Genomic DNA, 57,671 nt, shown 5'->3' on the forward strand with positions numbered 1-57,671 from the left:
CAGAAAGGGCGGGGGGTGTCGAGAGCGCCGGGGGTTCTCGACACCCCCCGCCCTTTCTGTCAGCGACGCGTCAGTAGCCGGCGCGGGGCGCCGCGTCGTCGCCCGGCACGAAGCGGGCGGCGAGGGCCTCGGAACCGCGGGCGAGCAGGGTGACATCGGCGCCCACGAGCACGAACGACGCGCCCGCGGCGATGTAGGCATCGGCGACAGCCGGGTCGAACGCGTTCACGCCGACCGGCTTCCCGGCCGCGCGGACCGCGTCGAACGCCCGGTGTACGGCCGCCACGACATCGGGATGAGTCTGCTGGCCGAGCACGCCCATCGATGCCGCCAGGTCGCTCGGACCCACGAACACACCGTCGACGCCGTCGACCGCTGCGATCTCGGCGGCCGCGGCCACGCCCTCGGCCGTTTCGATCTGCACCAACAGCGAGACGTGCCGGTCGGCGTCGGCGAGATAGTCGTCGACGCGGTTCCAGCGTGCCGAGCGGGCGAGCGCCGAGCCGACGCCGCGGCGACCGTGGGGCGGGTAGCGCACATCGGCGACGAGCTCGGCGGCCTGCGCGGCCGAGGACACCATCGGCACGAGCACCGTCTGCGCGCCGAGATCGAGCACCTGCTTGATGGTGACGGTGTCGCCGATCGGCACCCGTACGACGGATGTCACGGGGTACGACGCCACCGCCTGCAGCTGCGCGAGCACATCGGCGAGGCCGTTGGGGGAGTGCTCCATGTCGATGAGCACCCAGTCCAGGCCCGACCCCGCACAGATCTCGGCGACGAGCGGCGAGCCGGTGCAGGCCCAGATGCCCGCCAGCGCGCGCGGCGACGAAGAGGCGCGCTGCGCCGCGAGCACATCGCGCAGGGTCGGGGTCAGGCGAAGCGGCACGAGATGACCCCCAGCGGTCCGTAGTCGGCGAGCACGGTGTCGCCGCGCGAGATCCACGTCGGGCGGGTGAACGAGCCCGCCAGGATGATCTCCCCCGCCTCGAGCCGGGCGCCGTGCTGGTGCAGCTTGTTCGCGAGCCACGCCACCCCGAGGGCGGGGTGGCCGAGGATGCCGGCCGCGACACCGGTCTCCTCGATCGTCTCGTTGCGGTACAGCAGGGCCGAGATCCAGCGAAGGTCGACAGCGTCTGGGGCGACCGGCGACCCGCCCAGCACCATGCCGCCGTAGGCGGCATTGTCGCTGATCGTGTCGACGATCGTGCGCCCGTCGAGCTCGATGTGGGAGTTCAGCACCTCGAGTGCCGGTGTCACGTACTCGGTTGCCCGCAGCACGTCGAACACCGAGCAGTGCGGACCCTCGAGAGGGGCGGCCAGCACGAACGCCAGCTCGACCTCGATGCGCACGTTCGAGAACGCGTCGAACGGGATCGTCGCGCCGCTCTCCCACACCGTGTCGTCGAACATCACTCCGTAGTCGGGCTCGGTGATGCCGGTCGCCTGCTGCATCGCCCGCGACGTCAGCCCGATCTTGCGGCCGACGAGGCGACGGCCCGCCGCAAGGCTGCGGTCGCGCCATACGCCCTGGATGGCGTAGGAGTCCTCGACGGTCGCGTCGGGGTGGCGCGCCGTGATGCGCGGCACGACACGCTTCTCGCGGTCGGCGACCGCGAGCTCCTCGGCGAGCGAGGCGATGACCTCGGGGGGCAGCATCCGGATGTCTCCTCTCGCCCTGAACGCTACAGCTGCGCGCCGAGCTTGAACTCGCCTGCGGCGACGCTCTCCTCGTCGCGTCGCGTGTAGGAGAAGCCGTCGGCGCCGATCGTGACCGCCATCTCCGAGGCGTCCGTGCGTGCCACGACGGGCTTCGGGTTGCCGTCGAGGTCGAGCACGAGCGACGCGTCGGTGTACCACGACGGCACGACGGGGTTGCCCCACCAGTCGCGGCGCTGGTTGTCGTGCACGTCCCACGTCACGACCGGGTTGTCGGGGTCGCCCGTGTAGTAGTCCTGCGTGTAGATCTCGACGCGGTGGCCGTCGGGGTCGCGCAGGTAGAGGTAGAACGCGTTCGAGACGCCGTGGCGACCCGGTCCCCGCTCGATCGCGTCCGAGCGGCGGAGGGCACCGAGCTTGTCGCAGATCGCGAGGATGTTGTGCTTCTCGTGGGTCGAGAAGGCGACGTGATGCATGCGGGGGCCGTCGCCGCCGGTCATGGCGGTGTCGTGCACGGTGGGCTTGCGGCGCATCCACGCGGCGTAGACGGTGCCCTCGTCGTCTTGGATGTCCTCGGTCACCCGGAAGCCGAGATCCTGCATGAACGCGACCGCGCGGGGCACGTCGGGGGTGACCTGGTTGAAGTGGTCGAGACGCACGAGCGCGCCCGGGGTGTACAGGTCGTAGCGCCAGGCGAGACGCTCGACGTGCTCGACCTCGTAGAAGAACTCGTACGGGAAGCCGAGCGGGTCCTCGACGCGCACCGACTCGCCGATGCCCTTCGTGAAGCCCTCCGCACGACGTTCGACGCGGCATCCGAGCTCGGTGTAGAACGCGACCGCGCGGTCGAGGTCCTCGGGCGTGCGCACGCGGTACGAGAACGCGGCGACGGCGGCGACCGGGCCCTGACGCAGCACCAGGTTGTGGTGGATGAACTCCTCCATCGAGCGGAGGTAGACCGTGTTCTCGTCCTCCTCGGTGACCACGAGGTCCAGCACGTCGACGTAGAACTCGCGCGACGCGGCGAGGTCGGTCACGACGAGCTCCATGTACGCGCACCGCAGGATGTCGGGTGCCGGCGAGGTCGGCGTGGGCACCGGGTTGTCGGTGCGGATCGGCGCCTCCTGGGAGACGTAGAAGCCCGACGAGGTCAGGGTGCGGTCTTCGGGATTGGTCATGTCAGCGTCCTTGCTCGATGGTGGGAAGAAGAAGGGATGCCGCGGCGACTGCCCGCGGCATCCGGGTCAGTGGTGGGTGCTCGCGCCCTTGCCGAAGGTCGGGTTGTGCACCTCGCCGAGGGTGATGTGCACGGCCTGCTGCTCGGTGTAGAAGTCGATGGAGCGGTAGCCGCCCTCGTGGCCGAGGCCGGACGCCTTCACGCCGCCGAACGGAGTGCGCAGGTCCCGCACGTTGTTGGAGTTCAGCCACACCATGCCGGCGTCGATCGCCTGCGCGAAGTTGTGGGCGCGCTTCAGGTCGTTCGTCCACACGTAGGCGGCGAGTCCGTAGCGCACGCCGTTGGCGAGGGCGAGGGCCTCCTCGTCGGAGTCGAACGGCGTGATCGCCACGACCGGGCCGAAGATCTCCTCCTGGAAGATGCGCGCGTCGGGGGCGACGTCGGCGAACACCGTCGGCGACACGAAGTTGCCCGTCTCGAAGCCCTCCGGACGGGACCCGCCCGCGACCAGGCGCCCCTCGGACTTGCCGATCTCGACGTAGCTCATGACCTTCGCGTAGTGCTCCGGGTGCACGAGCGCGCCGACCTCCGTGGCGGGGTCGTGCGGGTAGCCCACCGTCACGCGCTTCGCCTGTGCCGCGTAGCGCTCGACGAACTCGTCGTAGATCCCGCGCTCGACGAGGATGCGGCTGCCGGCGGTGCAGCGCTCGCCGTTGAGGGAGAACACCCCGAAGATGGTCGCGTCGATCGCGGCATCCAGGTCGGCGTCGGCGAACACGATCGCCGGGCTCTTGCCGCCGAGCTCCATCGACAGGCCCTTGAGGAACGGGGCCGCGTTGCCGAAGATGATCTGGCCGGTGCGGCTCTCGCCGGTGAAGGAGATCAGCGGCACGTCCGGGTGCTTCACGAGGGCGTCGCCGGCGTCCTCGCCGAGACCGTTCACGAGGTTGAAGACGCCCTGCGGCAGGCCGGCTTCTTCGAAGATGCCGGCCCACAGCGACGCCGACAGCGGCGTGAACTCGGCGGGCTTGAGCACCACGGTGTTGCCGGTGGCGAGCGCGGGGGCGAGCTTCCACGACTCGAGCATGAACGGGGTGTTCCACGGGGTGATGAGACCCGCGACGCCGATCGGCTTGCGGTTCACGTAGTTGATCTGGCGTCCCGGCACTTTGTAGGTGTCGTCGGCCTGGGCGACGATCAGGTCGGCGAAGAAGCGGAAGTTCTCGGCGGCGCGGCGCGCCTGGCCGAGCGCCTGTGTGATCGGCAGCCCCGAGTCGAACGACTCCAGCTCGGCGAGGCGGGCGTCGCGGGTTTCGACGATGTCGGCGATGCGGGTGAGCACGCGGGCGCGTTCGCGCGGCAGCATCCGCGGCCACGGACCCTCGTCGAATGCGCGGCGCGCGGCGGCGACGGCGCGGTCGATGTCGGCCTTCTTGCCGGCGGCGGCCTGCAGGTACACCTCGTTCGAGACCGGGTCGAGCACGTCGAACGTGTCGCCGTCGATCGAGTCGACGAAGGCGCCGTCGATGTAGTGCTGAATGCGCGTGGGCAGATCGGCGGGAACGTGGTGGGTGTCGAGTGCGACGGTGGTGTCGGACATGGGACCTCCTCGAAGGGTCAGAAGGCGGGAAGCCCGAGGGCTTCGTCGGGGTGTTCGTGGATCATGTAGGCGTCGAGCGTGGCGGAGCGGTGGCGGCGGGCCGCCTTCTCGATCTCGCCGAGGGGGGCGCCCTGCTCGATGAGCAGCACGATGTTCTCGTGCTCGTGCACCGACTCCTGGGCGCGGCCCGGGACGAAGCTGAACGTCGAGTCGCGCAGATGGCCGAGCCGGCCCCACTCCGCCTCGACGAGCTCGAGCATGCGGGGGTTCGCGCACTTCGAGAACAGCGTCGAGTGGAACTCGTGGTTGAGACTCGTGAACGCGCGGGGGTCGAAGCTGTCGAGGGTCTCGATCATCAGTTCGTTGATGCGGCGGGCCCGGCGCAGGTCGTCGGCCGTGAGCCGGCGGGCGGCGAGCGCTGTGGCCGTCCCCTCGAGGATGCTCAGGGCCTGCATGCTGTAGCGGTACTGCGTGTCGTCGACCATCGAGACCCGCGCGCCGACGTTGCGCTCGAAGGTCACCAGCCCCTCGGCCTCGAGCTGCCGGATCGCCTCGCGCACCGGCACCACGCTCATGTCGAGCTCGCCCGCGATGCCGCCGAGCACCAGGCGGTGGCCGGGCGCGAACAAGCCGCTCGCGATGCGCTCCTTGATGAAGTGGTACGCCTGCTGCGACTTGCTCAGGTCGGCGAGGCGCTCGGCGCCCCGCTCGCTCGTCAGTTCGTCTCGCGCCATGCGCGGTACCTCGCCTTCCACTCCTCGTTGGGCGGGAAGAGGCCGTCGACGGGATGTCCCTCCCGCACGCGGTCCGCCACCCAGGCATCCTCCTCCTCCTGTGCGAGGGCCGCCTCGACGACCTCCGCGACCAGGGCGGGTGGGATGACGATGACACCGTCGGCGTCGCCGACGATGACGTCTCCGGGCTGCACGACGGTGCCGCCGCAGGCGATCGTGACGTCGACGTCCCAGGGCACGTGGCGGCGTCCGAGCACGGCGGGGTGGGCGCCCACCGTGTAGACCGGGATGCCCACGGCGGTGACGGCGTCGGCGTCGCGCACGCCGCCGTCGGTGACGACGCCGGCCGCGCCGCGCGCCTGAGCGCGCAGTGCGAGGATGTCGCCGAGCGTGCCGGAGCCGCTCTCGCCACGGGCCTCGATGACGATGACCTCACCCGGTCGCACGTCGTCGAAGGCGCGCTTCTGCGCGTTGTAGCCGCCGCCGTGCGAGGCGAACAGGTCTTCGCGATGCGGGAGGAAGCGCAGCGTCTTGGCGAGTCCTACGAGCTTCTGATCGGGATGCAGCGGCCGCACGCCGTCGATCGTCACGTTGTTGAGCCCGCGCTTGCGCAGCTGCGCCGAGAGGCCGGCGACCGGGGTGAGGGCGAGCTTCGCCCGCAGGTCGTCGTCGAGGGCGAACGGGCGGGGGAGCGGCGGGAGGCCCGCCTCCTCGCGCGATCCCCAGGCCTCGGCGCGCTGGGTGTCGTCGACCGCGGGAAGCGAGCCGAGGGTCTCGTCGAAGACGTCGTCGCCCTCGACCACGCGCGAGCGCAGGCGGCCCGACGTGGGGGAGCCCGCGGCATCCGGGGCGTCGACCTCGACCTCGACGACGGACCCCGGGCGCACGACGGACGAGCCCGCCGGGGTGCCGGTGAGGATGACGTCACCGCGCTCGAGCGTCATGTGCTGGGCGAGGTCGGCGACGATCTGGGCCAGGGGGAAGATGAGGTCGGCGGTGGTGTCGTCCTGCGCGAGGACGCCGTCGACCCAGGTGCGCACGCGCAGCGCGGCGGGGTCGACGGTGCGCGCGTCGATGAGGCCGGGCCCGATCGGGGTGAACCCGTCGCGGCCCTTGGAGCGCACGTTGGATCCCTTGTCGACGGCGCGGAGGTCGTACACGCCGACGTCGTTCGAGGCGGTGACCCACCCGACGTGCGCCCAGGCGTCGGCGAGCGTCACCCGGTGGGCGGGGGTGCCGATCACGAGCGCGATCTCGCCCTCGAAGGCGAGCAGCTCGGTGCCGGCGGGGCGCACGAGCACGCCGTCGGTGGGGGCGAGGGTGCTCGACGGCTTCAGGAAGTAGCTCGGCTGCGCAGGCCGGCGGCCCCGCTGGTCGGCGCGGGACGCGTAGCTGAGGTGCACGGCGATGACCTTGCCAGGCCTCGTCGGCAGTGCCGCGAACCGCGGATCGGCCGCGGTATCGGTGTCGTGAGTCATGAGCTCCCTCGCTCTTGCGTCGTATTCGAAATCGTATATGATCAACCGCACACCGGCAAGCCGCACCATCACCCTGCCGGAGACGATGAAGTCCCCTTGACGAAGGAGTCACCGCGCATGAGCGCAGAAGCACAGCAGGGCTTGACGCCCACCGGAACCATCGCGTCGGCGGTCGACCGTCGACGCGTCGTCTTCGCCACAGTCGTCGGCACCACGGTCGAGTGGTACGACTTCTTCATCTACGCCTCGGCCGCCGGACTCGTGTTCGGCGAGCTGTTCTTCAAGCCGGCCGGTGCCGGCGTCGCCACGATCCTCTCGTTCCTCACGGTGGGGATCAGCTTCCTGTTCCGTCCGCTCGGAGCATTCCTCGCGGGCCATTTCGGCGATCGCATCGGCCGTCGCCGCGTGCTCGTCCTCACGCTCATCCTGATGGGCGCCGCGACGGCGCTCATCGGACTTCTGCCGACGTACTCGGCGATCGGGATCGGCGCGCCGCTCATCCTCATCCTGCTCCGCGTCCTGCAGGGCATCTCCGCCGGAGGCGAATGGGGTGGCGCCGTCCTGATGGCCGTCGAGCACGCGCCGCGCACGAAGCGCGGTCTCTTCGGGGCCTCGCCCCAGATCGGCGTGCCGATCGGGCTTCTGCTCGCGTCCGGCGTGATGGCCCTTATGGCGCTCATCGCACGCGGGGACGCATTCCTCGCGTGGGGATGGCGAGTGCCGTTCCTGCTCAGCATCGTGCTCATCTTCATCGGCTACTGGGTGCGTCGTCGCGTCGAGGAGAGCCCGGTCTTCGTCGAGATCGCCGAGCGCAAGGAGCAGACGCGCATGCCCATCGTGCAGCTGTTCCGGCGTCACGCCCTGCTCGTCATCATCGCGGCGCTCGTCTTCGCCGGCAACAACGCGGTCGGGTACATGACGACCGGCGGCTACATCCAGAACTACGCCACCGACCCGAAGGGTCCGATCGCGCTCGACCGTGAACCGGTGCTCTGGGCGGTCGCCGGATCCGCTGTCACATGGCTCATCGCCACGTGGGTCGCGGGATGGCTCAGCGACCGCATCGGGCGTCGCACCACCTACATCATCGGATGGGTCGCCCAGCTTGTCGGCGTCTTCACCCTGTTCCCGCTCGTGAACAGCGGCAGCGTGGGCGCTCTGTTCCTCGGACTCGCCATCCTCACGATCGGACTGGGGTTCACCTACGGTCCTCAGGCGGCCCTGTACTCCGAGCTGTTCCCCGCCTCGATCCGTTTCTCCGGGGTGTCGATCTCGTACGCGCTCGGGGCGATCCTCGGTGGCGCGTTCGCTCCGACCATTGCGACGGCGCTCGTGCAGGCCACCGGCTCGACCCTGTCGGTCACGGTCTACCTCGCCGGCATGACGGTGATCGGCCTGATCGCGACGCTCCTCTTGCGCGATCGCAGCGGCATCCCGCTCGGCCCCGAGCATGAGGCCGAGCAGGCGAAGAGCCCGATCTACGGAGCGGCGCGCGGCTGACGCGTTTCGCGACGAGGCCCGCACGTCCGAGGAGTCGGGGTGCGGGCCTCGTCGTCGCGCCCGACCGGGCGTCGTCGAGGTGTTCCGCCTGGTGACCCCCGCCGCGCGCTGATCCGTCAGCCGTCGAGGGCCGAGCGGATCGCCGCAGCGCACCGCTCGAGGCGCCGGGCGATGGGCTCGGGGTCGTCGGGGCTGGCGACGTGCACGACGGCGATGGCGGCGGCGGGCCGTCCGCGCAGGGCGAGCGGCACGGCGACGGCCTGCACGGTCGGGATGACCTCGTCGGCGCTCGTCGCGTATCCGCGTTCTCCGGCGGTGCGCACCTGGGCGCGCAGGGCGTCGGAGGCGCCGGGGGGCCATTCGCCGGGGGCGAGCTGCGCGAGGATCGCCTTGCCGGGTGCGCCGACGGTCACGGCGTGACGGGCACCCGGTCGCTGGGCGACCGAGGCGACGGCGTGGCGCGGTTCGACGCTGGCGAGGGTGACGCACTCGTCGCGGTCGTGCACCGCGAGGAAGCACGTCATGCCGAGCTCGTTGGCGACGGCGGTGAGCTCGGGCAGTGCCTCGGCCTGCAGGTCGGCGGAGACCCGCGAGGCAAGCGCGGCGAGCCGGGCGCCGAGGGCGAGCCTGCCGCCGGCGTCCCGCACGACGAGTGCGTGGTCCTCGAGGGTGCGCACGAGCCGGTAGGCGACCGAGCGGTGCACGCCGAGTCGCGCGGAGACCTCGTCGATCGAGAGCGGACCGGTCGCCTCGGCGAGCACCTCGAGCACGCGGATGCCGCGGCTGAGGGTCTGTGAGGCGGGCTGATCGCGGGCGCTCTCGGGGGGCATGCGGCATCCTCTCGTCGCCGTTCCCTTGTGGGCGCCGGACGTCGTCGTATACGATCCATTCAATAGTAGAACGGCATGTTCGAATATAGAACATAGCGCGCGAGCGCCCCGCCGTCCACACCCTCGACGTCGATGTCGCAGGAAGGGATCGAAGACGATGCAGTTCCACCACCACGGTTACGTGTCCACCGACCCGCGGGTGCAGCCCGCCGCCGGCATCGGCCTCGACCGGCCCGCCGATCTCCCCGACGCCGTCGACGTGCTGATCGTCGGGTCGGGCCCCGCCGGCATGCTCCTCGCCGCCCAGCTCTCGCAGTACCCGAGCGTCGTGACCCGCATCGTCGAGAAGCGGGAGGGACGCCTCGTGCTCGGCCAGGCCGACGGCATCCAGCCGCGCAGCGTCGAGACGTTCCAGGCCTTCGGGTTCGCCGAGCGCATCGTGGCCGAGGCCTACAACATCGGCTGGATGAACTTCTGGGGACCCGACCCCGACGATCCCACCCGCATCGTGCGGCGCTCCCGCACGGCCGACTACGCCTTCGACATCAGCGAGTTCCCGCACCTCATCGTCAACCAGGCGCGCGTGCTCGACTACTTCGCCGAGGCCGCCGCCGCCGGCCCCGGCCGCATCGTTCCCGACTTCGGCGTCGAGTTCGCCGGTCTCACCCGCGACGACGCCGCGGAGTATCCGCTCGCCGTCGAGCTGCGTACCGCCGAGGGTGCCCGCACCGTGCGGGCGAAGTATGTCGTCGGCTGCGACGGCGCCCGCAGCCAGGTGCGCGAGGCGATCGGCCGCCGCCACCTGGGCGGCATCTCGGCCCACGCCTGGGGGGTCATGGACGTGCTCGTCGAGACCGACTTCCCCGACTGGCGCGTGAAGTGCGCGATCAACTCCGAGGCCGGCAACATCCTGCACATCCCGCGCGAGGGCGGCTACCTCAGCCGCATGTACATCGACCTCGGCGAGGTCGCCGCCGATGACGACCACCGCGTGCGTCAGACGCCCATCGAGGACGTCATCCGTCGGGCCAACGAGATCCTGCATCCGTACTCGATCGACGTGAAGGATGTCGCGTGGCACAGCGTCTACGAGGTGGGACACCGCGTCACCGACCGGTTCGACGACGTGCCCGACGACGGGTCGCGCTCGCCGCGGGTGTTCCTCACCGGTGACGCGTGCCACACGCACAGCGCGAAGGCCGGGCAGGGCATGAACGTGTCGATGCAGGACGGCTTCAACCTGGGCTGGAAGCTCGGCTCCGTGCTGACAGGCCTCAGCCCCGAGACGCTGCTCGACACGTACTCGTCGGAGCGGCAGCCCGTCGCCCAGCAGCTCATCGACTTCGACCGGGAGTGGTCGTCGCTCATGGCGCGCAAGCCCGAGGAGATCTCCGACCCCGGCGACCTCGCGACCTACTACCTCGCCACCGCCGAGTTCCCGTCGGGGTTCATGACCCAGTACCCGCCGTCGTCGATCGTCGCCGCCCACGCCCGCCCCGAGCTCGCCACCGGGTTCCCGCTCGGCAAGCGCTTCAAGTCCTCGCCCGTCGTGCTGGCGAGCGATGGCAACGTCGTTCACCTCGGGCACCACGCGCGCGCCGACGGCCGCTGGCGCATCTACGCGTTCGGCGACGCCGACGGACTCGCCGAGGGGTCCGCGCTCTCGCGGTTCGCCGACTGGCTGCTCACGGCCGACGCGTCGCCGGTGCGGCGCTTCACCCCCGCGGATGCCGCGCTCGACGCCGTGTTCGACGTCAAGGCGATCGTGCCCCAGAGCTTCGAGGACGTCGACGTCACGGCCGCACCGCGGGTGTTCCGTCCGCGCAACGGCGCGCTCGGGATCACCGACTGGGAGAAGGTGTTCGCCGCCGGCGCGAGCCGCTGGAACGACAGCGACATCTACGCCGAGCGCGGCATCGACCGGGCGGGCGCGGTCGTGGTCGTGCGCCCTGACCAGTACGTCGCCGACGTGCTCTCGCTCGCCGACACCGACGCGCTCGCCGCGTTCTTCGAGGGCACCCTGCTGCCCCAGCGGCAGCCGGCCGCCGTCTGACTCACCGCGGCGCGCGGGCGCCGTCGAGCCGCAGCTCCTCCAGGTCGAGGCCCGACTGCAGTCGCCGGGCGACGAGGTCGTCGATCGTGCCCTCGCGCCGCAGGCGCAGCAGCACTTCGCGCTTGCGTCCGAGCAGGGCGAGCCGCAGTCGTGATGCCTCGTCGAACCGCACGATCGGGGAGCGCTGCGCGACATCCACGTCGGTGCTCGACGCGAGCATCTCGAGAGGCGCCGCCGCCGCGGCACCGCTCGGCGCGACGAACGACGTCGTCGAGGTGTCCGCGCGCACCGCGTCGTCGTCGGTCGTCGCGATCACGATCTCGAGCTCGGCGATCTCGCGGTTGAGCAGCGTCTGACGCTGTCGTTCGAGTGCACGGGCGTTGGCGAGCTCGAGGTGCTCGTAGCCGTCGCGCCGCGCGCGGTCGCGCACGTCGTCGCTGATGCCGTGCTCGAGGGCGAGGTCGTCGAGGGCCGCGAGGGCGGCCGCCGAGATCGCCCGCTGGGCGATCTCGATCTCGTCGAGGTCGGCGTCGTCCTGCGGCAGGCGCGCCCACCGTACGACGCCGACGAGCAGCGGCCCCTGCACGAGCAGGCTCAGCACGATGACCCCGGCGGTGACGAACACGACGGCGTCGCGTCCGTCGAGGGGCGCGCCCGCCGCGGTCACCGTCGGCACCGAGAGAGCGATCGCGAGCGAGACCGCGCCGCGGAATCCGGCCACCGTGCTCACGAGGCGCGACCGGTGCCGGGGACCGGCGGCCGCGCCCGCGGGCGGGCGCGAGAACGGGGCGAACAGCAGTTGGAAGAGGTAGCGCACGACCAGGAGCGCGAGCCAGGCGCCCACGGTCACGAGCGAGAGCCACCCGATCTGCGCGGGGGAGATCTCGTGCACCACGTGCTGCACCTCGAGACCGATGAGCACGAACAGCGCACCGTTGAGCAGGTAGACGCCGAGCGGCCACGCGGCATCCGCCTGCCGTCTCGACGAGGCTGTCGTCACCCGCGGCGAGACCCAGGCCACGATGATGCCCGCGAACACGACCGCGAGCACGCCCGACGCGTCGATCAGCTCGGCGATGAGGAAGGCGGTGAACGGCACGAGCAGCAGGGTCAGGTTGATCGCGAGGGTTCCCGACAGGCGCCGCAGCAGCAGATACGCGGCGGCCGCCACGACGATACCGGCCGCGGCTCCGCCGACGTACGACACGAGCACCGTGAGGGTGACGCTCCACGGCGTGATCTGGCCGCCGAGGGCGAGGGAGAGAGCGATCGCGTAGAGCACGAGGGCCGTGCCGTCGTTCGTCAGGCTCTCCGCCTTGAGCTTCATGAAGGTGCGCGCGGGCAGCAGGCGTCCGAGCGCCGCGACCGCCGTGGCATCCGGCGGGGCGACCGCCGCCCCCAGCAGCAGGGCCGCCTCCCACGGCACACCCATCGCCGCGGCGATGCCGGCGACGGCGAACGCGGATGCCACGACCAGCAGCGTGCTCATCGGCACGATGTAGCGCAGCGACCGGCGCACCGCCCGCAGCGATGTCGTGAGGCTCTCCCAGAACAGCATGACGGGGAGGAACAGCAGCAGCACGGTCTCCGGCGGGAGCTCCACACCGCGCAGGGCCGGCACGAATCCGAGCGCGAGCCCGATGATCAGGAGCACCAGCGGGGTGGCGAGCCGCAGCCTCGGCGCGAGCAGCGTCCCGACGAGGATCGAGACCCCCAGCAGCACCGTGAGTTCGAGGCCTTCCATGGCGGCTCCCTTCGTCGCGCTCCAGTGTGCGCCCGCACCACAACGCTGCGCCAGGGACCGGCATTCCCCCTCTCGGTGACGGTCGTCTGCGTCAGGAGTTCACGCGGATGATCTCCCGCTGGTAGGGCGCGATCACGTCGGGCGAGATGCGCAGATCGAGCATGAGGAACCGCCGCTCGCCGACCGGCTCCGCCGCCCACGTACCGAGCCGGTCGAGGTCGGCGAGCGAGCGCACCACGACTCCCTCGGCACCGACGGCCGTCCCGAGGGCCGCGAAGTCGACGTCGGGGATGAGCATGGGCTCCGTCGCGAGGCCCTTCAGGCCGTAGAGGTTCACCTCGGCGCCGTACGCGCCGTCGTTCCACACGACCGCGACCCCCCGGCCGCCCGCCACCCGCACCGCCGACTCGAGGTCTGCGAGCGCCATCAGTCCGCCGCCATCGCCGGTCGTGAGCACCACGGTCGAGTCCGGCCGCGCGAGGGCTGCGCCCGGCACGCTCGCGAGCCCCAGTCCGATCGACTGGTAGGCGGTGCCGACCATCATGGCGCGGTCGGGGGAGGCGACATCCCAGTACATGTTCGACCAGCCGAGGAAGTGTCCGCCGTCGCTCACGACCACCCGGTCGCGCGGCAGCAGCTCACCGATGCGCGCCGCGGCCGAGCGGGGATCGAGGCGGCCGTCCGGCGCGAGTGCGTCGCCGGCCTCCCGCGCCCGCCAGCCGGCGACCTCGTCGGCGGACGCCCAGGGCGCTCGCGACGCGGAGCCGACGGCGTCACGCAGCACCTCGGCGGCGAGCCGCGCGTCGGCGCGCACGTACACACCGACATGAGGATGCGTCGCCGCCGGCGCCACATCCACCTGCACGACATGCGTGCCCGGGGAGAACAGCTCGCCGAAGCGCATCGTGAACTGGTTGAGCGAGGCGCCGAACACGACGGCGACGTCGGCCCGCGCGATGGCGGCCATCGCACCGTCCGCACCGAAGCCGCCTGTGACGCCCAGGTCGCGCGCCGGGTCGGCGAACAGGCCGCGCCCGAGCGCGGTCGTGGCGGTGAGCGCGCCGGTCGCCGACGCGAGGGCGTCGAGGGCCGGGCCCGCCCCCGCCAGCCAGGCACCGCGCCCCGCAATCAGCACGGGCCGCGACGCCCCGGCGAGCAGCTCGCCGACCCGACGCAGGGTCACCGTGTCGAAGCCGGGCTGCACGGCCAGCGGTGCGGGCACCGCGGGGGCCGCGGCATCCGGCACGTCACCCGCGTCGCGCCGCGCGACGTCGTAGGGGATCGCGAGCACCGCGGGTACCCGGTAGGCGAGGGCGTGCTCGATGGCGATCGCCGTGGTGGCCGCGGCATCCGTGCGCCCGACCGTGTACGTGCGCGCGCCGACGGCCGACGCGAGGGCGATCTGGTCGACGTCCCACGGACGTGGCCCCGATGTCGGCTCGTCGCCGACGACGAGCACGAGCGGCACGTGGGCCTGCACCGCCTCGGCGAGGGCGGTGAGGGTGTTGGTGAAGCCGGCGCCGTAGGTGGCGGTGGCGGCGGCGATGCGTCCGGACGCGCGGTAGTGCGCGTCGGCGGCGACGACCGCGCCCGCCTCGTGCCGCAGCGCGGTGTAGGTCGCGGCGGTGCCGGTCACGAGGGCATCGAGGAAGTAGGCGTTGCCGTTGCCCATCACGCCGAAGACGTGATCGACGTGTCGGGCGAGGGTGTGGGCGACGTGGGCGGAGACGGTGGGCATGGCGAAGCGCTTTCGACAGGAACGGAACTGAGGCCGTGTGTGTCTCGCGCGCCGGCAGGCGGCTTCGTGCCCTTTTTTCGAGCACCGGGGCGTCGATGCCCGCGGACACGGTGAGTATACGACGCGTGCGGAGACCGTCGTCAGCGACCGCCGATGCGCCGCGCTGTCGAGGTGACGTTCGTGTGATCGCCGTGATGGCGAAACGTCCCGCGCACGACGGCGTGAGAATGGGACCGAACCACCGATTGATCGTATACGATCCATACCAGGGCGCCCGCGCGGTCGCCCGTGACGAGGGAGTCCCATGAGCGAGAACCGCGAGCGCGACCTGCTGGCCGCCGTCCCCGACAGCCTGTTCATCGGCGGCGAATGGCGTCGCGGCGAACGCGAGAGCACCGTCAAGGTCTACGACCCGGCGACCGGGGAGCTCATCAAGGAGATCGCGGATGCCTCGCCCGCCGACGGCATCGCGGCACTGGATGCCGCGGCCACCGCGTTCGAGACGTGGTCGCGCACGCCGTCACGTCAGCGCGCCGAGATCCTGCGCCGCGCGTTCGACCTGCTGCAGGAGCGCAAGGAGGACTTCGCGCTGCTGATGACCCTCGAGATGGGGAAGCCCCTCGCCGAGGCCCGCGGAGAGGTCGCGTACGGCGGCGAGTTCCTGCGCTGGTTCAGCGAGGAGACCGCCCACGTGCAGGGCCGGTACGGCGCGAACCCCGAGGGCACCGGCCGCATGATCGTCTCGCAGCACGCCGTCGGGCCCTGCTTCCTCATCACCCCCTGGAACTTCCCGCTCGCGATGGCGACCCGCAAGATCGCGCCCGCGCTCGCCGCCGGGTGCACGGTGGTCGTCAAGCCCGCCGAGCTGACCCCGCTCACGACCCTCGCCTTCGCCAAGCTGCTCGAAGATGCGGGCGTGCCCGCCGGTGTCGTCAACGTCATCACGACCTCCACCTCGGGCGCCGTGTCGGAGCCGATCATCCGCGACCCGCGGCTGCGCAAGCTCTCGTTCACGGGTTCCACCCCGGTGGGCCAGCGTCTGCTCGAGCAGGCCTCGCAGGGCGTGCTGCGCACCTCCATGGAGCTCGGCGGCAATGCGCCCTTCGTCGTGTTCGACGACGCCGACCTCGACAAGGCCGTCGACGGCGCGATCGCCGCGAAGTTCCGCAACATCGGCCAGGCCTGCACCGCCGCGAACCGCTTCATCGTGCACCGCTCGGTCGCCGACGAGTTCGCCCGCCGGGTCACCGAGCGGGTCGAGGCGTTCGGCATCGGCCGCGGCACCGAGGACGGCGTCACCATCGGCCCGCTCATCGACGACCGTGCGGTCGCCAAGGCGCAGAGCCTCGTCGCCGACGCCGTCGGGCGCGGCGCGAGCCTGCGCACCGGCGGCTCGCCGATCGACCGGCCCGGTACGTTCTTCGAGCCGACGGTGATCTCCGACGTGCCGGCGGGAAGCGACATCCTGCGCGAGGAGATCTTCGGACCGGTGCTCGCCATCGTCCCGTTCGATGACGAGGACGACGCGGTCGCGCTCGCCAACTCGACCGAGTACGGACTCGTGTCATACGTCTACACCGAGAACCTCGCCCGCGGGCAGCGCATGATCGAGCGCCTCGAGACCGGGATGATGGGCCTGAACATCGGCGTCGTGTCGAACGCCGCCGCCCCCTTCGGTGGGTGGAAGCTCTCCGGGCTCGGCCGCGAAGGCGGCGCCGAGGGCATCCACGAGTACCTGCAGACCAAGTACACGCTGACGCCGGACCCTTTCGCCTGAGTTCGCCGATGTCGACGGGTGCCGCCAGACTGACGCGGTGGCATCCGTCGACCTGATCGAGCACCGCCTGCGCTCGCACCTGCTCGCCGCGCCCGAGGGCGGGGTGGTGGCGGCGGCACGTCACATGGTCGCGACCCAGGCGCAGGAGTGGTGGGCCGGGCGGTGGGGACTCGCACTGCGCACCTCGGGCACGCCGGGCGCGGCCGCGGTCGACAGTGCGTTCGACGACGGCCTGCTCGTGCGCTCGTGGACGCAGCGCGGCACCCTGCACATCGTCGCGGCGGGCGACCTCCGCTCGTTCCTCGCCCTCACCGCCGATCGTCAGCACGCCCAGGCCGCGAGCGTGCACCGCAGCCGCGGGATCGACGCGGCTGTGATCACCCGCGTCGAGCGCTCCGTGCACCGCGCGCTCGCCGATGCGGGCCGCCTGTCGCGCGCCGAGCTGTTCGACGTGATGCGTGCCGACGGCCTCGACACGGGCGACATGCGTGGCTCGCTCCTCCTTCAGGCGCTGAGCCTGCGCGGTCTGATCTGCCAGGGACCGACCCGCCCGGAGCCCGATGGGCTGTCCCGCGAGCAGTGGTTCGTGCTCGTCGACGACGTCGTCCCCGACGGGAAGGCCGCCGACCTCGCGACGCTGTTCACCCGCTTCGTCCACGGGCACGGTCCGGCGTCCAGCCGCGATTTCGCCTGGTGGATGGGGCTCACACGCACCGCCGCGCGCGCCGCCGCGCTCGCGGCGACCGATGTGGAAAGGCTCGACGACGACCTGTGGGCGCCGCTGCTCACACCCCGCGACCCCGCGGCGCCCGACCTCGTCGCCCTCCCCGCCTTCGACGAGTACGTGCTGTCGTACGTCGATCGCAGCGCGGTGTGCGCTCCGGAGGATCTGAGCGCGGTGGGACCCACGGCCAACGGCGTGCTGAGTCCCGTGCTGCTGCATCGGGGCCGCGTCATCGGCACGTGGACCCACTCTCGCGCCCGCGGTCGTCTCGCCCAACGCCCGGTCGCGACGCTCTTCGCCACCGCCGCCGATCAGGTCGCGCCGGGCGAGATCGAGGCCGCACTCTCCCGCTACACCGGGTTCCTCGGCGGGTGAGGGGTCCGCCGTCTGACACACTGATCGCGTGAGCACCGAGACCGGCGCCGACGCGCCCGCGGCCCCCGCCCCTGCGCCGCGCCCACGCCGCGGGCTTCTCTGGATCGCCGTCGGCGCGGTCGTGGTGGTCGCGGTCTACGTGACCGTCGCCGTGCTCTACGCGATCAGCGCGGCCGGCTCGACGTCGACCCCGATCAGCGCGGCGAACCCGCAGGCGGTCGTGGTGCTCAGCCCGCAGTCGATGGATGCCGCCGGCAACCGTCTCACCCTGTCGATCGACGTGCAGCCGGGGGAGTCGCTCACCGGCGGCGGCCTGTTCCTGACGAAGCCGCTCACGCTGCTCATCAGCGATGTCGACGGTCCGCGCACGATCACCTTCGCGGCGGGGCAGGCTCCGTCTGTCGTGAGCGTCAAGGTGATCACGTCCGGGCTCGTCGAGCAGTGGCCCTTCGATCGATACGCGGTGTCGCAGATGAACATCGCCCTCGCGCAGACCGCCGACGACGGCACGACACTGCACACCGTGCCGGTCAGCTGGCAGGTGTCCGACCGGGTGCCCGGCTGGAACGTCGAGTTCCGCGGTCAGCCCGATTCCACGAACGACGAGGTGTTGGTGACGGATGTCGCCGCCTCCCGTTCCGCGTCGACGGTGGCGTTCGCGATCGTCCTGATCACCCTCATGCTGGTGCTGCCCGCTCTCGCCCTCACGGTCGCGATCTCGGCCTTCCGGGGGCGTCGCAAGACGGAGGCGACCCTGCTCAGCTGGATCGGCGCGATGCTGTTCGCGATCGTGCCGCTGCGCGGCTTCTTCCCCGGCTCCCCTCCGATCGGGTCGTGGGTCGACTACCTCGTCGTGCTGTGGGTGGTCGCGGGGCTCATCGCCGCGCTCGTCGTGTTCGTCGCGGCATGGATGCGCTGGGTGCCGGGGGCCGGCGAGCGACCGGTGCGCTGAGGCATCCGGGTCGTCCCCGGCCGGTCCGCTCCCGGGTTGGGGTGATCAGCCGCCCGCGTGCCGTTCGAGGAATGCATACACCTCGGAGTCGTCGATGCCGGGGAACAGGCCCGTCGGCAGCGGCGAGAACATCTGCATGTGCACGCGTGCGCTCGGCCAGGCCTTGCCGACCCAGCGGGCGGCGACCTCGTCGGCCGGGCGGCGGCAGCACGACTCGTCGGGGCAGCGCGACACGGCGCGCTTCTGCGTCTCACGGCCGCGGAACCAGCGGGCGTCGTCGAACGGCACGCCCACGGTGATGGAGAACTCGCCATCGGAGGTGGACCCCGTCTGCGTCGAGCACCAGTAGGTGCCGGCGGGGGTGTCGGTGTACTGGTAGTGCTCGACGGTGCGGTTCTGCTCGGCGAACGCCGACCGTGCCGAGAACCACCGGCAGACGACCTGACCCTCGACGGCGCCGGTCACGTCCATCGGCAGCGGCAGGTCGTCGTTCTCGTAGACGCGGGAGACGGCGCCGGCGCCGTCGACGCGCAGGAAGTGCAGCGGGATTTCGAAGTGCCGCGTGAGGAGGTTGGTCATGCGCATCCCGGCGGCCTCGTGGGTGACGCCGAACGCATCGCGGAAGTCCTCGACGGCGAGGTTGCGGTCCTTCTTCGCCTGCTGCAGGAACGCGACCGACTGCGTCTCGGGCATGAGCGCGCACGCCGCGTAGTAGTTGATCTCGAGTCGCTGCTGCAGGAAGTCGGCGTAGTCGGTGGGCGGCTTGTGCCCGAGAAGGCGGTGCGCCATGGCCTGCAGCGCCATCGACCGCAGGCCGTGGCCGCCCGGGATCGAGGCGGGCGGCAGGTAGATGCGGCCGTTCTCGAGGTCGGTGACCGAGCGCGCCGAGTGCGGCAGATCGCTCACGTAGATCAGCTCGAAGCCCAGCTGCTCGGCCATGATGCTCACCGTGCGGTGGGTGAGGGCGCCGCCGTGGTGGCCGGCGGCCTTGAGCTGCTTCTCGGCGAGACGCTCGATGTCGCCGAGATAGTTGTCCTGGTCCCGCATCCGCAGGCGCAGGTCGGTGTTCGCGCGCCGCGCCTCCTCGGGGGTGGCGATCGTGGCGCGCTCACGGCGCTGCAGCTCCCGGTGGAGGCCGAGGATCGTCTCGATCGTCTCGTCGGGGAGCCCCTTGGACACCTTCACCGGCGGAATGCCGAGCTGGCGGAACAGATGGCCTCCCTGCGCCCGCTCCAGCTCGATCTCGAGCGCTGCCCGTCGGTTCGGCGGCTCGCTCGAGAGGAGGTCGGAGAGCTGGCTGTCGGTCGCGTCGGCGATCTGCTGCAGCAGCGAGAGCTTGGGCTCGCGCTTCCCGTTCTCGATGAGGCTGAGGTGGCTGCCGGCGACGCCGACGAGTGCGCCGAGCTCGTCGAGGGTGAGCCCCTTCTCGGAGCGACGGTGTCGGATGCGGTGCCCGAGGGTGGACAGCTCGATCGAGGTCGCCATTGTTTGAGTATACGGAAAGAACGCATCTTCTTTCGCCGAAAACGTGGGAAAAGAGTGCGCGCTCCTCCGTGAGAGTGGAGGCACGACCCGTCCACGACACCGACCGTCACGACACGAGGAGCGCGCCATGGCCCTGGCTGAGACCTTCACCCCGACCGCATCCGGCACCCGCGCCGGCGGCGTCGCCGCCTTCGGGCAGCGACCCGAGGCATCCGGCCCCGCCATCGAGGAGCTCTATGCCTGGGTCGACGAGCTCACCGCGCTGCTCAAGCCCGAGCGGGTGCACTGGGTCGACGGATCGCGCGCCGAGAACGAGGCCCTGCTCCGCGAGCAGGTCGCCGAGGGCAAGCTCATCAAGCTCAACCCCGAGTGGCGGCCGGGCTCCTACCTCGCCCGCTCACACCCCAGCGACGTCGCCCGCACCGAGGGGCGCACCTTCATCGCCTCCGAGAAGGAGGAGGACGCCGGACCCACGAACAACTGGGTCGCGCCGGCCGAGATCCGCACGACCCTCACGGGCCTGTTCGACGGGGCGATGCGGGGCCGCACGCTCTACGTCGTGCCGTTCTCGATGGGTGCCGTCGGCGGACCCCTCTCCCACATCGGCGTGCAGCTGACCGACAGCGCCTACGCGGTCACCTCGATCGGCATCATGACCCGCGTCGGCGCGGAGGTCGTCGAACAGATCGCCGCCGGCGCTGCGTGGGTCAAGACGGTGCACTCGGTGGGTGCGCCGCTCGAGCCCGGTCAGGCGGATGTCGCGTGGCCGTGCAACGACGACAAGTACATCGTGCACTTCCCCGACACCCTCGAGGTGTGGTCGTACGGCTCGGGGTACGGCGGCAACGCGATCCTCGCGAAGAAGTGCTTCGCGCTGCGCATCGCCTCGGTCATCGGACGCGACGAGGGCTGGCTCGCGGAGCACATGCTGCTCATCCGCGTCATCAGCCCCGAGGGCAAGGCCTACCACGTGGCCGCCGCGTTCCCGTCGGCCTGTGGCAAGACGAACCTCGCCATGCTGCGGCCGACGATCCCCGGCTGGCGCGTCGAGACCCTCGGCGACGACATCGCGTGGCTGCGTCCGGGGGAGGACGGTCGGCTCTGGGCGATCAACCCCGAGGCGGGCTTCTTCGGCGTCGCGCCGGGCACCGGCGAGTCGACCAACGTCACCGCGGTGGAGACCCTGTGGGGCAACACGATCTTCACGAACGTGGCGCTGCGTCCCGACGGCGACGTGTGGTGGGAGGGTCTGACCGACCAGCCGCCGGCAGAGCTGACCGACTGGGAGGGCAACGCGTGGACCCCGGCGTCGGGCCGGCCGGCCGCGCACCCGAACTCGCGTTTCACTGTCTCGGCCGCGCAGTGCCCGCAGATCGCCCCCGACTGGGATGCCGCGGAGGGCGTGCCGCTCGACGCGATCCTGTTCGGCGGGCGCCGGGCCACGAACGTGCCGCTCGTGGTCGAGGCCACCGACTGGACGCACGGCGTCTTCCTCGGCTCGACGATCTCGTCGGAGCGCACCGCCGCCGCCGAGGGCACCGTCGGCGAGCTGCGCCGCGACCCGTTCGCGATGCTGCCGTTCTGCGGCTACAACATGGCCGACTACTTCGGCCACTGGATCGAGGTGGGGCAGAAGCTCCGCTTCGACCGTGCGCCGCGCATCTTCCAGGTGAACTGGTTCCGTCGGGGTGCCGACGGCCGGTTCCTGTGGCCGGGCTTCGGAGACAACGCCCGTGTCATCGACTGGATCATCCGTCGCGTCGAGGGCAGCGTCCCCGCCGTGTCGAGCCCCATCGGTCGCCTCCCGCGCACCGATGACCTGAACCTCGAGGGCATCGAGGTGCCCGATGAGGACCTGGCCGAACTGTTCTCGATCGACCGCGACTCGTGGCTGACCGAGGCCGATCTCACGGAGCAGTTCTACGCCACCTTCGGTGGCCGGGTTCCGGCGGCGCTCCAGTCGGAGCTGTCGTCGCTGCGCTACCGCCTCAAGAGCGCGTAGCTCTCGCCCTCCCGGGCACGAACGGGCCCCCGTCGATCGCGCGACGGGGGCCCGTTGCGTCCGTGCCGCCCGGGCGGTCGGCGCGGTGATCGTTCAGGCGGCGGGCTCGAGCGTGGCGGCCGGAACGCGCATGCCGGGCCGCGAGCGGAAGTGGCCGGCGACCGTCAGCACGACGCCGAGCACGACCCACCCGCCGAGCACCAGCCACTGGGCGGTGGCGTCGGCATCGGGGAAGTAGCTGAGCCCGCGCAGCAGCCACGACGCCGCGCCGGGCACCAGGTACTGCCCGATCGCGCCCCAGGGGGCCACGAGGAACTGCCACGGCATGGTCGCGCCCGAGATCGGGTTCGCGAACAGGATGGTGACCACGGCGCCGATGCCGATGCCGGCGGGGCCGAAGAGCGATGCGCACCCGACGACGAAGGCGGATGTCGCGGCGATCGCGAGGGCGATGGCGGCGGCGTTGAGCAGGAAGTCGCCCTGCAGGTAGCCGAACCAGGTCTGCAGCACCACGGCGAGGAGGAGCCCGACCCCGACGCCGTACGCGAGGAGCGCCGTGAGGCGGCGGAGAGGGCCGACCACGAGCAGCGAGATGAGCACGCCGCCCAGCATGCCGCCGAGGGTCAGTGGGAACGCGGCGGCGGCGAGGCCGGTGCCGGAAGGGTCGCTGTCCGACAGCGGCACGACGGCGGTCACGGCGACCTGCGGCACGGTGGGCGCGCCGGCGGCGTGCGCCTGCTGGCTGAGCTGGGCCTGCAGCTGTGCGGCGAGACCGGTGAGCAGCTGGGTCGGCACGGCTCCCGCAGCGGGGGCGGTCAGCACCTCGGGGGCGGCGGTCGCCGACAGCACGATCGCACCGTAGGTCGCCCGCGTCTCGATCTGGTGCACGGCGTCCTCGCGGTCGGTCGCGGCCACGAAGGTGATGCTGTCGCCGCGGGCGGCCACGGCGTCCTCGATCGCGGTGACCGCGGCGTCCGGGCCGCTGATGCCGATCGGGAGGTCATGGGCGCTGGCGGTCTTGGTGGGCCAGAGGAAGGCGAGCACGACGACCCCGACGACGAGGGCGCCGATGAGCCCGAAGGCGAGCGAGAGTGTCCAGCGGGTGTGCGGACGGACCGGAGCGGCCATGGGGATCCCCTCTAAAAAGAACATCTGATCTGTTTGATATCACCATAGCAGAACGCCTATTCTGTGTACGTGCCCCGCTTGAAAGAGGAGACCCGCCTCGCCCGCCGCCGCGAGATCGCCGAGGCGGCCCTGCGGTGCTTCGCCCGTCAGGGGTTCGCCGCGACATCCATGGCCGACATCATCGCCGAGTCGGGGCTGTCCGCCGGATCCATCTACTCGCACTACGACAGCAAGGCGGCGCTCGTGCACGAGGCCGCCAAGGAGATCCTCGACGACAGGTTCCGTCAGGTCGTCGCGGCGATCGACCTCGACGGCACCGCGACGATCAGCCCCGGACGGCTCTTCCTCGCGGTCGTGGAGACGATGTTCGTCGCGAGCGCGGGGCCGGTGCTGCTGCGTGTGTGGGCCGAGATGCCCGTCGACCCGGAGCTCGCCGCCGTCGGCGTGAAGAACGTCGGCTTCATGCGCGCCCGCGTCTCCGAGCTGCTCGTTCCCTGGGTCGGCGCCCGCGCCGGCGCTGAGCTCACCGCCGACGATCCCCTCGTCGGCCGCACCGCCGACCTCGTCATCGCCGCCGTGCAGGGACTTCTCGTCCGTGCCGCGTTCGACGAGCCCGAGACGCTCGCCGCACTGCGTCAGACCCTGGCGCGCGCGCTCGACACCGCCGAGGTGTGAGGCGGCTGCCGCTCAGACCAGCAGCTGGTGCTTCGCCAGGTCTCGGTAGAGCGGCGTGGACGCCACGAGCTCCGAGTGGGTGCCGACCCCGACGACCTCGCCGCGATCCATCACGACGATGAGGTCGCTGTCGACCACCGTCGACAGGCGGTGCGCGATGACGACGAGCGTGCGACCGGTGGCGACCGCGTCGATGGCCTCCCGCATGCGCTGCTCGTTGAGACCGTCGAGCGACGACGTCGACTCGTCGAGCAGCAGGATCGGGGGAGCGGCCAGCAGTGCGCGGGCGATCGCGAGGCGCTGACGCTCGCCGCCCGACAGCATCACTCCCGCCTCGCCGACCTGCGCATCGAGCCCTTCCGGACTGCGGTCGAGCACGTCGCCGAGGTTCACCGCCCGCAGCACCGCCTCGCACGCCTCGTCGGTCGCGTCGGGGGATGCGAGGCGCAGGTTGTCGCCGATCGAGCCCGCGAGAGTCGGGGCATCCTGCTCGACATAGCCGAGCCGCGCGCGCAGCGCGGTGCGATCGTGCAGGCGCACATCCACCCCATCGACCAGCACCGCACCGCCCGTCGCGTCGTAGAACCGCTCGATGAGCGCGAGCGTCGTCGACTTCCCGGCGCCCGAGGGGCCGACCAGCGCGACGCGCGATCCCCGCGGCGCCCGGAAGCTCACCCCGCGCAGCACCTGCGCGCCCGCCTCGTCCCCGTCGTCCTCGATCGCCGACGCATCCACCCGCACGCTCGCCAGCGCCCGTCGCGCCTCGCCCTCGGCCCGGCGGCGGGTCGCGACGACGGCGTCGGGATAGGAGAAGTGCACGTCGCGGAACTCGACGGCGGGGGCGGATGCCGCGGCATCCGTGTCATCGACGACGACGCCCGCGGCGCGCTGCGCGTCGTCGGCGTCCTCGGTGGGGAGGTCGAGCACCTCCTGGATGCGTCCGAGGGCGCCGAGCGCCTGGTTGACCGAGAGGATCGCGCCGACGAACGTGCCGAGGGGAGCCACCAGCAGGAAGAGGAACATGATGAACGCGACGAGGCTCGCGATGCCGAGCTCGCCGGAGGCGACGCGCAGGCCGCCGACCCCGAGCACCACGAGCAGGGAGACCTGCAGGGCGATGCCGGCGACGGGCACGACCAGTGCCGACACCTTCGCGATGCGCACGCCCACGCCGTACGCCTCGTCGGCGAGGCGGGTGACGCTCGCGGTCTCCCGCTCGGTCGCGCCTGCCGCCCGCACGGTGCGGATCGACCCGATCGCGCGCTCGACGCCGGAGGCCAGCTCGCCGACCTTCGCCTGCTGCGCGCGCGTCGCGACCCGGATGCGCCCCGAGAGCACCACGACAGCGCCGATCGACGCGCCCAGCACGAGGACGATGAGAAGCAGCAGCACCGGGTCGATGACCGCCATCGCGATGAGCGCCCCGAGGAAGATGAGGGCGTTGCCGACGGCGTCCGCGAGGCCCTGGGTGAGCACCGCATAGAGGAGAGTCGTGTCGGTGCCGACGCGTGAGACGAGGTCGCCGGTGCGGCGGGCATCGAACTCCGCGATCGGGAGCCGCAGGATGCGGGCGATGAGCCGGCGACGGCTCGATGCGACGACCGCGGTGCCGGTGCGCTGCAGCAGATAGTGCTGGTAGCCGGAGATGAGCGACGTCACCACGACGAGCGCCACGATGGCCCACACGAGCGGGCCGAGCCCGGTGCCCGACTGCACCTCGGCGATCACCTGCTGCACGACGAGCGGCTGGGCGAGCGTGGTCACCGCGCCGACGACGCTGAGGAGCGCCACCGCGACGAGCGTGCCGCGGTGGTCGGCGAGGAACGGGAGCAGGTGGCGCAGGCTCGCGCGGGGACCGTCGTCCTTCGACGGACGGGCGAACGGGCTGCGACGGGGGGTGGCGGGTGCGGACATGACTTCCTCGTGGGTCTCGTGCCGGCGCCCCCACGCGCCCGACGGGCGCCTCAGGGGAGCGGCACCGTTCACGAGTATCGCCCCGCACCGGGTCCCGCTCACAATCGACCCGGCGATGTCGCCGCCGCGGGCTACGGTGGATCGCGTGTCAACCCCCGTGATCACCGCTCAGAACCTCGCCAAGTCCTACCGCGTCAAGGGCAAGCCCGACTTCGTCGCCGTCGACGGACTCAGCTTCGAGGTCACGGCCGGGGAGTCGTTCGGGCTGTTAGGGCCGAACGGGGCGGGCAAGTCGACCACCATGAAGATGGTCGGCGCCGTGTCGTCGCGCACCGGGGGGAGTCTCAGCATCCTGGGGCTCGATCCCGACCGCTACGGACCCGAGATCCGCTCGCGCCTGGGCGTCGTGCCCCAGCAGGACAACCTCGACGCCGAGCTCAACGCGCGCGAGAACCTCTACATCTACGGCCGCTACTTCGGCCTGCCGGGAAAGGTCTGCCGCGAGCGCGCCGAGGAGCTGCTCTCGTTCGCGCAGCTCGAGGACAAGGCCACCGCCAAGGTCGATCAGCTCTCCGGCGGCATGAAGCGCCGCCTCACCATCGCCCGGGCTCTCATCAACGAGCCGCGCATCCTGCTGCTCGACGAGCCGACGACCGGCCTCGACCCGCAGGCGCGCCATGTGCTGTGGGACCGGCTGTTCCGGCTGAAGGAGCAGGGCACGACTCTCGTGCTGACGACCCACTACATGGACGAGGCCGAACAGCTGTGCGACCGCCTGGTCGTCGTCGACAAGGGCCGCATCATGGCCGAGGGGTCGCCCGCGACCCTCATCCGCGAGCATTCGAGTCGCGAGGTGCTCGAGGTGCGCTTCGGCTCCGACCGCAACGAGCAGGTCGCGCCGCAGCTGGCCGGCATCGGCGATCGCGTCGAGGTGCTGCCCGACCGCATCCTCATCTACGCCGACGACGGCGAGGCGGCCCTCGAGCGCATCCACGCCCTGGGACTCGAGCCCGTCACCTCGCTCGTGCGCCGCTCGTCGCTCGAGGACGTCTTCCTGCGCCTCACCGGACGGTCGCTGGTCGAATGAGCGAGCTGAGAACCACCCCGACCCTCGACGAGCTGCGCGACGAGGCTCTCGCCTGGGGTCGCACGCCCCGGCGGGCGGGCACCCTGTTCGTGCTCGAGCACTGGCTGCGCGCCATGCGCGCGTACGGCTGGACGATCGTCGTCAACGCGATCGGGCAGCCCATCGTCTACCTGCTCGGCCTCGGCCTCGGCCTCGCCGCGCTCATCGCGGTGCCGATCGACGACGGCACGCAGCACGTCCGCTACGTCGTGTTCGTCGCGCCCGCCCTGCTGGTCACCGCGGCCGTCGCCGTGGCATCCGAGGAGTCGACCTATCCGGTGATGGCGGGCTTCAAATGGCGTCGCTACTTCTTCGGATTCAACGCCGCGCCGCTCTCGCCCCGGCAGATCGTGAACGGCGTCGCCGCCGGCGCCTGCGTGCGCATGTTCATCGTCGTTGCCGCGTACTACGTGATCATCTGGGTGTTCCGGGCCGTGCCGCACCCCGAGACCGGGTGGCTGTCGATCATCGCCGGCGTGCTCGGCGGGCTCGCGTTCGGGGCCCCCCTCATGGCCTATGCGGCCTCCATCGAAGACGACCGCGGCCAGTTCGCGCTCGTGCAGCGGTTCATCTTCATGCCGCTGTTCCTGTTCTCCGGCACGTTCTACCCGCTCGGCAACGTCGGCTGGCTGCAGTGGATCGGGTGGCTCTCGCCGGTGTGGCACGCCTCGGAGCTCTCCCGCATGGTGACCTACGGGCGGGCGATCGAGCCGTGGCTGATCGCCGTGCATCTGGGCTACCTCGTGGTGCTGGCGGCGATCGGCCTGCTCGCGGCGCACAACTTCTTCGGACGGAGGCTCTCGCGATGACGAGCACCGTCGCCTCCGCACCCGTGCGCGCCGGCAGCGTGCGGGCCCTCTGGGCCGGCAACCCGCAGTCCGTCGTGCAGCGCGGTCTGCTCTCGGCGCGGTCGTCGAGCTGGGTGGTCGTGCTCTCCGGCTTCTTCGAGCCCGTCTTCTATCTGCTCGCGATGGGCGTCGGACTCGGCTCCCTCATCCCGGGTGTCACGGTCAACGGCCAGAGCGTCGCGTACGCCGCCTACATCGCCCCGGCACTCCTCGCGGTGTCGGCGATGAACGGCGCCATCTACGACTCGACGTGGAACGTCTTCTTCAAGATGAACTACGGCAAGCTCTACGAGGGCATGCTGGCCACATCTCTCGGCCCGCTCGACGTCGCGCTCGGCGAGATCCTCTACGCGCTGCTGCGGGGGCTCCTCTACGCCTGCGGCTTCATGGTGATCATGCAGGTGCTCGGGCTCAATCTCTCGTTCACCGCGCTCCTCGCGCTCCCCGCGGTGCTGCTGATCGCGTTCGGATTCGCGAGCGTCGGCATGGCGGTCACGAGCTACATGAAGACCTTCCAGCAGATGGACTGGATCAACTTCGTGCTGTTGCCGATGTTCCTGTTCTCGGCGACGTTCTTTCCGCTCTCGGTCTACCCCGAACCGGTGCAGTGGATCGTGCAGGCGTTCCCGCTGTGGCACGGCGTCGAGCTCATCCGCGGGCTCACCACCGGCATCCTCACCCCGGCGATGCTCATCCACGTCGGCTACTTCGTGGCGATGATCACCATCGGGCTCGTCTTCACCACGACGCGACTGCGCGCGCTGTTCCTCGACTGACGTCGCACAGAACGCGGATGCCGCGGGGCCCCCGGCCCCGCGGCATCCGCGTTCTGTCGTGGTGTGCGGTTCAGAGGGAACCCGTCGATCCCACGCCGAGGTTGTCGTCGTACGAGGCGTCCTTCGTCTCGCGCGACAGGAGCAGCGCGATGAGGGTGAGCACGGAGCATCCGGTCAGATACAGCCCGACGAGCCACGGCGAACCGCCCGCCGCGGCCCAGAGGGCCACAGCCACGATGGGGGCGAGCGCGGCGCCGAGGATCGACGACACGTTGTACGAGATCGCCGAGCCCGTGTAGCGCACGTTCGTGGGGAACAGCTCGGGCAGGATCGCGCCCATCGGGCCGAAGGTCGAGCCCATCAGCACGAAGCCGAACACGAGGAACGCCTGCGTGAGCGCCCCGGTGAGCTTCGGGTCGGCGTACGGCGCGAGGAACACCGAGAAGGTGAGGCCGAACACGATGATGCCGACCGTCACCCAGATCAGCAGCTTGCGGCGTCCGATCGCGTCGGCGAGGGGGCCGGAGATCAGCGTGAAGATGCCGAAGAAGACCACGCCGATGATCTGCATGATGACGAAGTCGGTGTAGGCGAAGCCTTGGCCGGGCACATAGCTCGCGGCGAACGCCGCGGGATCGAACACCTTGCCGGCCGCCTCCGCGGCCTTCTGTGCGGCCGCGCTCGCCGTCGCGAGAGTGGCCTTGGTGCCGTACGAGAGAGTGAAGCTCGTCATCAGGTAGAAGAGCACGTAGGTCGCCAGCATGATGAACGTGCCGAGCACCAGGTGCCACCAGTGGCGCCGCAGCACCTCGCCGAGCGGGAACTTGCGGATCGCGCCGGTCTTCTCGGCCTTCGTGAACGTCTCCGACTCGACCAGACGCAGACGCACCCACAGGCCGATGATGACCATGACGGCGGAGAAGAGGAACGGCACGCGCCATCCCCAGCTGAGGAAGGCCTCCGAGCGCTGCGCGCCGCCGTCGGGGTGGGGCAGGGCGAAGTTGATGACCAGGAACACGCCGTTGGCGATGATGAAGCCGATGGGGGCGCCCAGCTGCGGGAAGGTGCCGTACCAGGCACGCTTGCCGGCGGGTGCGTTCTCGGTGGCCACGAGGGCGGCGCCTGACCACTCCCCGCCGAGCGCGAAGCCCTGCGCGAGGCGGAGGATCAGCAGCAGCACGGCCGCCCAGACGCCGATCTGGTTGAAGGTGGGCAGGCAGCCGATGAGGAACGTCGCGATGCCCATCGTGAGCAGCGACGTGACGAGGGTGGCCTTGCGGCCGAACCGGTCGCCGAAGTGGCCGAACACGACGGCGCCGATGGGTCGTGCGACCATCGCGGCGCCGAAGACGCCGAACGAGGCGAGCAGCGACGCGGTGTCGTTGCCGGTGGGGAAGAACAGCACCGGGAACACGAGCACCGCCGCCGTGGCGTACGCGTAGAAGTCGTAGAACTCGATCGTGGTGCCGATGAGGCTCGCCGTGATGACGCGCGAGCGCGGATTGGCGGGTGCGGGAGCGGAGGAAGGTGCGGACGAGACAGCCGTAGACATGCAAAACCTGCGTACAGAGAAGGGAGGAGGGGAGCGGTGCCGGAGGCGACGCACCTCGCGGGTGTGCGAGGGCCGGGACCGGGGCGCCACGGGATGGGTGACGCGGACCAGGTGTTCAGCCTACTCTTCGGCGACACCTGTCGGATTCGCGGTCCCCACCGTCCGGGGAGTGGCCCCGGCGATACCTTCACCTACGATGAAGGTATGGACACGCTTCTCGGAATCCTGCACGTCGGCACGGCCGTCTTCATCGTCGGACCGCTCGCGATCCTCCCGCACACCGCCCTGCGGGCGCTGCGCATCCGCAACGTCGACTCGGTGCGCACCCTCGCCACGTCGACGATGGTCTTCGCATGGCTGTCGTTGCTCACGTTCGTCTTCGGGTTCGGCGCCATGGGCATGGCCGATCCGAAGTATCAGCTGACGTTCACGACCCCGTGGATCCTGACCTCGATCATCCTGTACGCCGTCGCGTTCTTGCTGGCGGTGTTCCTGCTCGTCCCGCGCCTGCGCGCCGGGGCCGACGCCATCGAGGCGGCGGGGGCGGATGCCGCGGCGAAGCCCGCCAGCTACGGCGCGATCGCCGGCGTCAGCGGTGTGGTCACCCTGCTGCTCGTCGCGATCGTCGTGCTGATGATCTGGAAGCCCTGAGCCCCGTTCGGCGTCGCGCCCCTCGGCGCGCGACGCCGATCCGTGTCAGGCCCCGCGCAGCTCGCGCAGAGTGAGCGCGGTGCGCAGCGCGGCATCCGCCGCCTCGGCGCCCTTGTCCTCGGTCGACCCGGGGAGGCCCGCGCGGTCGATGCCCTGCTGTTCGTCGTCGAGGGTGAGCACCCCGAATCCGACCGGCTTCCCGGTGTCGAGCGCGACGCGGGTGAGCCCGTCGGTCGCGGCCGACGCGACGAAGTCGAAGTGCGGGGTCCCGCCGCGGATGATCACGCCGAGGGCGACGACCGCGTCGGCTCCGCTGGTGAGTGCAGCCTGCGCCACGACCGGAAGCTCGAACGACCCGGGCACCCGCACGAGGCGCCAAGTGGCGCCGGCGGCGTCGAGCGTGCGCGCGGCCCCCGCGATGAGTCCGTCGGTGATCGTCTCGTGCCACGTGCCGGCGATGACGACGACCTCGATGCCGGTCGCGTCGATCTGATCGGCGGTGCGCGGGGCGCCGTGTCCGCTCATCGGGCGTTCTCCTCGGTGCTGGGGGCCGCCTGGTGGGCGGCGGTGGTGGCGAGCGCCTCGGCGAGAGCGCCGTCGGCGATGATGTGACCCATGCGGTCGCGCTTGGTCTCGAGGTAGCCCTGGTTCGCGGGCCCGACCCCGACGATCAGCGGAACCTGCTCGACGACGTCGACGCCCAGGCGGCGCAGCTGCGCGACCTTGTCGGTGTTGTTCGTCAACAGCCGCACGCGCGCGACGCCGAGGTCCGAGAGGATGCCGGCGGCCGCCGCGTAGTCGCGGGCGTCGGCCGGGAGCCCCAGGGCGAGGTTCGCGTCGACGGTGTCGAGTCCGCGCTCCTGCAGGCTGTACGCGCGCAGCTTGTTGATGAGGCCGATCCCGCGACCCTCGTGGCCGCGCATGTAGATGACGATGCCGCCGTCCTGCTCGATGACGTCGAGGGCGGCGTCGAGCTGCGGGCCGCACTCGCACTTGAGCGAGCCGAACGCCTCGCCCGTGAGGCACTCGGAGTGCACGCGCACCAGCGGGGCCTCCTCGGTGAGCTCGCCCGAGACCACGGCGAGGTGGTCGGTGCCGCTGATGCGGTCGCGGTAGGCGAGGAAGCGGAACACGCCGTGTGACGTCGGCACGAGCGCCTCGGCGCGCAGACTGACGCGACGGCGCGGGCCGGAGGCCGCGGCATCCGTCGGCTCGACCTCGTCGAGATAGGCGATCAGCTGCTCGATCGTGATCACCGGCAGACCGTCGGTCTCGCCGAGCTCGAGCAGCCCGGGCAGTCGCATCATGCTGCCGTCGTCGGACACGATCTCGCAGATGCCGCCGACCGGGGGGAGCCCGGCGAGGCGCATCAGGTCGACAGCTGCCTCGGTGTGACCGGCGCGCTCGCGCACGCCGCCGTCGACGGCGCGCAGCGGCAGGATGTGGCCGGGGCGGATGACGCTCGACGGCGTCGACGCGGCGTCGGCCAGCACGTTGAGGGTGTGCGCGCGGTCCGAGGCGCTGATGCCCGTCGACTGGCGGTCGGCGGCGTCGACGCTGACCGTGTAGGCGGTGCCGCGGGCGTCCTGGTTGACCGGCACCATTGGGGGCAGGTCGAGGCGGTCGGCCCACTCGCCGGGGAGCGGGGCGCAGATGAATCCGCTGGAGTGGCGCACGATCCACGCGATCCACTCCGGGGTCGCGAGGGCGGCGGAGATGATCGCGTCGCCCTCGTTCTCGCGGTTCTCATCGTCGGCGACGATGACGGGCTTGCCCTGACGCAGGGCTTCGAGGGCTTCGGGAATGGTCGACAGGCTCATCGGGAGCCTCCTTCTTCGGGGGATGCAGCGGGGGTGATCGGGGCGCCGGCGGCCGGGAAGGCAAGCAGTCGGCGCACGTGGCGGGCGAGGATGTCGGTCTCGAGGTTCACCGCGTCGCCGACCGCGCGGCGGCCGAGCGTCGTCGCCTCGAGGGTCTCGGGGATGAGCGAGACCTCGAACCAGGGGACGGATGCCGCGGGCTCGCTGACCGCGCTCACGGTCAGGGACGTGCCGTCGACCGCGATCGATCCCTTGTCGACGACGAGGGGCGCGAGCTCGGTGGGCAGCGAGATGCGCAGCACGCGCCACTGGGCGCCCGGGCGCACCTCGAGCAGTGCGCCGGTGCCGTCGACGTGTCCCTGCACGATGTGGCCGCCCAGGCGTCCGCCCGCGCTCGTCGCGCGCTCGACGTTGACGGGGGTGCCGGCGCCGACGCCCGCGAGGGTCGTGACGTCGAGCGTCTGGCGCATCACGTCGGCGGTGAACCAGTCGTCGCCCTGGTCGATGACGGTGAGGCAGACGCCCGAGATCGCGATCGAGTCGCCGTGGTGCGCGTCGGACACCGCCGCGGGCGCCCGCACGGTGAACCGTGCGCCGTCGCCCGAGGGCGAGACATCCGTCACGGTGCCGATCTCTTCCACGATGCCGGTGAACATCAGCTCTCCTTCTCAGAGGTGGTCTCGGATGCCGCGGGCACCGCGACGACCAGCAGGTCTTCGCCGAGCCGCTCGAGGTGGGTGAGGGCGAGGCGGCGCTGGTCGGCGATCGTGTCGACGCCGATCACCCGCAGTGCGGGGTTGTCCCGCCCGTCGGAGCCCGCGCCGATGAGCGTCGGGGCGATGTAGGCGAGCACCTCGTCGGCGAGCCCGGCGCGCAGGAACGCGCTCGCGATCGTCGGGCCGCCCTCGACGAACACGCGCTGCACGCCGCGGTCGCGCAGCTCGGACAGCACGGATGCGGCGCGGTCGTCGCCGGGGTGCTCGCCGAAGAGGTTGTGACCGTCGCGCTGCAGGAATCCGCGTGGGTGCGCGCGCACGAGCGCACGGTCGGGCACGATTCGGGCGCCGAGCACGACCGGCAACGGCTGGTGGTCGTAGAGGGTGCCGTCGGGGTGACGGGCGGTGAGGGCCGCGTCATCGACGAGGATCGTGCCGATGCCGGCCACGATCGCGTCGGCCTCGGCGCGGCGACGGTGCACGTCGGCGCGCGCCGCGGCTCCCGTGATCCAGCGGCTCGTGCCGTCGGCGGCGGCCGCGCGGCCGTCGAGCGACTGCGCCCACTTGACGGTGACGTGCGGACGGCCGAGCCGCTGCACGGTCAGCCACGAGTCGAGCAGGGATGCCGCGGCATCCGCCTCGAGGCCCGACTCCACGTCGACGCCGCCGTCGCGCAGGGTGTCGCCCCCGCCGTGGGCGTTCTCGGTCGGATCGGCGAGCGCGTAGACCACGCGGGCGATGCCCGCGGCGAGCAGCGCCTGCGCGCACGGGCCGGTGCGGCCGGTGTGGTTGCACGGCTCGAGAGTGACGATCGCCGTCGCACCCTGCGCCTCGCCCGGGGCGAGCCGCGAGAGCGCGTCGACCTCGGCGTGCGCGGTTCCGGCGCCGCGGTGGAAACCCTCGGCGAGCACGTCGCCGGCGGGGGAGAGGATCACCGCGCCGACCTGCGGGTTGACGCCGCGCGGCCCTTCGGCGGCGAGCGCGAGGGCACGTCGCATCGCCGCGTGTTCGGCGGGGGTCGTGCTCATGTCGTCTCGTCCTGTCGGTGTGGACTCCGGGCAGGGTCGACGAGCGCACCGTGGTGCGCGTGCCTCCTCCCATCCGGACTAGAGACGCCTGAGCGCCTCATCACCGTCGGTCCCGGAATCCCACCGGGTCGACCGCGACGGTGCCGATGTGGCACGGATGTCGCGGCTCGCGGACTGTCACCGCCGGTTCGGATTCTCACCGACCCCGGAGCACGTTGCTGTACTCGAGTGTACTGAACGCCTCCGACACGGATTCATTCCGCGACATGTGGGGACCCGCAGCATCCCCTCAGTGCAGCAGCCGCGACATCCGCCGGTCGGCGAGCGGCGTGCCGCCGGTCTGACACGTCGGGCAGTACTCGAGCGAGCGCTCGGCGAAGAACACCGACCGCACCGTGTCGCCGCAGACCGGGCAGGTCTCGCCGCGCCGGCCGTGCACCTTCATGCCGCGCCGCTTGGCGTCCTTCAGGTCGGCCGGGGGCTTTCCGGATGCCTCGGCCACCGCCTCGGCGAGGGTCGCGACCATCGCGTCGTAGAGCCGGGCGACCGTCGCCTCGTCGAGGGTCGCGGCGATCGCGTAGGGCGACAGGTGCGCGGCGTGCAGGATCTCGTCGGAGTAGGCGTTGCCGATGCCCGCGATCGTCGCCTGATCGCGCAGGAGCCCCTTGATCTGCGTGCGACGGCCGGAGAGCAGCGCCGCGAAGGCGTCGCGATCGAACGCGGCATCGAGGGGGTCGGGCCCGAGGGTCGCGACCTGCGAAACGTCAGCGGGGCGGCGCACCACCGACACCGACAGCGACTTCTTGGTCGCCGCCTCGGTGAGATCGAACCCGGAGCCGTCGTCGAAGCCGACCCGCAGGGCGATCGGGCTGCGGCCCGGGCGGATCACTGTCGCCGGGAGTGCGTCGTACCAGCGCAGCCACCCCGATTTGGCGAGGTGGAACACGAGATGCAGGTCGCCCGCTGCCGCGGTGGCCGCGATGTCGAGGAACTTGCCGTGCCGCGCCACGCCCGACACGACCGCTCCCTCCAAGGCATGCACCGGCGGATCGAACGTCTTCAGCGCGGCGACGGCCGTCACCCGCACGGTGCTGAAGGTGCGCCCACGCAGCCGCCCGTCGAGGAAGTCGACGAGCCCCTGCACCTCCGGCATCTCCGGCATGCGGCCATCCTCGCACGGGTGGATGACAGGGGGTCAGTCCCCGAGCGGCGGCCAGGGCCGCGGCATCCGATCATCGCTCACGAGCAGCCCGCCGACCCAGGCGTCGAAGCGCTCGCTGGCGCCGTTGAGCAACGACTGGCGCAGAAGGCCCTCGTAGCGGATGCCCACGGCGCGGGCGAGGCGTGCGGAGCCGATGTTGCCGACGACCGCCCGCCATTCGATGCGGGACAGCGCCGCGCCGACGGCGGCGAAGCCGAACGCGATGACCTCGCGCGCGGCCTCCGTCGGGAACCCGCGGCGCCGGCCGCCCGCGGCCATCCAGTAGCCGATCTCGGCGTTGCCGCGCGCGACGCGGTGCAGACCGATCATGCCCACGAGCTCGTCGTCGTGACGGATGCCCCAGGTGAGCTCCGTGCCGTCCTCCCACCACCCGGCGGCCTTCTCGACGAACCCGACCGCGTGCTCGCGCAGGTAAGGCGTCGGCACGGTCGTGTAGCGCTGCACGTCGGGGTCCTGGCAGGCCGCGAAGATCGCGTCGACATCGTCTGACGTCGGAGGCGAGAGCGTGAGCCGGGCGGTGTGGAGCGTGACGGGGGTCATGCCCCGAGAGTAGCGGCGGGGTGCGTGCGGGGCGCGTCGCGCCGGTGCTGCCCGAGCTCGCTGTGCCGTAACTCCGGAGATTCAGGTCCCCGCCGGTGAGGATGCGGCGTGTCTCGTCGTATTTCCGGAGTTGTGGCACGGCGCCGGCCGCGCGGCCGCACGAGTCCGGACCCGCGGTAGTCCCTCGCCGCGCCCCCTCGAGACACCCCGCGTCGCCGCCGGCGCGCCGGCTCCTGCCGAACAGCGTGCGCCCTCGTGAATTCCACCGCCCCCTCGGGGCGCCGCAACCGATCAGTCGATGTCGGGCACTCTGCCCCGATGACAACGCCAGCGCTCTTCCGCACGATCGACACCGCCGCGCTGTCCCGACGCACGCGCCAAAGGATGATCCGAAACGGCACCATCATCAGGGTTCGACGCGGCCGGTACGTGGCAGCCGATCTCCCTGACGCGGTGGTGCGCGCCGCGCGCCTCGGCGGGCGTCTCGACTGCGTGAGCCTCCTCCGTGAGGTCGGAGTGTTCGTGGCCCGATCGCACGGGCTTCACCTGCAGGTTGAGCCGCACGCAAGTCGGCTGCCGCATCGCCCGAAGGACGTGCGCGCCCATTGGCGCGGTGACTCAGCCGATCCGACCCGCCTCGGCACCGATCTCGTCGGCGCGATCGTGCAGGCTGTGCGCTGCCAGTCGCCGCGCGACGCGGTCGCCACGCTCGACAGCGCGTTGCATCTCGGTCTCCTCGACGAGGAGATGATTGGCCAGGTGTTCGCCGCATTGCCCGACAGATGGCAACGACTCCGGGCACTCGTCGATGGCCGTGCGGAGTCTGGCATCGAGACGTTGGTGAGGCTGATGCTCCGGGGTATCGACGTGCCGTTCGAGGTGCAGGTGCGGATCCCGGGAGTAGGGCGTGTCGACCTCCTCGTCGCAGGCCGGCTCATCATCGAGTGCGACAGTCGAGCGTTTCACGGCGACGTCGCCTCGCAGCGGCGAGATCGGGCCCGCGACCTGGCCGCGGCCGCGCGGGGATACGTCACGCTGCGGCTCCTCGCCGAAGACGTGTTGTTCCGTCCGGAACACACTCTCGCGGCCTTGCGTGGCGCGGTTTCCGGGGTGCGTCGTGGACAGGTGGACCGCAACTCCGGAGTTCGGACGCCTCACCGGGGGGTCCCGGGCTGATTCCCCAGATTCTCCGGAGTTGCCGCACACCGTAGACCGCTGACGCGCCGCGGCGGGCGGCTCACCGGCGGCGCAGCAGGCCGATCTTGTCGTAGACCGCGTCGAGGGTCGCGTCGGCGACGGATGCCGCACGCTCGGCGTTGGCCGCGAGCACCCGGTCGAGCTCGGCCTCGTCGGACAGCAGCGCCAGCGCACGCTCGCGCACCGGACCGAACTCCGACACCACGACCTCGGCGAGGCCCTTCTTGAAGTCGCCGTAGCCACGACCCGCGTACTCGTCCTCGATCGAGGGGATCTGGCGTCCGGTGAGGGCCGCGTAGATCACGAGCAGGTTCGAGACGCCGGGCTTGTTCTCCCGGTCGTAGCGCACCGAGCCCTCGGAGTCCGTCACCGCGCGCATGACCTTCTTGGCCGACACCGACGGCTCGTCGAGCAGCCACAGCACGCCCGCGTCGGACTCTGCCGACTTCGACATCTTCGCGGTCGGGTTCTGCAGGTCGTAGATGCGCGCGGTCTCCTGCTGGATCATCGGCACGGGCACGGTGAAGGTCTCGCCGAACCTCGAGTTGAAGCGCTCCGCGAGGTCGCGGGTGAGTTCGACGTGCTGCTTCTGGTCGTCGCCGACGGGCACGACCGACGCCTGGAAGAGCAGGATGTCGGCGGCCATCAGCACCGGGTAGGTGAAGAGTCCGACCGTGGTGCCGTCGGTGCCGTAGCGCTGCGACTTGTCCTTGAACTGCGTCATGCGGCTCGCCTCGCCGAAGCCGGTGAGGGTGCCGAGCACCCACGCGAGCTCGGCGTGCGCGGTGACGTGCGACTGCACGTACAGCGTCGACTTGGCGGGCTCGATGCCGGCCGCGATGTACTGCGCGGCCGTTCGGCGGGTCTTCTCACGCATCTCGGCGGGGTCGAACGGCTGCGTCAGCGCGTGCAGGTCGACCACCGAGAAGTACGCGTCGTACGACTCCTGAAGGTCGCGCCACTGCAGGAGGGCCCCGATGTAGTTGCCGACCTGCAGAGAGTCGGCGGAGGGCTGCATTCCCGAGTACAGACGCGCTTTGGTCACTCCCCGATTCTAGGGCGGTCGGATGCCGCACCCCGCGGCATGCGGACGGCGGCGGGCCCCGCACCGGCAGGGCCGACATGAGGACAGTGCGCTCTCAGCGACCGATCGCGTAGTCGGCGACGACCGGGGCGTGATCACTCCACCGCTCGGCGTAGGTCGCCGCCCGCGCCACGTGGTAGCCGCTCTCGCGTGCCGCGAGCGCGGCGGTCGCCAGGTGGTAGTCGATGCGCCAGCCGGTGTCATTGTCGAACGCCTGACCGCGGTTCGACCACCACGTGTACGGACCCTCGACCTCTCCCGCATGACGGCGGCCGATGTCGACCCAGCCGAGACCGGTGCCGGTCGAGCCGTCGACACCGACGACCTGTGCGCCCGCGTCGCCGAGGAACCGGTCGACATAGGCCCGCTCCTTCGGCAGGAAGCCGGCCTTCTTCTGGTTTCCTCGCCAGTTCTTGATGTCGAGCGGGCGGTGGCCGACGTTCAGATCGCCCGTGACGAGAACGAGCGCACCGCCGGCGGCGAGGCGCGACATCCGCTCGGTCATCGCGTCGAGGAAGCCGTACTTCGCGTCCTGGCGCGGGGTGCCGTCCTCCCCGGAGTGCACGTAGGCGCTCACGACGGTGACGGTCTCGCCGTCGATCTCGAGGTCGGCCTCGATCCAGCGCCCCCGGGAGTCCACGCCCTCGCCGAGGTCGATGCGCGATGCGGCCGCAGGGATGCGGGACAGTACCGCGACCCCCGATCGCCCCTTGCTGAGCGACTCGTCATGCACGATGTGCCACCCGGGCAGCAACTCGGTGATGTGCGTCGTTTCGGCGCGCACCTCTTGCAGCGTGAGGATGTCGACGCCGGCACCGTCGAGCCAGCCGGTCATGCCGTTGCGCACCGCCGCCCGGATGCCGTTGACGTTGACGCTGGCGATGCGGACGGAGCGGGGCACGGGCTCCACCCTAGCGGCGGCCTCCGACGTCCTCGCCGTCCTCGGCCTCGAGCTGCTCCACCTCGAGTTCGGCCTGTGCGACCCGGCGGCGTGCGGCACGACTGCGCCACCAGGGAGCCTCGGTCTGCTCCTGGCGTGCGCGCCGCAGGTCGACCCGTGCGACGACCAGCCGAGCCTCACGCTCGATCGCGCGTCGCTCGGCGTCGGAGGTCGGCACGATCGCGACGTGGCGGTCGGCGGCGGCGACAGCGATCCACGCCGAGGCCACGAGGATGACCACGCCGACCACCCGGAACAGGAGCAGGAATCCGATGAAGGCCGTGAACGTCGCGAGCAGCGGATTGCGCGGGGCGTAGAGCAGCAGCAGCCCGGCGCCGAGCTGCACGACCGCGAGCGCAGCGCCGCCCATGAGCGACCCCGGCAGAATGCGTCGCCATCGCAGCGCGGCGCCGATCAGGAACCGGTAGAGGGCCGCGAGGGCGGCCGAGTTGATGACGAAGGCGACGAGCAGAGACGCGCCGCGCACGCTCACGCTCGACCAGAACGAATCACCGTCCAGCCCGAGCAGCGACCACACGAGATCGATCGCCCAGGTCGTGAACGAACCGACCACGGCGCCGAGCAGGAGCGCGACGCCGAACACCAGCGCCGCGAGGAAGTCGCGTGCCTTCAGCAGCACGTACGACCTCGAGTCGTAGGGCAGGCCGAAGATGTCGCGCACCGCGCGGCGGGCGTAGGTCACGAAACCGATCGCCGTCCAGATGACGACGATCGCGGCCACGGCGCCGGTCACACCCAGCAGGCCGCGCCCGCCGCTCGCGACATCCTGCACCTGGTCGGTGCTGACCAGACTCGACTCGCCGCCGATGAGACCGGGGATGTACCGGTTGATGAGGTCGATGAGACCCTGCACGGCCTGGGGAGAGCCGCCGAGCCACAGACCCACGGCGGCGAACGCGAGGTAGAGCACCGCGAAGATCGCGAACAGCGACTGATAGCTCATTCCGGCGGCGAGCAGCAGGCCGTTGCGCTGCAGGAAGAGCCGCCACACCCGCACGGGGAACCACCCGAGCGTGCGCCGGGTGACCCGCGTCGCCTGGGCGATCGGCTCGTCGAGACGCTCGCGCACGACCCGCTGCGCGTCCTGCAGGCGGGCGCGCACACGCTCGGCGAGCTCGCGCTCCTCGTCGGCCGGGTCGGTCCGACCCCGGTCGGTGGTCACGGAGCCAGACTAGCCAGCGTCGGCCGCCGTGACGGATGCCGCGGGCCGCCGCAGTCGTCGGAGCACCGGCAGCACGGCGGCGAGGGCCGCCGCGGGCAGCAGGAAACCGAGGGCGAGTGCGGGACCGCCGGAGAGCAGCCCGACCAGCACGGCGCCCGCGATCGCGCCGGCGTAGTTGAAGAGGTTGACCCGCGCGATGATCTCGTCGCTGCGCGCGGGATCGAGCTCGCCGGTCGCGCCGAATGTGATCGGCACGAGGGCGCCGACCGCCACACCGGCCAGGGCGAAGCCCGCGATCGCGGCACCACCGACCGGCACGAGGGCGACGACGAGGCATCCGATGACCGACACGATGACCGCGATGGCGGCCACCGTGGCGCGAGGGAGCGTGCCGAGCAGCCGGTCGGTCACGAGGCGGGTCACCAGGATCACCACCTGGTAGAGCGCGTAGCCGAGCGGGGCGAGCGCAAGTGTCGTGCCGAGGTTGTCCGTGAGGAGGATCGAGCTCCACGTGCTCACCGCCGAGTCGACGGTGAACGCGGCCAGGATGATGAATCCGAGCGCCCAGATCGCGCGGTGGGGGAGCGCGGTGCGCTCCGCGGCGACAGCGGTCTCGGGCGCCGCCTCCCGGGCGAAGAAGCGCAGCCCCGCGAGAGCGACGAGCAACGCGATCGCCGCCCCGACACCGAGCGCGACGCCTGCCGTCGTCGGGGTCAGCGCGAAGGCCGACACCAGCAGGGCGCCGACGATCGCGGCCGCCGTGTAGGCGGCGAAGAACCCGCCGAGCAGGGACCGGCCGTACGCCCGCTGCACCACGACGCCCTGCATCGCCGACGCCGCGTCGACGCATCCGAGACCCACGCCGTAGACGACGAAGGCCGCCACGAACACCGGGAACGGCACGGGCACCGCCGCCACCGGCAGGGCGATCGCCTGCAGCACGAACCCCGCCGAGAGCGCCACGCGCCCGCCCAGCCGAGTCGCCAGCGCACCGGCCAGCACCGATCCGGCGGCGGCGGCGACGCACACCCCCAGGATGATCAGACTCACGACCGTGTCGTCGATCTGCTGCCGGTTCTTCAACGTCGGCAACGACGTGACGACCACCGCGTAGCCGAGGCCCTGCGTCGCATAGGCGGCGGTGACGGCCACGCGGGAGGCGCGCGGCATCCGCTCACTGCCGGGGGAAGGAGCGAGCGGCACCGCCATCACCTCACGGCTTGCCGCGCAGAACCGCCTGCTTGACCTCGGCGATCGCCTGCGTGACCTGGATGCCGCGGGGGCACGCCTCGGTGCAGTTGAAGGTGGTGCGGCAGCGCCACACGCCTTCCTTGTCGTTGAGGATGTCGAGGCGCACGTCGGCCGCGTCGTCGCGCGAGTCGAAGATGAAGCGGTGCGCGTTCACGATCGCGGCCGGGCCGAAGTACTGACCGTCGGTCCAGAACACCGGGCAGGACGAGGTGCACGCAGCGCACAGGATGCACTTCGTGGTGTCGTCGAAGCGCTCGCGGTCGACGATCGACTGCACGCGCTCCTTGCCCTTCTCGGGGACCGAGTTGGAGATGAGGAACGGCTGCACCTCGCGGTAGGAGGCGAAGAACGGCTCCATGTCGACGATGAGGTCCTTCTCCAGCGGCAGGCCCTTGATCGCCTCGACGTAGATCGGCTTCGAGATGTCGAGGTCCTTGATCAGGGTCTTGCAGGCGAGGCGGTTGCGGCCGTTGATGCGCATCGCGTCCGAACCGCAGATGCCGTGGGCGCACGAGCGGCGGAAGCTCAGCGAGCCGTCGACCTCCCACTTGATCTTGTGGAGCGCGTCGAGGACGCGGTCGGTCGAGTAGACCTCGACGTCGTAGTCCACCCAGCGCGGCTCTTCGTCGACCTCAGGATTGAATCGACGCACGATGAAGGTGACCAGGAACGCCTGGATGCCGGTGTCGTCCGCCTCTTCGAGGTTCGCGACGGCGTCGGGATCGACGAGAGCGGTGGACATCAGTACTTCCTCTCCAGCGGGGGATAACGCAACTCGCCGGCCTCGTTCTTCGTGAAGACGACCGGCTTCCAGCCGAGCGCGATGTGGTCCTCCGGGCTCGACGAGTGCGGGTCGCCCGAGAGGTAGGCCATCGTGTGCTGCATGTAGTTCTCGTCGTCGCGCTTCGGGAAGTCGTCGCGCATGTGACCGCCGCGGCTCTCCTTGCGGTTCTTCGCGGTGACGACGACGACCTCGGCGATGTCGAGGAGGAATCCGAGCTCGACGGCCTCGAGCAGGTCGGTGTTGTACCGCTTGCCCTTGTCGTCGACGTGCACGTTCTTGAAGCGCTCGCGCAGCTCCTCGATGACCTCCAGCACCTCGCCGAGCGACTCGTCGGTGCGGAACACCTGCGCCTTGCGGTCCATCTCGTCCTGCAGCGTCTTGCGCAGCACCGCGATGCGCTCGGTGCCCTCGTTCGTGCGCAGGCCCTCGATGAGCTCGCGCACCTCCTTCGCGGGGTCCTCGGGGAGGGCGACGAAATCGGCGGTCTTGACGTACTCGACGGCATTGCGGCCGGCGCGCTTGCCGAACACGTTGATGTCGAGCAGCGAGTTGGTGCCGAGGCGGTTCGAGCCGTGCACCGACACGCACGCGCACTCGCCGGCGGCGTAGAGGCCCGGCACCACGGTCGTGTTGTCGCTGAGCACCTCGGCGTTGTTGTTCGTCGGGATGCCGCCCATCGCGTAGTGCGCGGTCGGCATCACGGGAACGGGCTCGACGACCGGGTCGACACCCAGGTAGGTGCGGGCGAACTCGGTGATGTCGGGGAGCTTCGTCTCGAGCACCTCGGCGCCGAGGTGCGTGCAGTCCAGCAGCACGTAGTCGCGGTGAGGACCGGCGCCTCGACCCTCCGCGACCTCCTGCACCATGCAGCGGCTGACGATGTCGCGCGGCGCGAGGTCCTTGATCGTCGGGGCGTAGCGCTCCATGAAGCGCTCACCCGACACGTTGCGGAGGATGGCTCCTTCACCGCGGGCGCCCTCGGTGAGAAGGATGCCGAGGCCGGCGAGGCCGGTCGGGTGGAACTGGAAGAACTCCATGTCCTCCAGCGGCAGGCCCTTGCGCCAGATGATGCCGACGCCGTCGCCCGTGAGGGTGTGGGCGTTGGAGGTGGTCTTGAAGATCTTGCCGAAGCCGCCGGTCGCGAAGATCACGGCCTTCGACTGGAACACGTGCAGATCGCCCGTGGCGAGCTCGTAGGCGACGACGCCTGCGACCTTCGTCGAGCCGTCGGCATCCTTCACCGTGACGAGGTCGAGCACGTAGAACTCGTTGAAGAAGTTGATGCCGAGCTTCACGCAGTTCTGGAACAGCGTCTGCAGGATCATGTGGCCCGTGCGGTCGGCTGCGTAGCAGGCGCGGCGCACAGGGGTCTTGCCGTGGTCGGCGGTGTGACCGCCGAACCGGCGCTGATCGATCTTGCCCTCGGGCGTGCGGTTGAACGGCAGGCCCATGTTCTCGAGGTCGATGACGGCGTCGATGGCCTCCTTCGCGAGGATCTCGGCCGCATCCTGGTCGACGAGGTAGTCGCCGCCCTTCACGGTGTCGAAGGTGTGCCATTCCCACGAGTCCTCTTCGACGTTGGCGAGCGCCGCCGCCATGCCGCCCTGCGCCGCACCCGTGTGGGAGCGCGTCGGGTAGAGCTTCGAGATGACCGCCGTGCGGGCGCCCGGACCGGCCTCGATCGCCGCGCGCATGCCGGCGCCACCGGCGCCCACGATGACGATGTCGAACTGGTGGTAGTAGACCCCGTCCTTCAGGACGGGCGCGGTGTCGGAGGCGGTGTCAGTCGTCATGATCGCAATCGGTGAGGCTCAGGAAGCGCTGCAGAAGTCGGGGAGAAGGTTGGCGGCGGCGCCGGCCGGGCACGGGTCGAACGTGAAGACGACGAGCGTGCCGAGGAGGATGAGGAAGGCCGCGACGAGCCAGATCGCCCAGATGAGCGTGCGTCGCACGCCGTTGTGGGTGACGTAGTCGTTGGTCACTGTGCGCATGCCGTTGGCGCCGTGGATGAGGGCCAGCCACAGCATCAGCACGTCCCACCACTGCCAGAACGGCGAGGAGAGCTTCCCGCCGACGAACGCGAAGTCGATCTGGTGGATGCCTTCGCCCGTGAGGAGGTTCACGAACAGGTGGCCGAAGATGAGCACGATCAGCAGCACGCCCGAGACGCGCATGTAGATCCAGCCCCACTTCTCGAGGTTGAGGCCCGTGCGGCGCGGCGCGGTGTGCGGGGCGCGCGGGTCGGCGATGGCGGTCATCAGTGCCCCCCTCCCGTCGCCGAGAAGACGTTCATGAGGTGGATGGGCGCGAAGCCGAGCATCGTGATCAGCCAGATCACCAGCACGACCCACCACAGCTGACGCTGGTACCTGGCGCCCTTCGACCAGGCGTCGACCAGGATGATGCGCAGGCCGTTGAACGCGTGGTAGGTGATCGCGGCGACCAGGATCGTCTCGCCGACGCCCATGACCTGGTTCTTGTAGGTGCCGATCACCGCGTTGTACGCATCGGGGGAGACCCGGATGAGCGCGGTGTCGAGGATGTGCACCAGCAGGAAGAAGAAGATCGAGACGCCGGTGATCCGGTGCAGTACCCACGACCACATGCCCTCGTGTCCGCGGTACAGCGTTCCGCGCGGGACTTTCGATGTGGTTTCCGAGATCTGCGGCGTGACACGCGCTGGTGCAGACACGACGGTCCTCCCTGTTCGAACACGGTCGGGGCAGACGTTGCCCCCGGAGGCAGAGCCCCCTGGCGTCACTCGGGCGCTGGGTCTCATCCTATGCCGAGCATGTGCATCGGTTCGCGTTAGGCAGACCTAACTGTCTTGATATCGAGATAAACGGGAGCGTCATCCGACACCGCTACTCTGTGGCCATGACCGAGCCGATCCCCGACTTCTACGCCGTCATCCCCGCCGGAGGAGTGGGATCACGTCTCTGGCCGCTGTCGCGTGCCGACGCACCCAAGTTCCTCCACGACCTGACCGGGTCGGGGCACACCCTGCTCCGCGACACCTGGAACCGTCTCGAGCCGCTCGCCGGACACGACCGCATCGCCGTCGTCACCGGGCGTGCGCATCGCGCGGCGGTGGAGGCCGAGCTTCCCGGCGTGCTCGACCGCAACGTCATCCTCGAGTCGGAACCACGCGACTCGACCGCCGCCATCGGGCTCGCTGCCGCCATCCTCGTGCGTCGGGAGCCCGACGTCATCATCGGATCGTTCGCGGCCGACCACGTCATCAAGGTGCTCCCGGTGTTCAGCTGGGCCGTGGAGCAGGCCGTCGCCGTCGCGCGCGAGGGATATGTGTGCACGATCGGCATCCAGCCGACCGAGCCGTCGGTCGGTTTCGGGTACATCCGCAAGGGTCAGATGCTGACCGTCGCCGGTGCTCCGGAGGCGGCGCTGGTCGACGCGTTCGTCGAGAAGCCCGACGCGGAGACCGCGCGCGGCTACTTCGCCGATCGCGGCTACCTCTGGAACGCGGGCATGTTCATCTCCCGCGCCGACGTGCTCCTCGCCGAGATCGAGGCGAACGAGCCCGAGCTGCACGCCGGACTCATCGAGCTCGCGGAGGCGTGGGACGACCGTGATCGTCGAGGCCCCGCCGTCGACCGCATCTGGCCGCGCCTGAAGAAGATCGCGATCGACTACGTGGTCGCCGAGCCCGCCGCCGCGAAGGGGCGACTCGCCGTCGTGCCCGGCCATTTCGACTGGGACGACGTGGGCGATTTCGCCAGCCTCGCCAAGCTCAACAGCAGCGGCCGCAAGAACGAGCTCGCGATTCTGGGGGAGAACGCCCGCATCCTCGCCGACACGTCGAGCGGGATCGTCGTCTCGCAGACCTCTCGGGTCATCAGCGTCATCGGCGTGCAGGACATCGTGGTCGTCGACACCGAGGACGCGCTGCTGGTGACCACGAGCGAGCACGCGCAGAAGGTGAAGGGGATCGTCGACGCCCTCAAGCTCAGCGGTCAGGGCGACGTGCTCTGACCGAGCGGTCCCAGCGCGGCCCGATGGTGCGCATGAGCATTTCGCGGCGTTCTGTTAAGTGTTTGTAACCATTCCGTACCAGGTGTTGGTCAGGACAACAATTCGCCCGACGCGATAGGTAACTTCGACTCGTCCCGACTCCCCGCGACATCCGCGGGGTACCGATTATGGAGGAACGAGTGACCATCTCAACCACCAAGAAGATCGCCGGCGCAGCCACCGCCGCCGGGCTTCTCGTGGCTCTCGCCGGCTGCGGATCCGCGCCGACGGCCACCAGCACCACCACCGCTCCCGCTGTCGCGGGCTTCAAGCCGTGCATCGTCTCCGACGCGGGCGGCTGGAACGACAAGTCGTTCAACGAGTACGCCAAGAAGGGTCTCGACGAGGCTGCCGCGACCCTGGGCGTCACCCCGGTCGAGGTGCAGTCGAGCTCCGCGAACGACTACGCGCCCAACCTCGAGAGCCTCGTCGCCGCGAACTGCACGCTGATCGTCTCGGTCGGCTTCAACCTGGCCGCCGACACCGTGAAGTCCGCCCTCGCGAACCCGAACCTGCAGTACGCGATCGTCGACGACAGCGCCGACCTCAACAACGACGGCAAGACGGATGCCCCCAACATCAAGCCGCTGCTGTTCAACACGGTCGAGGCGGGCTACCTCGGCGGCTACGCCGCCGCGGCGTGGTCGGCGCAGGACGGCGTGAACAAGGTCGGCACCTTCGGCGGCATGCAGATCCCGCCGGTGACGATCTTCATGGACGGCTTCATCGACGGCGTGCAGAAGTACAACACCGACAAGGGCGCGAACGTCCAGACGTTCGGCTGGGACGTCGCCTCGCAGAAGGGCGTCTTCACCGGCGGCTTCGAGGCGAACGACACCGCGAAGCAGACCGCGAAGAGCATCCTCGACCAGGGTGTCGACGTCATCCTCCCCGTCGGCGGACCGATCTACCAGAGCGCCGCTCAGGCGATCAAGGAGTCGGGCAAGAACACCGTCATGCTCGGTGTCGACTCCGACCTCGCCGTCGCCGACCCCTCGGTCGCCTCGGTGCTGCTCACCTCGATCACCAAGCACGTCGACAACGCCGTGCGCGACACGGTGATCGCGGCGGCCGCGGGCAAGTACGACCCGACCCCGTACGTGGGCACGCTCGCCAACGGTGGTGTCGGTCTCGCCGACTTCCACGACTTCACGAGCAAGCTCCCGGCCGGTCTGACCGACGAGCTCGCGAAGCTCCAGAGCGAGATCATCGCCGGCACCCTCACGGTGACGTCGCCCAGCTCGCCCAAGTGATCTGATCACCCAGCTGCGGCCGGGGACGCGTCAGCGCCCCCGGCCGCAGTCCGTTGTCCACGACACCTCGATCGATAAGGTGCAGATATGAAGCTCGAACTCCGTGGCATCACGAAGCGGTTCGGAGCACTCGTCGCCAACAACCACATCGACCTCACGGTCGAGGCGGGCGAGATCCACGCTCTCCTGGGGGAGAACGGCGCCGGCAAGTCCACGCTCATGAACGTGCTGTACGGCCTGTACCAGGCCGACGAGGGCGAGATCCTCCTCGATGACGAGGTGCAGCACTTCCGCGGTCCCGGCGACGCGATGCGCGCCGGTATCGGCATGGTGCACCAGCACTTCATGCTCATCCCCGTCTTCACGGTCGCCGAGAACGTCATGCTCGGCCATGAAGAGACCAAGGGTCTCGGCACGCTCGACCTCGCGAAGGCGCGAGCGCGGGTGCGCGAGATCGCCGACCGGTTCGGGTTCGACGTCGATCCCGATGCCCGCGTCGAGGACCTCCCCGTCGGCGTGCAGCAGCGCGTCGAGATCATCAAGGCGCTCTCCCGAAACGCGCGCGTGCTCGTGTTCGACGAGCCGACAGCTGTGCTCACCCCGCAGGAGACGGACGAGCTCATGGCGATCATGCGCCAGCTGCGCGACGAGGGCACCTCGATCGTGTTCATCACCCACAAGCTGCGCGAGGTGCGCGAGGTCGCCGACCGCATCACCGTGGTGCGCCTCGGCACCGTCGTCGGCGAGGCGAGCCCCACCGCGTCGAACGCCGAGCTGGCGTCGATGATGGTGGGTCGTGCCGTCGAGCTGCGCGTGCAGAAGGATGCGGCGACCCCCGGTGAGGGCGGGCTCGCCGTGCGCGACCTGCGCGTCATCGACCCCGCGGGCGTCGTCGTCGTCGACGACGTCAGCTTCGACGTGCGCCCCGGTGAGGTGCTGGCGATCGCCGGTGTGCAGGGCAACGGCCAGACCGAACTGTCCGAAGCCATCGTCGGCCTCCAGGCGCGCGTCACCGGGTCGGTGCGGCTGGGCTCGGTGGAGCTCGTCGGCAAGAGTGTGCGCGGCATCCTCGACGAAGGTGTCGGGTTCGTGCCCGAGGACCGCACGCACGACGGTCTGGTCGGCTCGTTCTCGGTCGCCGAGAACCTCATCCTCGATCGCTCTGCGGATGCCGCGTTCAGCGTCGCGGGGACCATTCGCCGCGGAGCGCTCGATCGATTCGCCCGCGACCGGATCGCCGAGTTCGACATCCGCACCCAGGGACCCCAGACGCGCGCCGGCGCGCTGTCGGGCGGCAACCAGCAGAAGGTCGTCATCGCGCGCGAGCTCAACCGCGAGCTCAAGCTCTTCCTCGCCTCGCAGCCCACCCGCGGCGTCGACGTCGGCTCGATCGAATTCATCCACAAGCGCATCATCGACACGCGCGACGCCGGCATCCCGGTGATCGTCGTCTCGACCGAGCTCGACGAGGTCACCGCCCTCGCCGACCGGATCGCGGTCATGTACCGCGGCGCGATCGTCGGCATCGTCCCGGGGGACACGCCCCGCGACGTGCTCGGACTCATGATGGCCGGGGAGGCAGCGGCGTGAACGACAACACCCCCGGGAGCACCACCCCCGACGCCGGCGGCGAGCAGCTGCCCGCGGCATCCGGTCCCCTCACCGGCCACGCGGTGACCGCCGACGGCCCCGCGGCACTGGTCGCGGGCGCCGCCGTGCCGCCGCCGCCCCGCTCGAACCAGCTCATCCGCGAGATCCTGCGGGGGAGCGTCGTCACCACGATCCTGGCGGTCGTCCTCGCGATGCTCATCGGCGGCATCCTCATCGCCGTCACCGACCCGAAGGTGCAGGCCGCGGCCGGCTACTTCTTCGCCCGGCCCGGCGACACGTTCGTCGCGCTGTGGACCTCGATCTACGGCGCGTACGACGCGATGTTCCGCGGGTCGATCTTCAACGCGACCGCGCCGACCTTCGAGGCGGCCATCCGCCCGCTGACCAACACACTCGGGTTCGCGACACCGCTGATCGCGGCGGCGCTCGGCGTCGCACTCGCGTTCCGGGTCGGCCTGTTCAACATCGGCGCGCGCGGTCAGATGCTGATCGCCGCGGCGACCGCGGCGCTGGTCGCCTTCAACCTGAACCTGCCGATGTGGATCCACATCCCCGTGACGCTCCTCGCGGGCATCGCCGGAGGTGCGATCTGGGGCGGCATCGTCGGGCTCCTCAAGGCGCGCACCGGCGCCCATGAGGTCATCCTCACGATCATGCTCAACTACGTCGCCTACTACCTGGTGTCGTGGCTGGTGCGCACCCCCGGCCTGCTGCAGAAGCCGGGCACCAACCAGCCGATCTCGGCGCCGACGCCAGAGACGGCGCAGTTCCCGGCGCTGTTCGGCGAGCAGTTCCCGCGCCTCGACTGGGGCTTCGTGGTGGTCATCATCGCGACGATCTTCGTGTGGTGGCTCATCGAGCGCTCGAGCCTCGGCTTCCGCATGCGGGCCGTCGGCGAGAACCCTCACGCAGCCCGCGCTGCGGGCATCAACGTCAAGCGCGTCTACGTCTACGCGATGCTGTTCGCGGGCGCGCTGGCGGGACTTGCCGGCATGAACCAGATCATGGGAACGGTCACGAGCGGGTTCGACGGCGGCATCGACGCCGGCATCGGCTTCGATGCGATCACCGTCGCGCTGCTGGGGCGCAGCTCGGCGTGGGGCACTTTCGCCGCCGGCATCCTGTTCGGTGCGCTGAAGTCCGGATCGTTCACCATGCAGGCGAGCGAGGGCATCCCCGTCGACATCGTGCTCGTCGTGCAGTCGCTCATCGTCCTGTTCATCGCGGCGCCGCCGCTCGTGCGCACGATCTTCTTCCTCCCGAAGGACGAGGCCGAGCGTTCCGCGCGGGCGAAAGCCCGCCTGGCGAAGAAGGCGGTGGCTCGATGAGCGTCGCAACCCTCGCGGCATCCGCGGTGCCCCACCTCGTGGTGCGGGTACGCCGCATCAAGCTCCCGGTCACCCTCACGATCGTCACGGTCGGTCTCGCCGCCCTGTTCCTGTTCGCGCCGCGCGACGGGCAGAGCGTCTTCCGGCTGAGCGACGACGCAGCGGTCATCGCCCTCGGCGACGTCGCCGTACCGTCGGCGCCGACGGCGTGGATCACGGTGGCGATCCTCGCGCTCCTCACGGTCTGGACCTGGCTGGATGCCGCGGCCTACCGCCGATCGAACCTGGCCGTGCCGATCGTCTACGCGATCCTGGCCGTGTTCGCCTTCCTCACCTGGTCGGCCGCGGGCGGTCTCGTTCCCGTCACGGGCCTGCTCTTCGGTGCGATGTCGCTCTCGGTGCCGCTCGTGTTCGGCGCCCTCGGCGGTGTGATCGGCGAACGGGTCGGCGTCGTGAACGTCGCGATCGAAGGGCAGTTCCTGCTCGGCGCGTTCGCGGCGGCCGTCATCGGCAGCATCACGCAGAACCCCTTCATCGGGCTCCTGGGCGCCATGGTGGGTGGTGTGCTGGTGTCGTTCGTGCTGGCCGCCTTCAGCATCAAGTACCTCGTCGACCAGGTCATCGTCGGCGTCGTGCTCAACGTGCTGGTCACGGGTCTGACGAGCTTCCTCTACGGCGTCGTGCTCGCCAACAACGAAGCGGCACTGAACAGTCCCGTGACGTTCTCGCGGTGGAAGATCCCGGTGCTCGGCGACATCCCGGTGCTCGGTCCGGTGCTGTTCGATCAGCCGTTCATCGTCTACCTCATGTACGCGGCCGTGATCCTCGTCGCATGGGGTCTGTACCGCACGCGCTGGGGCCTGCGCCTGCGAGCGGTCGGTGAGCACCCGCAGGCGGCCGACACGGTCGGCATCAGGGTCAACACGCTGCGCTTCTGGAACGTCTCGCTGGCGGGTGCGATCGCCGGTATCGGAGGCGCCTACTTCACGCTCGTCTCGGTGCCGCACTTCACGAAGGAGATGACCGCCGGCCTCGGCTTCATCGCCCTCGCCGCGGTGATCTTCGGACGCTGGGACCCGGTGCGCGCCGCGCTCGCGGGGCTGCTGTTCGGCTTCGCCACCAACCTGCAGAATCTGCTGACCGTGCTGAAGACCCCGATTCCCAGCGAGTTCATGCTCATGCTGCCCTACGTCGTCACGATCCTCGCGGTCGCCGGTTTCGCCGGTCAGATCCGGGGGCCTGCGGCGGCCGGCAAGCCGTACATCAAGGGCTGATGAGCGGATGCCGCGACCCGCGGCATCCGGTTCATCACCCCTCGCACCCCACACCACGGAGGTCAGCCATGCCCGACATCGACTGGGACGCCCTGCGCGTCGCCGCGAACGACGCGATGCGCCGCGCGTATGCGCCGTACTCGAACTTCCCCGTGGGGGCGGCGGCCCTCACCGACGACGGTCGCATCGTGTCGGGATGCAACGTGGAGAACGCGTCGTACGGCGTGGGCCTGTGTGCAGAGTGCGGTCTGGTCTCGAACCTGAACATGACCGGTGGCGGACGACTGGTGGCGTTCACCTGCGTCGACGGTCACGGCGCGACGCTCATGCCGTGCGGGCGCTGCCGCCAGCTGCTGTTCGAGTTCTCGGCGCCCGGGATGCTGCTCGAGACCGTGTCGGGTGTCCGCACGATCGAGCAGGTGCTTCCGGATGCCTTCGGTCCCCGCGAGCTCGAGGAGTACGCCCAGTGAGCGTGGAGCCGTTCGACGCGGTCGATGTGATCCGCACGAAGCGTGACGGCGGCGCCGTGCCCGAGGACGCGCTGCGCTGGATGGTCGACGCATACACGCGCGGCTACGTGTCCGACGCCCAGATGGCGTCGTTCGCGATGGCGGTGCTGCTGCGCGGCATGGAGCGCGACGAGATCCGTGTGATGACCGACGCGATGATCGCGTCGGGGGAGCGGATGAGCTTCGACGGCCTCGGCAAGACCACCGTCGACAAGCACTCCACGGGCGGGGTGGGCGACAAGATCACCCTGCCGCTGGCTCCTCTCGTCGCCTCGTTCGGCGTCGCCGTGCCCCAGCTCTCGGGCCGTGGGCTCGGGCACACGGGCGGCACGCTCGACAAGCTCGAGTCGATCCCCGGATGGCGCGCGGCGCTGTCGAACGAGGAGCTCACCGCGCAGCTCGCCGGCGTCGGCGCTGTCATCTGCGCCGCCGGCTCCGGGCTCGCCCCCGCCGACAAGAAGCTCTACGCGCTACGCGACGTGACCGGCACCGTCGAGGCCATCCCGCTGATCGCCTCGAGCATCATGTCGAAGAAGATCGCCGAGGGCACGGCCGCCCTCGTACTCGACGTGAAGTTCGGCTCGGGCGCGTTCATGCAGGACATCGATCGTGCGCGCGAGCTCGCCCGCACGATGGTCGCCCTCGGCACCGACTCCGGGGTGGCGACCACGGCGCTCCTCACCGACATGAACACGCCCCTCGGCCTCGCCATCGGCAACGCCAACGAGGTGCGCGAGTCGGTCGAGGTGCTCGCCGGCGGCGGTCCCGCCGACGTCGTCGAGCTCACGATCGCCCTCGCCCGGGAGATGCTCGCGCTCGCCGGGCTGCCCGACGCCGACGTCGAGGGCGCGCTCGCCGGCGGCGCCGCGATGGACGCCTGGCGGCGCATGATCGTCGCGCAGGGCGGTGACCCCGACGCATCCCTGCCGGTCGCCCGCGAGACGCACACCGTCACCGCCGCGCGCGACGGGGTGGTGTCTCGGCTGGAGGCCCTGCCGTTCGGCATCGCCGCGTGGCGCCTGGGAGCCGGACGCGCCCGCGCCGAGGATCCGGTGATCCACGCGGCCGGCATCGACCTGCACGCCAAGCCGGGCGACGCCGTGCGCGCCGGCGACCCGCTCTTCACCCTGTCGGCCGACGACGACGCCCGTTTCGAGCGCGCGCTCGCCGCTCTCGACGGCGCCTACGAGATCTCGGATGCTGCGCCGGCCCGCGCGGCGATCGTGAGGGAGCGGATCTCCGCCTGACCCGTCAGAATGATCGGTGGGGGAGCCGCGACATCCGATCAGAAGGAGACCCGATGCCTATCGACCAGCACGACGACGCCCGCCTCGAGGGCGTGTCGATCCGGTCCCTTCCGAAGGTGTCGCTGCACGACCACCTCGACGGCGGGGTGCGCCCCGACACGGTGATCGAGCTCGCCGAGGAAGCGGGCATCGCCCTGCCCACCGGGGACGCCGACGAGCTCGCGGAGTGGTTCTCGGCGGTGCGGCCCGATCGCTCGCTCGTCGAGTACCTGCAGCGTTTCGAGCTGACGACCGGGGTCATGCAGACCCGCGACCAGCTGACCCGCGTCGCCCGTGAGTTCGTCGAGGATCTCGTCGACGACGGCGTCGTGTACGCGGAGGTGCGCTGGGCGCCCGAGCAGCACCTGCGCGGTGGGCTGACGCTCGAAGAGGCCGTCGAGGCCGTGCAGGAGGGCATCGAGCAGGGCGAGGACGACGCGGCGGAGGCAGGCCACGACATCCGCGTCGGACAGCTCATCACCGCGATGCGCCAGAACGACCGGTCGCTGGAGATCGCGAAGCTCGCGGTCGCGTTCCGCGAGGCGGGTGCGGTCGGCTTCGACATCGCCGGGCCCGAGGACGGCTTCCTGCCGTCTCGGCACCGCGAGGCGTTCGAGTACCTGGCGGGCGAGTTCTTCCCCGTCACGGTGCACGCCGGCGAGGCCGCCGGCCTGGAGTCGATCCGCTCCGCCCTCGTCGACGGTCGCGCGCTGCGGCTCGGACACGGCGTGCGCATCGCCGAGGACCTCGACGTCGTCTCGCGCAAGGGCGAGCAGGTGCTCGTCGAATTCGGCGACCTGGCGCGCTGGGTGCGCGACCGGGAGATCCCGCTCGAGCTCTCGCCGACCTCGAACGTGCACACCGGCGCGTTCGCGGCGTGGGGCAGCGAGCTCGAGGACCACCCCTTCGACCTGCTCTACCAGCTCGGCTTCGCCGTCACGGTGAACGTCGACAACCGCACGATGAGCCGTACGTCCCTCACCCGCGAGCTGGCCCTGCTCGCCGAGACGTTCGAGTACGACCTCGACGACCTCGAGAGCTTCCAGCTCAACGCCGCGGGCGGCGCGTTCCTGCCGGTGGAGGAGCGCGAGGAACTCATCGACCTCATCTCCGAGGGCTTCGACCGCTGAGCCCCGACATGGTCGAGGGCGGCACCACGATCGGGTTCGCGGCGCCGCCCTCGGTCGGTGCGGTCAGGCCAGGTCTGCCTGCCGGGTCGTGACGGCGGCCACGAGGCCGTCGAAGAGCGGATGCCCCGCCTCGATGCCCGTGACGCGGGTGACGAGCGCCGTGGCCTCGGTCGTGCGCAGCAGCTCCTGCAGCTCGACGGCTTCCGGGTCGTCGGCGGTCTCGAAGGCGAGCGCGGCGCCGACGGTGCCGAGGAGCGCCGCGACCGACAGGCCCCGTTCGGCGGCGTCGGCCGCCGGGCCGACGAACCGCTCGTGGCGGGAGAGCTTGCGCAGCGGCTGACGACCCACACGCCATACGGTGTCGGGAAGCTCGGGGTTCTGGAACCGGCGCAGGATCGTCGCGCGGTAATCGGCGAGCTCCTCGGCCGTGAAGCCGTGACGGGCGATGAGCACCGCCGACGTCTCCTCGAGCGTCGAGCGCACCGCCGCGAGGATCTCGGGATCGGCGAGGGCGTCGGAGATGCGCTCGATGCCGGCGCGGGCGCCGAAGTAGGCGGTCGAGGCGTGACCCGTGTTCACCGTGAAGAGCTTGCGCTCGATGTACGGCGTGAGGTCGTCGACGAAGTGCGCACCGGGGATCGACGGCACTGCTCCCGCGAACGGACCCTGCTCGATCGCCCACTCGAAGAACGGCTCCACCGTGACATCCACCCCGTGCTGGCCCTCGGGCTGCCCGGGCACGATGCGGTCGACCGCGGTGTTCGCGAACACGGCCTTCGCCGCGACCGCAGGCCAGCCGGCGCCGGCGAGGGCGGCGATCTCGTCGCGCAGGGTGTCGGTCGCGCGGATCGCGTTCTCGCACGCCATGACGGCGAGGGGAGGCAGCTCGGCAGAGCGCGCCACGAGCCCGGCGTAGATCACCGGGGCGATGAAGCGCAGGATGTTGGGACCGACCGCTGTGGTGGCGACATCCGCGGTCGCGAGCTCGTCGACGACCGCCTGCGGGTCCAGCTGGCTGTTGACCGCGCGGAAGCCGGTCACGACGGTGTCACCGCCGCCGTCTCCGACGGCGTGCACGGTGTAGCTCGTCTCGGCGTTGATCGCGTCGACGAGGGGGGCTGCGACATCCGAGAACACGACCTCGTAGCCGCCCTCGTGCAGCAGCAGGCCCACGAAGCCGCGACCGATGTTGCCGGCGCCGAAATGGACGGCCTTCATCAGGCGTTCACCGTGGCAAGGCGGGCGAAGAGCTCCTCGGGCGTCGCGGCGGCCTTGAGGGCTGCGACCTCGTCCTCGTCGGAGAACAGGATCGCGATCTGGGAGAGGATCTCGAGGTGCTCATCGCCGCGACCGGCGATGCCGATCACGAACGTCACCGGCTCCCCGTCCCAGTCGACGCCGCCGTCGTAGCGCACGACCGAGAGGGCCGAGGCGAGGATCTCGCTCTTGGCCTCGTTGGTGCCGTGCGGGATCGCCAGCTCATTGCCCATGTAGGTCGACACGGTCGCCTCGCGGGCGAGCATCGCGTCGTAGTAGGCGCCGGTGACGGCGCCCGCGGCCTCGAGGATGTCGGCGGCCTCCCGCTGCGCCTCGAGGCGCGTGGCGGCACCCGCGTGGATGCGCACCTGTCCGAGGGTCAGGATCTCTCCGGTCATGTTTCTTCCTTCCACAAAGAGTGCGGGGCGGGCGGATCGCTCCGCCCGCCCCGCGACGAACTCAACCCTGTACACCGTCCTGGTGCTGCGAGGCCACGAGGTCGACGACCTCGTCGTATCGCGGCGAGTTCATGAAGTTGTCGACCGACACGTGGAGCGAGTTCGGCGACGCCGACCGGGCGCGGTCGGTGAGCTGGTTCTGCGTGACGACCAGGTCGGCCGACCCGTCGAGGTTGGCGATGGCCTGGTTGGTCACCGTGACGCCCTCGATACCGGCCTTCTTGATCTTGTTGCGCAACACGCTCGCACCCATCGCGGACGACCCCATTCCGGCGTCGCAGGCGAACACGATCGTGGAGATCGGCTTGGTGGCGACGGCGGTGGTGCCGGCCTCCGACGAGGTGCGCAGGCCCGCGAGGGTGCTCGAGGACTTGCCCTTGTTGGCCTCGGTCGCAGAGATCGCGGCGCTGAGGTCGCCCGACTCGCCGAGCTCGAGGTCACGCTTACGCGTGCGCAGGAGGAACAGCGAGGAGAGCAGGAACGAGACCGTTGCGGCGAGGATCACCGACAGGATGACGCCCACGTAGCCCCAGCCGGGACCGAAGTTGCTGTCGCCGGAGGTCTGCAACAGCACCGCGAAGATCGATCCGGGCGATGCGGGAGCGCGAAGGCCGGAACCGAACACCGCGTTGGTCGCCACACCGGTCATGCCGCCGGCGATGGCCGCGACGATGATGATCGGCTTCATGAGCACGTACGGGAAGTAGATCTCGTGGATGCCACCGAGGAACTGGATGACGATCGCGCCGGGGGCGGAAGCGCGGGCGGCGCCGACACCGAAGAACGCGAAGGCGACCAGGATTCCGAGGCCGGGGCCGGGGTTCGCCTCGACGAGGAACAGGATCGAACGGCCGGTCTCGAGGGCCTGCTGGGTGCCGATCGGGGTGAACACACCGTGGTTGACGGCGTTGTTCAGGAACAGCACCTTGGCGGGCTCGACCAGGATCGACAGCAGCGGGAGCAGGCCCGCGGAGACCAGGAAGTCCACGACGGCGCCCAGGGCGTTCGAGACGGCGGTCATGATCGGGCCGAACCCGAAGAAGCCGACGATCGCGAGCAGCATGCCGAGGATGCCGGCCGAGAAGTTGTTGACGAGCATCTCGAAGCCCGCCTTGATCTTGCCTTCCCAGATGCGGTCCATCCACTTGGTCAGCAGCGCCGCCAGCGGGCCCATGACCATGGCGCCGAGGAACATCGGGATCGTCGTGCCGACGATGACACCGACGGTCGCGATGGCGGCGACCACACCACCGCGCTCGCCGTAGACCAT

50 protein-coding genes and 1 riboswitch (1 of these 51 running past the window's edge) are annotated in these 57,671 nt (G+C 70.6%); of the genes, 20 read left to right on the forward strand and 30 right to left on the reverse strand.

Features of this window, described 5'->3' with window-relative positions; genetic code table 11:
• Positions 1–70 precede the first annotated feature (70 nt).
• From RR49_RS11280 to RR49_RS11305, 6 genes are all read right to left on the reverse strand, one after another.
• Complete coding sequence (locus tag RR49_RS11280) at positions 71–889, reverse strand: aldolase/citrate lyase family protein (protein WP_045248197.1); 819 nt, start codon at positions 887–889, stop codon at positions 71–73.
• Positions 874–1,659 (reverse strand): 2-oxo-hept-4-ene-1,7-dioate hydratase, encoded by a 786-nt coding sequence (gene hpaH / locus RR49_RS11285; RefSeq protein WP_045248198.1) that lies wholly within the window; start codon positions 1,657–1,659, stop codon positions 874–876. Before hpaH ends, RR49_RS11280 begins: the two co-directional genes overlap by 16 nt.
• Before the next feature lie 26 nt (positions 1,660–1,685).
• Positions 1,686–2,837, reverse strand: a complete 1,152-nt coding sequence (gene hpaD, locus RR49_RS11290; RefSeq protein ID WP_045248199.1) for a 3,4-dihydroxyphenylacetate 2,3-dioxygenase — start codon at positions 2,835–2,837, stop codon at positions 1,686–1,688.
• Between the two features lie 66 nt (positions 2,838–2,903).
• Positions 2,904–4,436, reverse strand: coding sequence for a 5-carboxymethyl-2-hydroxymuconate semialdehyde dehydrogenase (gene hpaE / locus RR49_RS11295; RefSeq protein ID WP_045248200.1), 1,533 nt, complete (start codon positions 4,434–4,436; stop codon positions 2,904–2,906).
• Between the two features lie 17 nt (positions 4,437–4,453).
• Positions 4,454–5,170, reverse strand: a complete 717-nt coding sequence (locus RR49_RS11300; protein ID WP_045248201.1) for a GntR family transcriptional regulator — start codon at positions 5,168–5,170, stop codon at positions 4,454–4,456.
• Positions 5,152–6,648 carry a fumarylacetoacetate hydrolase family protein gene (locus RR49_RS11305; RefSeq protein ID WP_045248202.1) on the reverse strand — a complete coding sequence of 499 codons (1,497 nt, stop codon included), beginning with the start codon at positions 6,646–6,648 and terminating at the stop codon, positions 5,152–5,154. The genes RR49_RS11300 and RR49_RS11305 overlap by 19 nt, the downstream gene beginning before the upstream one ends.
• A gap of 117 nt (positions 6,649–6,765) precedes the next feature.
• Here RR49_RS11305 and RR49_RS11310 point away from each other — a divergent pair, with 117 nt between their 5' ends.
• Positions 6,766–8,148, forward strand: coding sequence for an MFS transporter (locus RR49_RS11310; RefSeq protein WP_045248203.1), 1,383 nt, complete (start codon positions 6,766–6,768; stop codon positions 8,146–8,148).
• A gap of 116 nt (positions 8,149–8,264) precedes the next feature.
• Here the strand turns inward: RR49_RS11310 and RR49_RS11315 are convergent, their stop codons facing one another.
• The gene (locus tag RR49_RS11315) at positions 8,265–8,978 is read right to left on the reverse strand and encodes an IclR family transcriptional regulator (protein WP_045248204.1); all 714 of its coding nucleotides are present in this window, start codon (positions 8,976–8,978) and stop codon (positions 8,265–8,267) included.
• A 157-nt stretch (positions 8,979–9,135) separates the two neighbouring features.
• On the opposite strand from RR49_RS11315, the gene RR49_RS11320 reads away from it, so the two are divergent.
• Positions 9,136–11,031, forward strand: coding sequence for an FAD-dependent monooxygenase (locus RR49_RS11320; RefSeq protein WP_045248205.1), 1,896 nt, complete (start codon positions 9,136–9,138; stop codon positions 11,029–11,031).
• A gap of 1 nt (position 11,032) precedes the next feature.
• Here the strand turns inward: RR49_RS11320 and RR49_RS11325 are convergent, their stop codons facing one another.
• Both RR49_RS11325 and RR49_RS11330 read right to left on the reverse strand, forming a co-directional pair.
• On the reverse strand, positions 11,033–12,775 hold the full coding sequence (locus RR49_RS11325; protein ID WP_045248206.1) for a Na+/H+ antiporter: 1,743 nt from the start codon (positions 12,773–12,775) through the stop codon (positions 11,033–11,035).
• Positions 12,776–12,866: 91 nt separating this feature from the next.
• The gene (locus RR49_RS11330) at positions 12,867–14,513 is read right to left on the reverse strand and encodes a thiamine pyrophosphate-binding protein (RefSeq protein ID WP_045248207.1); all 1,647 of its coding nucleotides are present in this window, start codon (positions 14,511–14,513) and stop codon (positions 12,867–12,869) included.
• A gap of 304 nt (positions 14,514–14,817) precedes the next feature.
• Here RR49_RS11330 and RR49_RS11335 point away from each other — a divergent pair, with 304 nt between their 5' ends.
• Genes RR49_RS11335 through RR49_RS11345 form a run of 3 tightly spaced genes read left to right on the forward strand, consistent with a single transcriptional unit; the run spans position 14,818 to position 18,341 of the window.
• On the forward strand, positions 14,818–16,290 hold the full coding sequence (locus RR49_RS11335; RefSeq protein WP_045248208.1) for an NAD-dependent succinate-semialdehyde dehydrogenase: 1,473 nt from the start codon (positions 14,818–14,820) through the stop codon (positions 16,288–16,290).
• 37 nt (positions 16,291–16,327) lie between these two features.
• Positions 16,328–17,389 (forward strand): winged helix DNA-binding domain-containing protein, encoded by a 1,062-nt coding sequence (locus RR49_RS11340; RefSeq protein ID WP_045248209.1) that lies wholly within the window; start codon positions 16,328–16,330, stop codon positions 17,387–17,389.
• A 28-nt stretch (positions 17,390–17,417) separates the two neighbouring features.
• The gene (locus tag RR49_RS11345) at positions 17,418–18,341 is read left to right on the forward strand and encodes a DUF4436 family protein (protein WP_045248210.1); all 924 of its coding nucleotides are present in this window, start codon (positions 17,418–17,420) and stop codon (positions 18,339–18,341) included.
• 45 nt (positions 18,342–18,386) lie between these two features.
• On the opposite strand, the gene RR49_RS11350 is transcribed toward RR49_RS11345, so the two are convergent.
• A complete protein-coding gene (locus tag RR49_RS11350) occupies positions 18,387–19,826 on the reverse strand; it encodes a helix-turn-helix transcriptional regulator (RefSeq protein ID WP_045248211.1) in 1,440 nt (479 codons plus the stop codon).
• A gap of 127 nt (positions 19,827–19,953) precedes the next feature.
• On the opposite strand from RR49_RS11350, the gene RR49_RS11355 reads away from it, so the two are divergent.
• A complete protein-coding gene (locus RR49_RS11355) occupies positions 19,954–21,828 on the forward strand; it encodes a phosphoenolpyruvate carboxykinase (GTP) (protein WP_045248212.1) in 1,875 nt (624 codons plus the stop codon).
• Positions 21,829–21,921: 93 nt separating this feature from the next.
• Here the strand turns inward: RR49_RS11355 and RR49_RS11360 are convergent, their stop codons facing one another.
• Positions 21,922–22,956, reverse strand: coding sequence for a hypothetical protein (locus tag RR49_RS11360; protein ID WP_045248213.1), 1,035 nt, complete (start codon positions 22,954–22,956; stop codon positions 21,922–21,924).
• Between the two features lie 69 nt (positions 22,957–23,025).
• Here RR49_RS11360 and RR49_RS15165 point away from each other — a divergent pair, with 69 nt between their 5' ends.
• Positions 23,026–23,631: a TetR/AcrR family transcriptional regulator gene (locus RR49_RS15165; RefSeq protein ID WP_162237836.1), complete on the forward strand. Its 606-nt coding sequence runs from the start codon at positions 23,026–23,028 to the stop codon at positions 23,629–23,631.
• 12 nt (positions 23,632–23,643) lie between these two features.
• Here RR49_RS15165 and RR49_RS11370 read toward each other — a convergent pair whose 3' ends face one another.
• Entirely contained in the window at positions 23,644–25,545 is a 1,902-nt protein-coding gene (locus RR49_RS11370; protein ID WP_045248214.1) for an ABC transporter ATP-binding protein, read from the reverse strand.
• A gap of 145 nt (positions 25,546–25,690) precedes the next feature.
• Here RR49_RS11370 and RR49_RS11375 point away from each other — a divergent pair, with 145 nt between their 5' ends.
• Genes RR49_RS11375 through RR49_RS11385 form a run of 3 tightly spaced genes read left to right on the forward strand, consistent with a single transcriptional unit; the run spans position 25,691 to position 28,295 of the window.
• A complete protein-coding gene (locus RR49_RS11375; RefSeq protein WP_048808891.1) occupies positions 25,691–26,632 on the forward strand; it encodes an ABC transporter ATP-binding protein in 942 nt (313 codons plus the stop codon).
• Positions 26,629–27,480, forward strand: a complete 852-nt coding sequence (locus RR49_RS11380; protein ID WP_045248216.1) for an ABC transporter permease — start codon at positions 26,629–26,631, stop codon at positions 27,478–27,480. Before RR49_RS11375 ends, RR49_RS11380 begins: the two co-directional genes overlap by 4 nt.
• Positions 27,477–28,295 carry an ABC transporter permease gene (locus RR49_RS11385; RefSeq protein WP_045248217.1) on the forward strand — a complete coding sequence of 273 codons (819 nt, stop codon included), beginning with the start codon at positions 27,477–27,479 and terminating at the stop codon, positions 28,293–28,295. Before RR49_RS11380 ends, RR49_RS11385 begins: the two co-directional genes overlap by 4 nt.
• Positions 28,296–28,365: 70 nt before the next feature.
• Here RR49_RS11385 and RR49_RS11390 read toward each other — a convergent pair whose 3' ends face one another.
• Entirely contained in the window at positions 28,366–29,847 is a 1,482-nt protein-coding gene (locus tag RR49_RS11390) for an MFS transporter (RefSeq protein ID WP_045248218.1), read from the reverse strand.
• Between the two features lie 204 nt (positions 29,848–30,051).
• On the opposite strand from RR49_RS11390, the gene RR49_RS11395 reads away from it, so the two are divergent.
• Positions 30,052–30,498 carry a DUF2269 family protein gene (locus RR49_RS11395; protein WP_045248219.1) on the forward strand — a complete coding sequence of 149 codons (447 nt, stop codon included), beginning with the start codon at positions 30,052–30,054 and terminating at the stop codon, positions 30,496–30,498.
• A 45-nt stretch (positions 30,499–30,543) separates the two neighbouring features.
• On the opposite strand, the gene ribH is transcribed toward RR49_RS11395, so the two are convergent.
• The 6 genes from ribH to RR49_RS11425 form a co-directional block, all read right to left on the reverse strand.
• On the reverse strand, positions 30,544–31,023 hold the full coding sequence (gene ribH / locus RR49_RS11400; protein ID WP_045248220.1) for a 6,7-dimethyl-8-ribityllumazine synthase: 480 nt from the start codon (positions 31,021–31,023) through the stop codon (positions 30,544–30,546).
• Entirely contained in the window at positions 31,020–32,318 is a 1,299-nt protein-coding gene (ribA, locus tag RR49_RS11405; RefSeq protein ID WP_045248221.1) for a GTP cyclohydrolase II, read from the reverse strand. The genes ribH and ribA overlap by 4 nt, the downstream gene beginning before the upstream one ends.
• Positions 32,315–32,974, reverse strand: coding sequence for a riboflavin synthase (locus RR49_RS11410; protein WP_045248222.1), 660 nt, complete (start codon positions 32,972–32,974; stop codon positions 32,315–32,317). Before RR49_RS11410 ends, ribA begins: the two co-directional genes overlap by 4 nt.
• Complete coding sequence (gene ribD, locus RR49_RS11415; protein ID WP_045248223.1) at positions 32,974–34,062, reverse strand: bifunctional diaminohydroxyphosphoribosylaminopyrimidine deaminase/5-amino-6-(5-phosphoribosylamino)uracil reductase RibD; 1,089 nt, start codon at positions 34,060–34,062, stop codon at positions 32,974–32,976. Before ribD ends, RR49_RS11410 begins: the two co-directional genes overlap by 1 nt.
• A 56-nt stretch (positions 34,063–34,118) precedes the next feature.
• Positions 34,119–34,279: riboswitch (FMN riboswitch) on the reverse strand.
• A gap of 72 nt (positions 34,280–34,351) precedes the next feature.
• The gene (locus RR49_RS11420; RefSeq protein WP_045248224.1) at positions 34,352–35,224 is read right to left on the reverse strand and encodes a DNA-formamidopyrimidine glycosylase family protein; all 873 of its coding nucleotides are present in this window, start codon (positions 35,222–35,224) and stop codon (positions 34,352–34,354) included.
• Positions 35,225–35,257: 33 nt separating this feature from the next.
• A complete protein-coding gene (locus RR49_RS11425) occupies positions 35,258–35,824 on the reverse strand; it encodes a GNAT family N-acetyltransferase (protein WP_045248225.1) in 567 nt (188 codons plus the stop codon).
• Positions 35,825–36,142: 318 nt separating this feature from the next.
• On the opposite strand from RR49_RS11425, the gene RR49_RS11430 reads away from it, so the two are divergent.
• The gene (locus RR49_RS11430) at positions 36,143–37,000 is read left to right on the forward strand and encodes a putative endonuclease domain-containing protein (protein ID WP_045248226.1); all 858 of its coding nucleotides are present in this window, start codon (positions 36,143–36,145) and stop codon (positions 36,998–37,000) included.
• A gap of 61 nt (positions 37,001–37,061) precedes the next feature.
• Here the strand turns inward: RR49_RS11430 and trpS are convergent, their stop codons facing one another.
• From trpS to sdhC, 8 genes are all read right to left on the reverse strand, one after another.
• A complete protein-coding gene (gene trpS / locus RR49_RS11435; RefSeq protein WP_048808893.1) occupies positions 37,062–38,066 on the reverse strand; it encodes a tryptophan--tRNA ligase in 1,005 nt (334 codons plus the stop codon).
• 94 nt (positions 38,067–38,160) lie between these two features.
• Positions 38,161–39,006 (reverse strand): exodeoxyribonuclease III, encoded by an 846-nt coding sequence (locus RR49_RS11440; protein ID WP_084603894.1) that lies wholly within the window; start codon positions 39,004–39,006, stop codon positions 38,161–38,163.
• A 10-nt stretch (positions 39,007–39,016) separates the two neighbouring features.
• Positions 39,017–40,228: a YihY/virulence factor BrkB family protein gene (locus RR49_RS11445; protein WP_048808894.1), complete on the reverse strand. Its 1,212-nt coding sequence runs from the start codon at positions 40,226–40,228 to the stop codon at positions 39,017–39,019.
• Positions 40,229–40,237: 9 nt separating this feature from the next.
• Complete coding sequence (locus tag RR49_RS11450; RefSeq protein ID WP_045248328.1) at positions 40,238–41,431, reverse strand: MFS transporter; 1,194 nt, start codon at positions 41,429–41,431, stop codon at positions 40,238–40,240.
• A 10-nt stretch (positions 41,432–41,441) separates the two neighbouring features.
• Positions 41,442–42,221, reverse strand: a complete 780-nt coding sequence (locus RR49_RS11455; RefSeq protein WP_045248229.1) for a succinate dehydrogenase iron-sulfur subunit — start codon at positions 42,219–42,221, stop codon at positions 41,442–41,444.
• Entirely contained in the window at positions 42,221–44,056 is a 1,836-nt protein-coding gene (gene sdhA / locus RR49_RS11460) for a succinate dehydrogenase flavoprotein subunit (RefSeq protein ID WP_045248230.1), read from the reverse strand. Before sdhA ends, RR49_RS11455 begins: the two co-directional genes overlap by 1 nt.
• Positions 44,057–44,074: 18 nt before the next feature.
• The gene (gene sdhD, locus RR49_RS11465; RefSeq protein ID WP_045248231.1) at positions 44,075–44,521 is read right to left on the reverse strand and encodes a succinate dehydrogenase, hydrophobic membrane anchor protein; all 447 of its coding nucleotides are present in this window, start codon (positions 44,519–44,521) and stop codon (positions 44,075–44,077) included.
• The gene (gene sdhC, locus RR49_RS11470) at positions 44,521–44,955 is read right to left on the reverse strand and encodes a succinate dehydrogenase, cytochrome b556 subunit (protein WP_048808896.1); all 435 of its coding nucleotides are present in this window, start codon (positions 44,953–44,955) and stop codon (positions 44,521–44,523) included. Before sdhC ends, sdhD begins: the two co-directional genes overlap by 1 nt.
• Positions 44,956–45,140: 185 nt before the next feature.
• On the opposite strand from sdhC, the gene RR49_RS11475 reads away from it, so the two are divergent.
• The 8 genes from RR49_RS11475 to RR49_RS11510 all read left to right on the forward strand — a co-directional run bounded on the left by RR49_RS11475 (position 45,141) and on the right by RR49_RS11510 (position 54,686).
• A complete protein-coding gene (locus RR49_RS11475; protein ID WP_045248233.1) occupies positions 45,141–46,256 on the forward strand; it encodes a mannose-1-phosphate guanylyltransferase in 1,116 nt (371 codons plus the stop codon).
• Positions 46,257–46,435: 179 nt separating this feature from the next.
• The gene (locus tag RR49_RS11480) at positions 46,436–47,548 is read left to right on the forward strand and encodes a BMP family lipoprotein (RefSeq protein ID WP_045248234.1); all 1,113 of its coding nucleotides are present in this window, start codon (positions 46,436–46,438) and stop codon (positions 47,546–47,548) included.
• An 87-nt stretch (positions 47,549–47,635) separates the two neighbouring features.
• Positions 47,636–49,138 (forward strand): ABC transporter ATP-binding protein, encoded by a 1,503-nt coding sequence (locus tag RR49_RS11485; protein WP_045248235.1) that lies wholly within the window; start codon positions 47,636–47,638, stop codon positions 49,136–49,138.
• A complete protein-coding gene (locus tag RR49_RS11490; RefSeq protein ID WP_048808897.1) occupies positions 49,135–50,487 on the forward strand; it encodes an ABC transporter permease in 1,353 nt (450 codons plus the stop codon). The genes RR49_RS11485 and RR49_RS11490 overlap by 4 nt, the downstream gene beginning before the upstream one ends.
• Positions 50,484–51,761, forward strand: a complete 1,278-nt coding sequence (locus tag RR49_RS11495; RefSeq protein ID WP_045248236.1) for an ABC transporter permease — start codon at positions 50,484–50,486, stop codon at positions 51,759–51,761. The genes RR49_RS11490 and RR49_RS11495 overlap by 4 nt, the downstream gene beginning before the upstream one ends.
• Positions 51,762–51,829: 68 nt before the next feature.
• The gene (locus RR49_RS11500) at positions 51,830–52,231 is read left to right on the forward strand and encodes a cytidine deaminase (protein ID WP_045248237.1); all 402 of its coding nucleotides are present in this window, start codon (positions 51,830–51,832) and stop codon (positions 52,229–52,231) included.
• Positions 52,228–53,517, forward strand: a complete 1,290-nt coding sequence (locus RR49_RS11505) for a thymidine phosphorylase (protein WP_045248238.1) — start codon at positions 52,228–52,230, stop codon at positions 53,515–53,517. The genes RR49_RS11500 and RR49_RS11505 overlap by 4 nt, the downstream gene beginning before the upstream one ends.
• Positions 53,518–53,570: 53 nt before the next feature.
• A complete protein-coding gene (locus tag RR49_RS11510) occupies positions 53,571–54,686 on the forward strand; it encodes an adenosine deaminase (RefSeq protein ID WP_045248239.1) in 1,116 nt (371 codons plus the stop codon).
• Positions 54,687–54,749: 63 nt separating this feature from the next.
• Here RR49_RS11510 and RR49_RS11515 read toward each other — a convergent pair whose 3' ends face one another.
• From RR49_RS11515 to RR49_RS11525, 3 genes are all read right to left on the reverse strand, one after another.
• Positions 54,750–55,904 (reverse strand): mannitol-1-phosphate 5-dehydrogenase, encoded by a 1,155-nt coding sequence (locus RR49_RS11515; protein WP_045248240.1) that lies wholly within the window; start codon positions 55,902–55,904, stop codon positions 54,750–54,752.
• A complete protein-coding gene (locus RR49_RS11520; protein ID WP_045248241.1) occupies positions 55,904–56,341 on the reverse strand; it encodes a PTS mannitol transporter subunit IIA in 438 nt (145 codons plus the stop codon). Before RR49_RS11520 ends, RR49_RS11515 begins: the two co-directional genes overlap by 1 nt.
• Positions 56,342–56,402: 61 nt before the next feature.
• Positions 56,403–57,671 carry the 3' portion of a PTS mannitol transporter subunit IIBC gene (locus tag RR49_RS11525; protein WP_045248242.1) on the reverse strand. Its footprint extends 348 nt past the window's final position, so only the last 1,269 of its 1,617 coding nucleotides appear in the window; the start codon falls outside the window, past its right edge — the gene reads right to left on this strand; it ends in the stop codon at positions 56,403–56,405.

The organism is Microbacterium ginsengisoli (assembly GCF_000956535.1).
GTDB classification, from domain to species: domain Bacteria; phylum Actinomycetota; class Actinomycetes; order Actinomycetales; family Microbacteriaceae; genus Microbacterium; species Microbacterium ginsengisoli.

Coding starts and splice junctions, on each gene's coding strand:
- hpaH (WP_045248198.1), bottom strand. CDS start 1,659: ATGCTGCCCCCCGAGGTCATCGCCTCGCTCGCCGAGGAGCTCGCGGTC.
- hpaD (WP_045248199.1), bottom strand. CDS start 2,837: ATGACCAATCCCGAAGACCGCACCCTGACCTCGTCGGGCTTCTACGTC.
- hpaE (WP_045248200.1), bottom strand. CDS start 4,436: ATGTCCGACACCACCGTCGCACTCGACACCCACCACGTTCCCGCCGAT.
- RR49_RS11300 (WP_045248201.1), bottom strand. CDS start 5,170: ATGGCGCGAGACGAACTGACGAGCGAGCGGGGCGCCGAGCGCCTCGCC.
- RR49_RS11305 (WP_045248202.1), bottom strand. CDS start 6,648: ATGACTCACGACACCGATACCGCGGCCGATCCGCGGTTCGCGGCACTG.
- RR49_RS11310 (WP_045248203.1), top strand. CDS start 6,766: ATGAGCGCAGAAGCACAGCAGGGCTTGACGCCCACCGGAACCATCGCG.
- RR49_RS11315 (WP_045248204.1), bottom strand. CDS start 8,978: ATGCCCCCCGAGAGCGCCCGCGATCAGCCCGCCTCACAGACCCTCAGC.
- RR49_RS11320 (WP_045248205.1), top strand. CDS start 9,136: ATGCAGTTCCACCACCACGGTTACGTGTCCACCGACCCGCGGGTGCAG.
- RR49_RS11325 (WP_045248206.1), bottom strand. CDS start 12,775: ATGGAAGGCCTCGAACTCACGGTGCTGCTGGGGGTCTCGATCCTCGTC.
- RR49_RS11330 (WP_045248207.1), bottom strand. CDS start 14,513: ATGCCCACCGTCTCCGCCCACGTCGCCCACACCCTCGCCCGACACGTC.
- RR49_RS11335 (WP_045248208.1), top strand. CDS start 14,818: ATGAGCGAGAACCGCGAGCGCGACCTGCTGGCCGCCGTCCCCGACAGC.
- RR49_RS11350 (WP_045248211.1), bottom strand. CDS start 19,826: ATGGCGACCTCGATCGAGCTGTCCACCCTCGGGCACCGCATCCGACAC.
- RR49_RS11355 (WP_045248212.1), top strand. CDS start 19,954: ATGGCCCTGGCTGAGACCTTCACCCCGACCGCATCCGGCACCCGCGCC.
- RR49_RS11360 (WP_045248213.1), bottom strand. CDS start 22,956: ATGGCCGCTCCGGTCCGTCCGCACACCCGCTGGACACTCTCGCTCGCC.
- RR49_RS11370 (WP_045248214.1), bottom strand. CDS start 25,545: ATGTCCGCACCCGCCACCCCCCGTCGCAGCCCGTTCGCCCGTCCGTCG.
- RR49_RS11380 (WP_045248216.1), top strand. CDS start 26,629: ATGAGCGAGCTGAGAACCACCCCGACCCTCGACGAGCTGCGCGACGAG.
- RR49_RS11385 (WP_045248217.1), top strand. CDS start 27,477: ATGACGAGCACCGTCGCCTCCGCACCCGTGCGCGCCGGCAGCGTGCGG.
- RR49_RS11390 (WP_045248218.1), bottom strand. CDS start 29,847: ATGTCTACGGCTGTCTCGTCCGCACCTTCCTCCGCTCCCGCACCCGCC.
- RR49_RS11395 (WP_045248219.1), top strand. CDS start 30,052: ATGGACACGCTTCTCGGAATCCTGCACGTCGGCACGGCCGTCTTCATC.
- ribH (WP_045248220.1), bottom strand. CDS start 31,023: ATGAGCGGACACGGCGCCCCGCGCACCGCCGATCAGATCGACGCGACC.
- ribA (WP_045248221.1), bottom strand. CDS start 32,318: ATGAGCCTGTCGACCATTCCCGAAGCCCTCGAAGCCCTGCGTCAGGGC.
- RR49_RS11410 (WP_045248222.1), bottom strand. CDS start 32,974: ATGTTCACCGGCATCGTGGAAGAGATCGGCACCGTGACGGATGTCTCG.
- ribD (WP_045248223.1), bottom strand. CDS start 34,062: ATGAGCACGACCCCCGCCGAACACGCGGCGATGCGACGTGCCCTCGCG.
- RR49_RS11420 (WP_045248224.1), bottom strand. CDS start 35,224: ATGCCGGAGATGCCGGAGGTGCAGGGGCTCGTCGACTTCCTCGACGGG.
- RR49_RS11425 (WP_045248225.1), bottom strand. CDS start 35,824: ATGACCCCCGTCACGCTCCACACCGCCCGGCTCACGCTCTCGCCTCCG.
- RR49_RS11430 (WP_045248226.1), top strand. CDS start 36,143: ATGACAACGCCAGCGCTCTTCCGCACGATCGACACCGCCGCGCTGTCC.
- RR49_RS11455 (WP_045248229.1), bottom strand. CDS start 42,221: ATGTCCACCGCTCTCGTCGATCCCGACGCCGTCGCGAACCTCGAAGAG.
- sdhA (WP_045248230.1), bottom strand. CDS start 44,056: ATGACGACTGACACCGCCTCCGACACCGCGCCCGTCCTGAAGGACGGG.
- sdhD (WP_045248231.1), bottom strand. CDS start 44,521: ATGACCGCCATCGCCGACCCGCGCGCCCCGCACACCGCGCCGCGCCGC.
- RR49_RS11475 (WP_045248233.1), top strand. CDS start 45,141: ATGACCGAGCCGATCCCCGACTTCTACGCCGTCATCCCCGCCGGAGGA.
- RR49_RS11485 (WP_045248235.1), top strand. CDS start 47,636: ATGAAGCTCGAACTCCGTGGCATCACGAAGCGGTTCGGAGCACTCGTC.
- RR49_RS11495 (WP_045248236.1), top strand. CDS start 50,484: ATGAGCGTCGCAACCCTCGCGGCATCCGCGGTGCCCCACCTCGTGGTG.
- RR49_RS11500 (WP_045248237.1), top strand. CDS start 51,830: ATGCCCGACATCGACTGGGACGCCCTGCGCGTCGCCGCGAACGACGCG.
- RR49_RS11510 (WP_045248239.1), top strand. CDS start 53,571: ATGCCTATCGACCAGCACGACGACGCCCGCCTCGAGGGCGTGTCGATC.
- RR49_RS11515 (WP_045248240.1), bottom strand. CDS start 55,904: ATGAAGGCCGTCCATTTCGGCGCCGGCAACATCGGTCGCGGCTTCGTG.
- RR49_RS11520 (WP_045248241.1), bottom strand. CDS start 56,341: ATGACCGGAGAGATCCTGACCCTCGGACAGGTGCGCATCCACGCGGGT.